This is a genomic window from Streptomyces sp. NPDC048288 (assembly GCF_043201555.1).
Classification (GTDB): domain Bacteria; phylum Actinomycetota; class Actinomycetes; order Streptomycetales; family Streptomycetaceae; genus Streptomyces.
Map to the genome: position 1 here is coordinate 337,490 of NZ_JBICZD010000011.1, position 57,671 is coordinate 395,160.

A 57,671-nucleotide genomic window follows, 5' to 3' on the forward strand; every position below is an offset into this window, starting at 1 on the left:
GGCCTTGCGGACGGCACGGGCCGTGGCCGCCAGTTCGGCCAGGGTCGCCGGCGGCTTCAGGCCGAGCTTCTTGAAGACGTCGGTGCGGTAGTAGAGGGCGCGGACGCCGACGTAGAAGGGGGCGCCGTAGACCTTGCCGCCGACGGTGACCGACTGCTTCGCCGTCGGGTCGGTGTCCTTGGCCTCGGACCAGGCGCCGAACTCCGCGGTGACGTCGAGGAGTCCGCCGTCGTGGACGTATCCGGCGGTGTCGGTGTTGCCGTACTCCATGACGTCGGGGGCCGAGGCCGGATCGTTGAAGGCGGCCTTGACGCGCTGCGCGCGCGTGTCGACGGGGATGTACTCGACGTCGACCTTGGTGCCGCTGTGCGCCTTCTCGAAGTCGGCGACGACCGAGTCGACGACCTTCTGCTTCGGGTCGTTGCCGACCTCCTGGAAGAGCCACACCCGCAGGGTGCCGTTCTTGTCGTCCTTGTCGGACGCGGAGTTGGAGGAGGTCTGCGGGGCGCAGGCGGCCAGGAACAGGGCGGCGACGAGGAACGCGGGGACGGGGAGCTTCATGGAGTGACCCTCCGGAGCACGCTGAGACATCGGGCAGCGTTGCAGCATGTGCAATGCCGGTTTCGCTCTGCACAACACCACGGAGGTTAGGGACAACATGAACACGCCGACAAGAGGTCTCGACCACTCTGTGACCGGGGGACGCACTCCGTGCAACGCACGGACACGACAAAGGCCCCGGAGCACGCCAAAGCGCGCCCGGGGCCTCAGAGAGCCGAGCCGGAAACCGGGGGGTTACTTGTCCTTGCCCTCGTCGTCGCCGCCGCTGCCCATGGACTCGTAGATCTCCTTGCACATGGGACACACGGGGTACTTCTTCGGGTCACGGCCCGGCACCCACACCTTGCCGCACAGCGCCACGACGGGGGTGCCGTCGAGGGCGCTCGCCATGATCTTGTCCTTCTGGACGTAGTGGGCGAAGCGCTCGTGGTCACCGTCGCCGTGGGACACCTGCGGCGTCGGCTCTACAAGGGTCCCCGTACCAGTCCCGCGCTCGGGCTCGAGAGTGCTCATGCCGCCAAGGGTACTGAAGCCGCCATGCATCACATGAATCAGTTGAGCGAAGGATCGTCCGGGTACGTGGCGACCATCGCCAGTTCGCTGCGCTGGCGGCGCAGGACCTCGCGCCAGAGCCGTTCGGGGGACGGGGAGGAGACGTCGCCCGGCTCGGACTCGACGACGTACCAGGCGCCCTCGACCAGTTCGTCCTCCAGCTGGCCGGGGCCCCAGCCGGCGTAACCGGCGAAGATTCTCAGGGAGCCGAGGGCCGAGGCGAGGAGTTCCGGCGGTGCCTCCAGGTCGACCAGGCCGATCGCGCCGTGCACCCGGCGCCAGCCCAGCGGGGCCCGGTCGCCGTTCGCGCCGCCGGGGATGACCGCCACGCCGAGCGCGGAGTCCAGGGAGACCGGGCCGCCCTGGAAGACGACCCCGGGCTCGCCGGCGAGGGAGGCCCAGCCCTCCAGGATGTCGCCGACGTCCACCGGGGTGGGGCGGTTGAGGACGACGCCGAGGGAGCCCTCCTCGTCGTGGTCGAGAAGGAGCACCACCGCGCGGTCGAAGTTCGGGTCCGCCAGGGCGGGCGTGGCCACGAGCAGCCGCCCTGTGAGCGAGGACACCTCGGTCATGGCAGACATGATCCCGCATCTTCCGGTCGCATGGGGAGCCAATGCGGGCCCGGGAGTGAATGCAGCTCAGGGCGGAAGGGAGCGTCCCCGGCGCACGGTGACGGGCGGTGACCCCATGTGCCCGAAGAGGAACCGTTCGTGTTGTGACACAGCTATGACGTGGCTGGGCGGTCCTTGGGCTTACGGCAGGGGGCCGATGGGCGATTACTCTGTCTTTCCGGCCCTGCCACGACTCCACGGAACGCGAGATTCATGACCGTCAACGACGATGTCCTGCTTGTCCACGGCGGCACCCCGCTGGAGGGCGAGATCCGTGTCCGCGGTGCGAAGAACCTCGTACCGAAGGCCATGGTCGCCGCCCTGCTGGGCAGTGCGCCCAGCCGGCTGCGCAACGTTCCGGACATCCGTGACGTGCGGGTCGTCCGCGGCCTGCTGCAGCTGCACGGGGTGACGGTACGTCCGGGCGAGGAGCCGGGCGAGCTGGTGCTGGACCCGACGTACGTGGAGAGCGCGAACGTCGCCGACATCGATGCCCACGCGGGGTCGAGCCGGATCCCGATCCTGTTCTGCGGGCCGCTGCTGCACCGCCTCGGGCACGCGTTCATCCCCGGTCTCGGCGGCTGCGACATCGGCGGCCGGCCGATCGACTTCCACTTCGACGTGCTGCGGCAGTTCGGCGCGACCATCGAGAAGCGCGCGGACGGCCAGTACCTGGAGGCCCCCAAGGGGCTGCGCGGCACGAAGATCCGGCTGCCGTACCCGTCGGTCGGCGCGACCGAGCAGGTGCTGCTGACGGCCGTGATGGCCGACGGAGTCACGGAGTTGTCCAACGCGGCCGTCGAGCCGGAGATCGAGGACCTCATCTGCGTGCTGCAGAAGATGGGCGCGATCATCGCGATCGACACGGACCGCACGATCCGCATCACCGGTGTGGAGAAGCTCGGCGGCTACACCCACCGCGCCCTGTCGGACCGTCTGGAGGCCGCGTCCTGGGCCTCGGCGGCGCTGGCGACCGAGGGGAACATCTACGTCCGGGGCGCCCAGCAGCGCTCGATGATGACGTTCCTGAACACCTACCGGAAGGTGGGCGGTGCCTTCGAGATCGACGACGAGGGCATCCGCTTCTGGCACCCCGGCGGCCAGCTGAAGTCCATCGCGCTGGAGACGGACGTGCACCCCGGCTTCCAGACCGACTGGCAGCAGCCGCTGGTGGTCGCCCTGACCCAGGCCACGGGCCTGTCGATCGTGCACGAGACGGTCTACGAGTCCCGCCTCGGCTTCACCTCCGCGCTCAACCAGATGGGTGCTCACATCCAGCTGTACCGCGAGTGCCTGGGCGGCTCGGCCTGCCGCTTCGGCCAGCGCAACTTCCTGCACTCCGCGGTCGTCTCCGGCCCCACCAAGCTCCAGGGCGCCGACCTCGTCATCCCCGACCTCCGCGGCGGCTTCTCCTACCTCATCGCCGCCCTCGCGGCCCAGGGCACCTCCCGCGTCCACGGCATCGACCTCATCAACCGCGGCTACGAGAACTTCATGGAGAAGCTCGTCGAGCTCGGCGCGAAGGTGGAACTGCCGGGCAAGGCGCTGGGCTGACCGCGATCTCCCGGCCAGGGGCAGCGCCCTCCGGCTGGGGGTCCGGGGGCCCGCGGCGGAGCCGCTGATGTCACAGCCCCCGGGTAGACACAGCATGGAGAAGCTCGTGGAGCTGGGCGCGAAGGTGGAACTGCCGGGCAAGGCGCTGGGGTAGCGCCTGACGGAAGCGGTACGACGATGGGGCGGCCCCTGGTGGAGGGGCCGCCCCATCGTCGTGTTACGGGCCGCAGGCCGTCCCGTGGCCTGCGGACTGCAAGGTCACTTGCCCTTGGCGGCTTCCTTGAGCTTCGAGCCCGCGGAGACCTTCACGCTGTAGCCGGCGGGGATGTTGATCGGCTCGCCGGTCTGCGGGTTGCGCGCGGTACGAGCGGCACGGTGGGTGCGCTCGAAGGTCAGGAAGCCGGGGATGGTGACCTTCTCGTCGCCCTTGGAGACGATGTCGCCGACGACATCGGCGAACGCGGCCAGCACGGCGTCGGCGTCCTTGCGAGTCACCTCGGCACGGTCGGCCAGCGCGGCCACCAGCTCACTGCGGTTCATGTTGTTACTCCCGTGTTCTTCTTGCCATTGAGGCGTGCCACGCGGCGGAGCCGCATGTTGGGCCGGGACGCATCCTGCCCCCACCTGCGGCGGGAACGCCAATCCGGGTGCCGCCCATACCCTACGGGTGGGCCGAAGGAGGGGTTTCACGACGCGCCGGATGGATGGCGTGGCATGTTTCACAAACGTTTGCCCCGGTTGGGTTTCGGCGGACGGCCGGTGGGGGGTTCCTCGCGCAGTTCCCCGCGCCCCTGAAAACCCTCAGGCGCCCTTCGCCGCTTCCCGCACCGCGCCCGCCACCGCGCCCGCGACCTTCTCGTTGAAGACGCTGGGGATGATGTAGTTGGGGTTCAGCTCGTCCTCGGTCACGACGTCGGCGAGGGCCTTCGCGGCCGCGAGCATCATGTCGGTGTTGACGGTGCGGGACTGCGCGTCCAGGAGGCCGCGGAAGACGCCCGGGAAGACCAGCACGTTGTTGATCTGGTTGGGGAAGTCGGAGCGCCCGGTGGCCACCACGGCGGCCGTCTGGCGGGCGACCGCCGGCTCCACCTCGGGGTCGGGGTTCGCGAGTGCGAACACGATCGCACCCTCGGCCATGGCGGCCACGTCGTCGCCGTCGAGGACGTTCGGGGCGGAGACGCCGATGAAGACGTCGGCGCCGCGCACGGCTTCCTTCAGGGTCCCGGTGAGGTTCTCCGGGTTGGTGTTGTCGGCGATCCAGCGCAGCGGCGAGTCGGCGGAGGCGCCCACCAGGTCCTCGCGGGCGGAGTGCACGACCCCGTGGATGTCGGCGACGACGGCGTTCTTCACGCCGGCCGCGAGCAGCAGCTTGAGGATGGCCGTACCGGCCGCGCCGGCCCCGGACATGACGACCCGGATGTTCTCGATCGCCTTGCCGGTGACGCGAAGCGCGTTGGTCAGGGCGGCGAGGACGACGATCGCGGTGCCGTGCTGGTCGTCGTGGAAGACGGGGATGTCGAGGGCCTCGCGCAGCCGCGCCTCGATCTCGAAGCAGCGGGGGGCGGAGATGTCCTCCAGGTTGATGCCCGCGAAGCCCGGGGCGATCGCCTTGACGATCTCGACGATCGCGTCGGTGTCCTGGGTGTCGAGGCAGAGCGGCCAGGCGTCGATGCCGGCGAACCGCTTGAAGAGGGCCGCCTTGCCCTCCATGACCGGGAGAGCGGCCTTGGGGCCGATGTTGCCGAGGCCGAGGACCGCGGAGCCGTCCGTCACGACCGCAACGGAGTTGCGCTTGATGGTGAGGCGGCGCGCGTCCTCGGGGTTCTCCGCGATCGCCATGCACACGCGGGCCACGCCCGGGGTGTAGATCATGGAGAGGTCGTCACGGTTGCGGATGGGGTGCTTGGCCTGCATCTCGATCTTGCCGCCGAGGTGCATCAGGAACGTACGGTCGGAGACCTTGCCGAGGGTGACGCCCTCGATGCCGCGCAGCTGCTCGACGATCTGGTCGGCGTGCGCGGTCGAGCTGGCCGCGATGGTGACGTCGATACGGAGCTTCTCGTGACCGGACGCGGTGACGTCGAGGCCGGTGACCGAGCCCCCGGAGGACTCCACGGCGGTGGTGAGCTGCGAGACGGCGGTTCCGCTCGCGGGCACCTCCAGCCGGATGGTCATCGAGTAGGAGACGCTGGGCGCCGTTGCCATGGCCGACTTCCTTCGTTGTTTCACCGTGTCGCTGGTTTTGCCGTCCGATCGTCGCACCTACCGCCGGGTAGGCGTTAGCCGGGCCTTATTACGTGCGTATTGTTCGCGCAAAAAAGAGGCCCACGTCACACGGTGACGTGGGCCTCTTCTCCGTTGATGACACCGACCCGCCATGCTCGCCTCGCGGCAAGTGGTCGCTCGTAGCGACGAAGGTTGGGCCCGGGGGCTTGGATCGGGCCGGTGTCACGACAAGGCTAACAAACGGATCCCGTACGGCCATTCCCGTCCGGGGACTTCACAGGAAACCTCCAGCCGAACGGGCCTGTGGTCCCCCTCCGCTCAGTCCCGGAGCAGGTCCGGCACCCCGGCCGCGTCCGGTTCGTCCCGCTCGCCGGAGACCACCGTCAGCTGCTGGGTCGCCCGGGTGAGGGCCACGTACAGCACGCGCAGCCCGGCCGGGGACTCGTCGGCGATCTCCGCGGGCGAGACGACGACCGTTGCGTCGTACTCCAGGCCCTTGGCCTCCAGGCTGCCGAGGGCCACCACCCGGTCGCCGAGCCCGGCGAGCCAGCGGGCGGCCTCGGCGCGCCGGTCCATGGCGACGACCACGCCGACCGTGCCGTCCACCAGGTCGAGCAGGTGCTCGGCCGCCGCGCGCACGGTCTTCTCCAGCGAGTCGCGCACGGTGGCGAACCGGGGTTGGACACCGGTGGAGCGGACGGCCGAGGGGGACGTGGAGCCGGGCATGGCGAGGGCCAGCACCTTGGCGGCGAGGTCGGCGATCTCCGCGGGGTTGCGGTAGTTCACGGTGAGCTCGAAGCGGCGGCGCGGGCGGGAGCCGAGCGCCTCGTCGCGGGCCTCGGCGGCCTCGTCGGGGTCGGACCAGGAGGACTGGGCGGGGTCGCCGACGACCGTCCAGGTGGCGTGCCGGCCGCGGCGGCCGACCATGCGCCACTGCATCGGGGTGAGGTCCTGGGCCTCGTCGACGATGACATGGGCGTACTCGACCCGTTCGGCCGCCAGCCGTTCGGCGCGCTCGCGCTGGGTCTCCTCGCGCACCGGCATCAGCTCCTCCAGGCCGGTGAGCTGGTCCAGCGGGTCCGCCTCGCGCTTCCTGCGGGGGCGGACGGGGGCGCCGAGGATGGCCTGGAGCTCGTCGAGCATGGCGATGTCGTGCACGGTGTGGCCGTCCCGCTTCAGGGAGCGGGCGACCCGGCGGACCTCGCCGGGGTTGAGGATGCGGCGGGCCCAGCGGCCGAGCCGGCGTTCGTCGGTCATGGCCGTGAGGACGGTCCGCGGGGTGAGCTCGGGCCACCAGGCGTCGAGGAACTCGATGAAGGAGTCCTCGGTGACGATGTCCTCGTCGAAGGAGGCGCGCAGTTCGGCGGCGAGTTCCGGGTCGCTGTGCCGGCCGGCCGCGCCGGAGCGGGCCCAGAGGGCGTCCAGCAGGAGCTTGCGGGCGCGCGGGCGCAGGAGGTTGACCGGGGCCGTGCCGCCCAGCGCGTTGTGTCTGACGCGCTCCAGTTCCTCGGCCTCCAGCTCCAGCCGGCGGTTGAAGGCGACGACTCTGAGCCGGGTCGGTGAATCGTTCAGCTCCAGGGCTCCGCGGGCGGCCTTGCGCAGCACCCGGAGCATCCGGGAGGAGCCCTTGGCGCGGGCGGTGGCCGGCGTGTCGTAGAGGGTGGCCTCGGCGCCGTCGACGAGGGAGCCGATGGCGCGGATGGCGACCTGGCCCTCCTCGCCGAGGGACGGCAGGACCCCTTCGGTGTACGCCACGAGGAGCGGGGTCGGGGAGACGATCAGGATGCCGCCCGCGTAGCGGCGCCGGTCCTGGTAGAGCAGGTAGGCGGCGCGGTGCAGGGCGACGGCGGTCTTGCCGGTGCCGGGGCCGCCCTCGACGTAGGTGACGGAGGCGGCGGGGGCGCGGATGACCAGGTCCTGCTCGGCCTGGATGGAGGCGACGATGTCCCGCATGGTGTGGGTGCGGGCCTGGCCGAGGGCGGCCATCAGGGCGCCGTCGCCGATCACGGGCAGTTCGCGGCCGTCGAGGCGGGCGGTGAGCTCGGGGCGCATCAGGTCGTCCTCGACACCGAGGACCTTGCGGCCCTTGGAGCGGATCACCCGGCGTCGTACGACACGCCCGGGATCCACCGGAGTGGACCTGTAGAAGGGAGCCGCGGCGGGTGCCCGCCAGTCGATGACCAGGGGGGCGTAGTCCTGGTCGAGGACGCCGATGCGGCCGATGTGCAGGGTCTCGGCGATGTCGGCGGTGTTGTCGGCGCGGACCGCGCCCTCGGCCGGTTCCACGGCGGTGTAGGCGCCGTCGGGCCCCTTCTTGCCGTCCTTGCCGAGGAGCAGGTCGATCCGGCCGAAGAGGAAGTCCTCGAACTCGTTGTTGAGCCGGTTGAGGTGGACGCCCGCCCGGAATACCTGGGCGTCCCGCTCCGCGAGTGCGCCGGGCGTACCTACCTGACCGCGCTTGGCCGCGTCGTTCATCAGGAACTCCGCCTCGTGGATCTTCTCCTCAAGGCGCCGGTACACCCGGTCGAGGTGTTCCTGTTCGACGCTGATCTCACGGTCCCGAACGGAGTCCTGGAGCGAGTCCTGGACGGCATCCTGTTCGGGGCCGTGCGAGCCGACCGCGGATTGCTGAGCCTGAGCGGCCACCGGGCCCCCTTCTGACGTGCTGGGCAGCCGTCAACCGTACGCGAAGGGGGCCCGCTGAAGCCAGGGCCTGTCCGGCGGACCACGCCGCAGACGCGGGGCTCACCGGTGTCGACAGCCACCGCCGGTTTGCTGCGACTTGGCCCGCCGGACAGGCCCTACGCGCTGACCGAGACCAGCTTCTTGCCGTCGAAGGTCATGACCTCGAAGTGGTCGATCTGGCTGGGGGTGAAGGCGGCGCCGCCGTGGACGTAGAGAGGCTCCTTGGCCTTCGCGGTCTTGGCGTCCGTGATGCCGTAGCCCCAGTTCGGGACGGACCAGGAGGTCACCGTCTCGCGCTCGCCGTTCTTGCCGACGGCGATCAGCGAGCACTTCTTCGGGCCGGTGACGTTCTTGAGCTGGAGGACCGCGTGGGTGCCCCAGTCCTTCTTCTCGACGGCGACGGTCGCGGTGACGTGCGTCGTCGGGTCCGTGGCCGTCTTCTTGTCGGACATCGTCTGGAAGGCCTGCTGGGCCGGGCCCATGGCGATGTCGCCGCCGCTGCCGCTGTCCGAGCCGCTCAGCGCCACGCCGGCCGCCGCGCCGCCGGCGATCAGCACGACCGAGGCGGCCAGGCCGAAGAGGCTGCGCCGGCTGCGGACCTTCCGCTTCTCGGCGACCTCGACGACGAGCTTCTCCACCATCCGCGGGCTGGGCCTGGCGGACAGCGACTCACCGATGGACGGTGTCGATCCGGAGCCCGGCAGATCGGCCAGGGCGGCCAGCATGGGCTCCATTCCGGCCAGCTCGTCGAGCTGCTGGGCGCACCACTCACATCCGGCCAGATGGGCTTCGAAAGCGGTTGCCTCGGCATCGTCGAGAATCCCCAGCGCATACGCGCCGACCGTCTCGTGCTCATTGGGCACCGGAGATTCCTGCATAGCACCAGACATACCCGAACCACCTGTGCCGAACCCGCCGTGCCCCCCGTACACACTCATCACGCCGTCACCCCCCGCTCCTCCAGAGCCAGCTTCATCGACCTGAGGGCATAGAAGACCCGCGAACGGACGGTGCCGCTGGGTATACCCAGCGTTTCGGCCGCCTCGTTGACGGTACGCCCCTTGAAGTACGTCTCGACGAGCACCTCCCGGTGGGCCGGGGTCAGGTCGTCGAGCGCGTCAGACAGCGTCATCAGCCACAGCGCCTTGTCGATCTCGTCCTCCGCGGGGATGACCTCCAGCGGCGACGGATCGACCTCCTGCGGCCGGGCCTGCCGGCTGCGGTGACCGTCGATGACGATGCGGCGAGCGACCGTCACCAGCCAGGGGCGTACCGATCCGGTCGCTCGATTGAGCTGGCCGGCGTTCTTCCAGGCACGGATGAGTGTCTCTTGCACGACGTCCTCGGCGCGTTGCCGATCACCGGCGACCAGCCGAAGGACATACGCAAGGAGTGGTCCGGCGTGCTCTCGGTAGAGGGCACGCATCAGCTCCTCATCAGGCTCCGAGGGCTGGGACATGCGATGTCGGGCCCTCGATCCACGTTCATTGGCCACGGCCGCATCCTTGCGCACGCCCACCTCCGGTGTCCGGGGGTTCCCCCAGTCGGTCGCTCCCCCACCGGTACGGAAGTGGCATGCGGGGTGTTCAACAAGACCCCACATTTTTCAGCGGGGTGACATGACGAGCGGGACATGACCGCACATTCCCACCGCGTGATCTTTACATTTCCGACACAACGTCGACGGCGGTCGAGCTGCCCGTACGCGCCCGTCATCAAACGGAGTGTTGTCGAAATCACTTTGAAGAAGCTTCGATGAAGATCCGACAGAAGCCGTGAAAGGGACAGGAGTTGTGGAGATCCCGTCCGGGTCAGGCGCGGGCGAGCGCGGCGCGCCGCCGGTGCCGGGCCACCCGCTCGCGGTTGCCGCAGACCTCGCTGGAGCACCAGCGGCGCCTGCGCCCCCGGGACGTGTCCAGGTACACGAGGGGGCAGTTGTCGCCCTCGCACTCCCTGATCGCCGCCCGCGCGACGGGGTCGGTGAGCAGCTCCACGGTGTCCCGGGCGACGGCCGCGAGCAGGGCCGCGCACTCGGCCGGGCCCGCCAACTCCCGCACCAGGACCCCGCCCTCGCCCGGCACCGCGCGCGGGGCCGGGGGCGCGGCGGCGCGGGCGAGGTCGTTGACGCGGGCGAGCGCGAGATCGTACGACCGTGCGCTGCCGTTGTTCCGGACGGTGTTCCGGTCGCGCACCAACCGCTCCACCTGGGCGCGCAGTTCGCGAAAGCCCACGAGCCAGCCGGTGTCGGCGTGCGGCAGCGGCGTGCCCGGCGGGACGAGTCCCGATCCGGTGATCCAGGCCCGCAACGGCCCGAGCGCGTCCAGCCGTTCGCCGGGGTGCATGGTCGCCAGCAGGTCCAGGCAGACCCGCCCGGCGTCGAAGCGCAGCTCGTAGGGGGCCGCGGCCGTACCCAGTGCCATGTGCCTGCCACCGCCTTAGGACAGGGAACCGTGTTCCTTCACAGTGCCCGGCGCGGCGGGCGGCCGGAAGCCCTCGTACCGGTGTTCCACGAGGTTCCCGTCCGACCCGCACCCGGCGGGGACACCGGAGCACGGCGTACGGGTCGTCCCCGTTCGGTCCGGGGACCCCGGCAGGCCTCGCCGCGCCCGCCGGCGACCGTGACGCTGTCTCCTGCGAAAGCACAGCGAGCCGCCCCAGGGGGGACCCCGCCGGGGGACGGCGGTTCAGAAAGGACACGTTCATGAGCATGCGCACCCGGGTCGTCGCGCTGGCGACGGCCGTACTGCTGGGGGCCGGTGGCCTGGCCCTGGCACCCGCCGCGAGCGCCGCCCCGTACCACGGGATAGACGGCGGCGGCTCCGTCCTCGACGACTGGCAGGACGAGGAGAACCTCGGCGTCGACGACTACGCGAGCAGCAACGCGACGGCCCTGTGGGAGACCGTCCTGTGGGCGGACGGCGCCCAGTGGCAGGACGACGACGGCGACTCGCACCCGTTCACCAAGAGCCTGATCGACGGCTCGTTCGGCCCCGAGACCGAATCGGCCACCCAGTGGTGGCAGGACCACTTCAACCTGTCGGACAACGACGGCGTCGTCACCGACCAGACCTGGACCTTCGCCCAGCAGCGGCTCACCGGCCCGGCCGCCGGCGGCATCGTCACCTACAACGGCACCGCGCGGAAGGCCACCTTCAAGCGGGTCAGCAACAAGTACCGGGTGCGGATCAAGGGCACCGGGTCCTGGCGGATCGCGTACTACGACCAGCTCGGCTGAGCGCGTCCCCGGGGCGGCCGGCCGGCCGGTCGCCCGCCCTGCGGGGCAGCGCCCACAGCAGCCCGGCGGCCAGCAGCGCGGCGAGGGCGGACGCGGCGAGCGCGGCGGTCCGCCACCGCCGCCCTCCCGCGGCCGGCTCGGATGCCGCTCCCGTGGCCGGCTCGGGTGCCGCTTCCGCGGGCGGCTCCGCCGCGCCCTGCGGCCAGGCCTGTTCGGCCAGTTCCCACAGCGCCAGCAGCCGCGTCCGGTCCCCGCCGCCGAGCCGGCACAGCACCTGGGCGGCATCCCTCGGCGGCAGTCTGTCCCCGCTCAGATAGCGCTGCCAGGACGACTTGCTGTACGCGGTGCGCCGGGCCAGTTCGGCGAGGCTCAGTCCGGTGCGGCCCTTCAGGACGCGCAGATGCTCGACCAGGTGCCGGGCCTCCCCCGGCAGTGCGGCCGGCAAGGGCTGCCAGCGTGTCATTCCGTCCCCCCGTGTGCCGTGTCGGCGCCAGCCTGGCGCCCGGGCGGCAAGATCCGGCAGAGCGCATGCGCGCGGTCCCGGGGCACGCGCGGTCGCACACGCGCGTCCGCACGGGACGGCCCGGCTCACACGGGCAGGAACGGACCCGAGTGGTGCCCCGGGGACCGCCCGCTACGGCCCGTGGCCGGGAGGCGGTCCCCACAACGTCGTACGACGGTCAGCCGGTCCGCCCATCCCGGTGGCGAAAAACGCACCGCACCCCGCGCCCCCGGACCACTCCACGGCCGGGTCGCCGGCGGCCGGTCTCACGCGTCGGCGTACTTGGCGTCCGCCGCCGGGTCGAGTGCGAGCCGGTAGCCGCGCTTGACCACCGTCTGGATCAGCTTCGGGGCACCCAGGGCCGTGCGCAGGCGGGCCATCGCCGTCTCCACCGCGTGCTCGTCGCGGCCGGCGCCCGGCAGCGCGCGCAGCAGTTCGGCGCGGGCCACCACCCAGCCCGGCCGCCGGGCCAGCGCCCGCAGCAGGGACATCCCGGCCGGCGGCACCGGCTTGAGCGCGCCGTCGACGAGGACGGCGTGCCCGCGGATCTCCACCCGGTGTCCGGCGACCGGCAACGCCCGCGCCCGGGACGGCAGTTCCTGGCAGAGCAGCTGGACGAGCGGACCGAGCCGGAAGCGTTCCGGCTGGACCGTGTCGATGCCGAGCGCCTGCAGCGGCAGCGCGGTGACCGGTCCGACGCAGGCCGGTACGACGTCGTGGCCGAGGGCGGCGAGCAGTTCGGCCCGCAGCCCCCGGTCCTCGGCGCGCGAGAGCAGCGAGGCCGCGGCGGGCGCGCTGGTGAACGTGATGGCGTCGACGGAGCGGGAGACGACGGCGTCCAGGAGCCGGTCCACCGGCCCGAGGTCCTCCGGCGGCATCCACCGGTACACCGGCACCGGCACCACCTCCGCGCCCGCCGCCCGCAGCGACTCCACGAACCCGGGCAGCGGCTCCCCGTGCAGCTGTACGGCGATCCGGCGGCCGTCGACGCCCTCCTCCAGGAGCCGGTCGAGCACCTCGGCCATCGACTCGGAGGACGGCGACCACTCCTCGGTCAGCCCGGCGGCCCGGATCGCCCCCTTCACCTTGGGCCCGCGGGCCAGCAGCTCCACGTCCCGCAGCCGCCCGAGCAGCTGCTCGCCGACGCCCCAGCCGTCGGCGGCCTCGACCCAGCCGCGGAACCCGATCGCGGTGGTCGCCACCACGATGTCCGGTACCTGGTCGATGATCTCCTTCGTGGCGGCGAGCAGTTCGCCGTCGTCGGCCAGCGGCACGATGCGCAGGGCGGGGGCGTGCAGGACGGCGGCACCGCGCCGCTGGAGCAGTGCCCCGAGCTCGTCGGCGCGGCGCGCGGCCGTGACCCCCACGGTGAATCCCGCGAGGGGACCGTGCTGACCGCCGCCGTCGCCCGACCGCTGCTGTTCCTCGTACATGGCTGCTCTCCTAGCTGACCCGCATGCCGAACGAGCCTGTCAACGGTCCGTGACAGGCTCGGTTCGACTTGATGTCACCAGTGTTACGTCACACCTCGGCGTAGCTGAGCTGCGCCTTTGTCTCGGTGGCGGCCGCCGCCTGCCCCTGGGCTGCGGGCCGGCGAAGGTATACGGCCCAGGTGACCGCGAAGCACAGGCCGTAGAAGGCCAGGAAGGCGACGAAGGCCCCGGTGCCGCTGCCGTAGGAGAGGTACGACTGCCGGAAGGCGAGGTTGATGCCGACGCCGCCGAGCGCGCCGACGGCCCCGATGAGCCCCATGGAGGCCCCGGACAGCCGCCGCCCGTAGGCCGCGGCCTCGTCACCGGCGAGCCCCTTGGCGAACGCCTTGGCCTGGAAGATGCCGGGGATCATCTTGTACGTGGACCCGTTCCCCAGCCCGCTGAGCACGAACAGCACGACGAAGACGGTGACGAAGAACGGCAGCGACTTCTCGATGCTGGCGATGACGAGGAGGCCGGTGGCGGTGGCCATGCCGACGTAGTTCCACAGGGTGATCTTCGCGCCGCCGTACTTGTCGGCGAGCCAGCCGCCGACGGGCCGGATCAGGGAGCCGAGCAGCGGGCCGACGAAGGTGAGGTAGGCGGCCTGCAGCGGGGTGCGCCCGAACTGGACCTGCAGCACCTGCCCGAAGGCGAAGGCGTACCCGATGAACGACCCGAACGTCCCGACGTAGAGGAAGGACATGATCCAGGTGTGGGCGTCCTTGGCGGCGTCGATCGCGGCGCCGGTGTCGTTCTTCACGGTGGCGAGGTTGTCCATGAAGAGCGCGGCCAGCACGGCGGCGACGAGGATCAGCGGAATGTAGATCCCGAGCAGCACGCGCGGCCCGCCGCTCGCCCCGATGATCGCGAGGGCGACCAGCTGGATGACCGGCACGCCGATGTTGCCGCCACCCGCGTTGAGCCCCAGCGCCCACCCCTTCTTCCGCAGCGGGAAGAAGGCGTTGATGTTGGTCATGCTGCTCGCGAAGTTGCCGCCGCCGATGCCGGCCAGCAGCCCGACGAGCAGGAACGTGTTGAACGACGTCCCCGGCTTCATCACCGCGAAGGCGGCGACGGTGGGGACGAGCAGCAGTCCGGCGCTGATGATCGTCCAGTTCCGGCCGCCGAAGAGCGCGACGGCGAAGGTGTACGGCACCCGGACGACCGCGCCGACCAGGGTGACCATCGACGTCAGCAGGAACTTGTCGGCCGGGGTGAGCCCGTACTCGGGGCCCATGAACAGCACCAGCACGGACCACATGGTCCAGATCGAGAACCCGATGTGCTCGGAGAGAACCGAGAAGATCAGGTTCCGGCGTGCGACCTTCTCGCCGGTCGCGTTCCAGAACGCCTCGTCCTCCGGATCCCACTCCTGGATCCAGCGACTACGGGAAGTAGGGGCTGGGGCTGTCATGACGCCTCCACGGTGCTCCGCGTGCTCGGGCTGCTACGAGTGACTAGGCCCGAAGGTAGGGACGCGTCGTTTCCACCCTGTACCTACGAGTGACCGGAAAGGAACGTTGCTCTCACCCTGGGAGGAGGACGGGTGAGAGGTCGGGGTGGGAGGGGGTGAGGTAGGGCGGCTCAGGAAGGGCTGCGGGTGGGCGCGGCCGGGAGCGTACGAGCCCATGGACGGCTCCGTAGGGTTCGGCCTGATGCCGGGGCGGCTGGCACCGCTGCCGATACTGAGGCCGCTGGACCGGAGCCGCCGAGTCGCGGGACTTCATCCATAGCCTCGTCCGGGACAGGTGAGGCAGCCAGCGCGCCCGCAGTCATCTGCATCCACGGCTCCGAGAACGCCACCCCATCCCATCTCACCGTCGCCCCTCCACTTGGGCCGGCTCCCCCTTCCCTTACGCGGCCGAGACCGCTGGCCCGGCAGGCATGGCAGATCCCAGGTGCGGAGAGGGCATCAGTCGTATCCACCATTGCGAGGATGAGGGCGCATCATGGCGAAAGGAGCAGTGGCGATCGCACCACCCAACGTAAGCACGGATGTGTCGACCACTTCAAAGATCGTAGCAATGGCGAGGTCAACGGGATCGGCGACACCGACAACCTTCCCAGAGCGCAAGGAAGTGTCTCGCGGAGATTCCGCCGAACCCGGACTGATGGTGATTTCGAGCCCGTCTCTGACCAGTTGAACTGGCTTCGCGAAGCCAAACGAGGTGTAGGTGTACGACCGCTCCCGGTAGCTCAGCTTCAGCGCACGTGAACTCCGCTTGATGGCCCGCATGTTGTAGGAGAGCTGTACCTCCTCTCCGCCGACCGTCAAAATTCCCTCGGCCAGTCCCGGATATCCGGAGCCAAGGCCGGAGTACTCCGTAAATGGCAGCAGCCCACCGAACAACTCGGCAAATCCGCGGTAGGCGCCAGACGCGCCCCCCTTGCGTTGAACGGTCACATGGCCGAAGTCCCCCAGGACTCCACGCCAGCCGGTCAAAAAGGAGTCCCTGAAGCCTTCCAGTCTGAATGTCGCGTTTTCCATGAAATTCAGCCGATCCTCGCTTTATGCACTTCAGAAGATACCACGCGTACCGTCAAAACCAGCTCATCGGATTGACCGCGTGAGCCAATCCTTTCCCTTCGGTCAGGTTGTCAACCTGCTTGCCTACCCATTCATCTGCACTCTTCGCCGTACTCTTGACGTCGTCCCAATGTTCCACAACTTTTGCGCCGACATAGGTCGTACCGAATACCGCAGCGGCTCCGATCGTGTACTGGTTAGGGCATACAGTCGCAGCAGTCAAAGACGCGTTGAATCCGAATTCCGCCACATCCGCGACGTAACTCGCTCCCTCTTCACGGCTGCCGAAGTGTTTGGTTGGGTTGCCCTCGGTATAGAGATTGTATCCGCTGTATATCGTGGAACCCAGACCGCCCACGACTCCGAGGGTTCGCAAACCCCCGGATACGCGAAAAGCATTTTCCAGACCCTCCATAAACGAAGCAGCCCGACCCGCTTCCGCAACGCGGGCAGCCGTGAAGGTGTTCTTCGCCACTTGATAAAGGCTGGCCTGACCTGCGCGCGCGACCGGCTGACCCGAGTGGGTGAGTCCACCGAAAATATGCGCGAGGGTATCGTTACCCACCACCGTCGTGACAAGCCGGTTTGCGCTCCACCCGCGGAAAGTGGCCGTGACTGCGCTACTTGACAGCACCTCGTCCCAGGCAATGCCCAGGTATCTGGAGACTTGATGCCGAACGACCGGAAAGCGATAGGCGTTCCGGAAGAGGGAGTTCCCCGATGCCAGTCTGGATATCTGATTCGGGAGCCAGGTCCCCGGAGCCGAAAGTGATGCAATAACGGGACGGGCGTCTCTGATACTCGTCGCCCACAACTCTGCCTGAGCGAGGGGAATCCGTGCAACCAAGTTGTCGGCAGACCAGTTCTTCAGAGCCATTCCCCAGCCCCGAGCGAACGAGTTACCAGCAATTACTCTGGTGATATTCGTGCCCAACAGAACGGCCCGGGCTCCGAAATCGACAGCACTCGTGGCGTCACCGTACAAGCCGATCAAGTTCTTGATCTGATTCTCGTACGGCCGTAGAGCAGGAATCTGCGCAATGGCGTGAGCTCGGACGCGGTCGGCCCAGTCGTGCGCAGATTCATTGCGGCGACGACGGAAAAAATCGGCCTTCGGGTCCCTGCTCACCGCCATGGCAAATGCAACGATCAGGGGCTCAGGTGACAAGAGTCCAGCGCCCGCCTCGGAAATCTCCTTCGGGCTGAAGCCCGCCCAGCGGAGTCCCGCTGCGCGATCGCCGTTTTCAAGTCGCGCGAAGGTTGCACGACGCCTCAAGTCGCGAGCAGTGTCCCCGCTCCATGCCCCCATGGGCCTGAGGTGGGCAAGATGGCTGGACACGCCGAGCCTCGACGCCCGGGTGAAGGCCTCATCGAGGTTGTCCCTGACACCGCCCCGCCCGTCCAGAAGCACGGCAAGCCGATCCAAATCGTCCGGGTTGACGGTTCTCACGCTCTGGCCCCCCATCATCCCGGCTGCAACGGGACCTGACCACTCACCCTTGCATCACCTGGCCAGGTCCCCGCGCCGTCGACGCCACCACAACTCACCTGTTGACGGACTGGATCTCCTGCACGATGACATCCTGCGACCGGCCGAAGGAGCCGGGGTCCAGGTCGTGGGTGCCGCCGCCGTCGCTGCCGGTCCAGCTGATGTTCCAGGTGATGGTGGCCTTGAGCTGGTAGGAGCCGTTGCCGGACGAGCGGAGGTACTTCACTCCACAGGGTGGCGTCTTGTCGGCGTCGCCCGCGGTGTACTTCTCCCCGACACTGCCGTTGTCGAACTCGCAGACCCCGGAGGCCGGGTAGGTGACGGCGTCGGAGGTGCCCGGCTCGATCTTGAGGGAGACGGGTGTGGCGGTGGTCGTGGCCCACATGCCCAGGGCGTCGATGCGTGCGGTGACCGACACCGGCCTGAACGTCGCCTGGTCCAGCCACGCCCACGTGGGGAGGTTGACCTTCGTGGTGCCGGCGGGAGCCAGGCTCACGTCCTTGGAGGGCACCCGGATCTCGTTGTAGGCGAGTTGGGCGAGGATCTCCGGTGTGACGGCGTTCTTGATGTTGGCCGGCGGCGCGTCACCGGTGTCCACCCAGAAGTAGGGCTCCTTGCATTGGTCCCAGCCGGGCGGGAACGACTCGTTGACGTACGAGTCCCACCAGTACCCCTTGCCGGTCTTGTCCTTGTTGAAGTCCTTGTAGGGGTGGCCGTTGACGTACCGGTCGCGCTGGGTCGCGTCCCACTCGTATCCCGTCGAGTCCTGCGCCCAGATGTTCTCCAGATACGCCTGGAGTGCGGCCGGGGTGTATTTCGGCGCATACCAACAGGCCGGAGGGGTCCAGGACGTCGTGGAGGTGATGGAGCCCACGGAAGACCCTGAGCCGTTCTTGGACCGGTCGTAGACGATCAAGCCCACCGAGGAATTGATCTTGTCCCCATCGGCACCGCCCGACTCGTTCCCTCCTGTGGTGGGGGGAGTCTTCGCGCCTCCGCCCACGTCGGTGTTGGCCAGGGCAGGTCCCGCGCCTGCCAGAGTCGAGCCGACCAACAGCAGAGCGATCAGCGGTCTTGCGCCTGGCCTCAAGGCTGGCACTTGGAACTCCCCCTCACAGACATGAGCTTTTCGACGGCCCAAACACCCTTGTCGTTCTTGTGCAACTGGGTGCTGTACAGCACGTAACTGTCCTTGGAAACAGGCGTCTTGTTGACCTTCTTCGTCTTCAGATAGAGGTCGTAGGCCTTGCCTTGGTCCTCGCAGTACACGAGTGAGGCCTGATTCGAACTGCTGACGTTCACTACCGGGTCGTAGTAGCGGAAGTGCCCCGTCGTCCGCGCCTTGGCCTTCACATACGCCTTGACGTACGTCTCGATCTGCGCAGCGGCCTCGCCCTCGAAGTAGTACTGGTAGGCCTTGTCCAGCGGATCCTGGTTCGCGATGGCGAGGTCGACGGACTGGATGTTCTGCTCGCTGTCCGCCAGCACGGCATCCTTGACTGCATCACCCGACTTGGGCCATTCAAAGGTGTACGTCAGATCCGAGGGCAGTTCGATCTTCGGGCGCCCCGACGTCGCCGTCGAAGCCGACGCGCTCGGTGAAGCCGAGGACGATGTGTCGGTGTCCGCGCCCGCGATCTTGTCGTTCGACTTGGAGTTGTCTCCTCCTCCGCCGCAGCCGGCGAGCAGAAGGGCCGTCGCCGTGCCGGCGGTGAGAGTCGTGAGCAGGCGGAGACGGCGGGTCACGGTGGGCTCCTGACGGGGCGGGTGATGTCGAAGAAAGCAGCCGATACGGTAGCCGGGAGGACGCCGACGGCACCAGAGCGAATGGTCGCGTCCGCTTCGCGCGAAGCGGCAAGAAGCGGGGCATTGAGGGGTCAACCGGGGTGCCGGCGGCGGCCATTGGTGCGTTCCTGTGACATTGCGGCAGCGGTCCGTGGCCGGGCTGTTGGCCGCTGCAAAGGGTCCGAAGGGGTCGTCAGGTCCGGCGGCGGGAGCCGGAACCGGAGGGGCGCGGGGTTCCGGACGGCCAGAGTCGGGGGGTGCGGCCCGCCGCCGCGTCCTCGATCCAGCCGAACGCGAGGAGGGCGAGCGCGATGAGCGGCCAGACGACGAGGAACATCCAGAGGCTGTAGGTCGAGTCCAGCCAGGCTGCCGCGCGGTCGGACTCCAGGAAGGGGAGGTTGTAGGCCTGGTCGATGATGGGGACCGTGGCCATGATGAGCATGTTGTGCCAGAGGTAGATCGTCACCGCGCGGTTGTTGGAGAGGGTGACGAGCCGGTCCCAGCGGCGCAGGCGGCCGGGCAACTCCGGCCAGGACGGGGCGTACTGGAGCAGCAGCACGACCGCGCCGAAGGACCAGCAGGCCTGGGCCAGGGGGATGTCGTTGAGGTCCCAGCCGTCGGGGCCCTGGTGGCCCGACGCCCACCACAGGCCGACCGCCATCACCAGGCAGGAGAGCGAGACCGCCGCGTAGCGCGGGACCTTCGCCAGGACGCCTTCCTGGTGGGCGAAGCCCAGGAGCCAGCAGCCGCCGTAGACCGCGAAGTCCGTGACCGCGTTGCCGGTTTCGCCGGGGATCGTGACCAGGCCCGTGCCGACGACCGCGGTCAGGGCGAGGGGGGCCAGGACCGTCGGCAGCGGCGCCCGGCGGAACGCCCGGAGCAGCAGCGGGGAGAGCAGGACGAACCAGAGGTAGGCGCGCAGGTACCACAGCGGGCCCGCCGCCTGTTCCGCCCAGGTGTCGTCCAGCAGGCCCGACGCCGAGCCCAGGTGTTCGGGGTAGGGCGGGGCGCCGACCGGGACGACGTAGTCGAGCAACTGCCCCCAGCCGGTCCAGCCGCCGCCCAGGTCGGGATCGCGCAGCGGGTTCCAGCCCGCCGCCACCATCAGGGTCAGCAGCACCGCGCCGAACAGCCACAGCGGCGGCAGCAGCCTCCGCAGCCGTCCCCGGATCACGCTCGCCGCCGGGCGGTTCAGGCTGCGGGCCATCAGCGCGCCCGCCAGCGCGAACATCACGCCCATGGAGGGGAAGAGGACGGTCAGCCAGGGCCAGCCGAAGAGGTGGTAGACCACCACGCGGAGCAGGGCGAGGGAGCGGAGGAGGTCGAGGTAGCGGTCCCGGCCCGGCCGGTGCTCCGCGGCAGCGGTCGTCGTGGCCTCTGTCTGTGTCATGCCGCCCGCCTCCCCTGACCGGCCGCCGTCCCGCCCGCCGTCCCGCCCGGTGCCTCGACCACACCCGTGCGCCGCAGCTTCTGCCAGCGCAGCCGGCCGCCGGTGAGGGCCGTGATCCAGGACTGGAGGAGGACGACGTACATGAGCTGGCGGTAGAGGATCTGCTGGAGCGGGAGGGAGATGAGGTGGGTCATGCGTTCGCGGTCCAGCCGGAAGGCGTAGGCCGCGCAGACCGCCTGGACGGCCAGCACGCCCAGCCAGGCCCCGATCGTCTGCCGGGTGGGGCCGAAGAGGATGCCGTAGAGGAGGAACGCGTCGATCAGGGGTGCCAGCAGTGGGGCGACCACCATGAACAGCGAGACCAGCGGCAGGCCCACCCTGCCGAAGCGGCCCGACGGGCCCCGGTCCAGCAGCGCCCCGCGGTGTTTCCAGATCGCCTGCATCGTGCCGTACGACCAGCGGTAGCGCTGGGACCAGAGCTGGGAGACGGACTCCGGGGCCTCGGTCCAGGCCTTGGCCCGCTCGGCGTACACCACCCGCCAGCCGTGCCGGTGGATCGCCATCGTGATGTCCGTGTCCTCGGCGAGGGTGTCCTCGCTCATCCCGCCGACCTGTTCGAGGGCGCTGCGGCGGAACGCGCCGACCGCGCCGGGGATGGTGGGCATGCAGCGCAGCACGTCGTACATCCGGCGGTCCAGGTTGAAGCCCATCACGTACTCGATGTGCTGCCAGGCGCCGATCAGCGAGTCCCGGTTGCCGACCTTCGCGTTGCCGGCCACCGCGCCCACCCGCGGGTCGCCGAAGGGCTGGACCAGCTCCCGTACGGTGGCCGGTTCGAAGACCGTGTCGCCGTCCATCATCACGACGATGTCGTGACGGGCGTTCAGCAGGCCCCGGTTGAGGGCGGCGGGCTTGCCCGCGTTCACCTGGCGGATCACCCGTACGTCCGGCAGGCCGAGGTCCTCCACGATCCGGGCGGTGCCGTCCGTCGAACCGTCGTCGACGACGAGGATCTCGATCGGGTGCTCGCCCGCGCTCAGTGAACGGACCGTGTTCTCTATGCACTTGGCCTCGTTGTACGCGGGGACGAGCACCGAGACCGGTTCGGTCACCGGCGGGCCCCAGCGGAAGTCCTTGCGGCGGACCCGGCGGGTGTGCGCGAAGGAGAGCAGCAGCATCAGGGCGAACCGGGCGAGCACCGACGCGCCGATCACCGCGAGGGCGACCACCAGCACGTCGGTGACGCCGTCCGCCGCCTGGACCAGGAGGATCCAGGCCCGGCCCTGCCACAGGTCGGAGCCGGTGACCGGGGTGTGCGCGCTCGGTGCGTTCAGGGCCTCGGTGAGGTTGTCGAAGGTGTAGCCCTGCCGCTCCAGCCGGGGCAGGAACGCGTCCAGGGCCCGGACCGTCTGGTGGCGGTCGCCGCCCGAGTCGTGCATCAGCACGATCGCGCCCTTGCCGCCGTGCGGGGTCGCGTTGCGGATGATCTGCCCGACGCCGGGCTTGCGCCAGTCCTCGCTGTCCGTGTCGTTGACGACGGTGATGTAGCCGCGGCTGCCGATGTACTCGGTCACCGGCCAGGAACGGTCGTCCATCGCGTCGGCGAAGGAGGAGTACGGCGGCCGGAAGAGGGAGGTACGGATGCCGGCCGCGCCGGTGATCGCCAGCTGGGTCTGGGACAGCTCCCAGTCGATGCGCTTCTTCGACTGGTACGACAGGTCGGGGTGGCTGAAGGTGTGCACCCCGACCTCGTGGCCCTCGGCCACCATGCGCCGGACCAGCTGCGGATAGCGGGAGGTCATGGTGCCGGTGACGAAGAAGACGGCGTGCGCGTGGTGCTTCTTCAGGACGTCCAGGACCTTCGGGGTCCAGGTCGGGTCGGGGCCGTCGTCGAAGGTGAGGACCAGGTGGCGGTCGGGGATGCGCAGTGACGTCGTACGGCCGCCCCGCGTGTCGATGACCGGACCGCCGTCGAGGATCTTCTCGGGGACCTTGTCGGTGGCGGCCTCGGGGCGGACGCGGTGGTCGGCGAGGATCTCGCTGTGCACGTAGCCGCGCAGCATCAGCATCGCCATCACGGCGACGAGCACCAGGACGGGCAGGGCCAGCCGCATCGGGAGGCGCGTCGGGAGGCCTGTCGGGAGGCCCGTCGGAAGGCGCACGGGCAGGCGGCGGCGCCGGGAACCGCCGGGGCGGGCCGGGGCGGCGGGTCCCTGGCGGTGGGAGCGGGGCGCCATCACAGGACGGGGGCGGCGGACGGGCCGGCGCCGGCCGCGGTGCGCGGGGCCGCGCCCTCCGCGACCGGGCCGCCGGTCGGGGCGGCCGACTCGCTGGGCGAGGCCGGGGGCGAGGACGCGGGCGAGGCCGGGGGGTCCGGGGAGGGCGCCGCCGAGGACGGCGGGGCGGACCCGGACGACGACCCCGGCTGCGGCGAGGCCACGGCGCCCGCGGTGCCCCCGGCGGACGGCGTCGGCCGCACGTCCGAGGAGGGGCTCGGCCGGACCGCCGGCCCTCCGGTGCCCGTCGCCCGGGAGGAGACGCCGGCCGTCGGGGTCGTACCGGCACCGGCGACCGGGCCGGCCACCGAGGAGCCGTCGTCCGCGGACCGGCCGGACCGCCCGGGCCGCGGGGAGTCGTGGACCTGGCCGGCCGGCTGGTCGGCGTCCTGCCCTGGCACCGGCAGCCACGGCGCGTCGGAACTCCCGGACAGCAGGGTGACGACGATGACGACCGCGTACACCGCGCAGGCGAGGGCGACGGCCATCCCGAGCCGGCGGAACCGGCGGCTACGGCGCCCGGACGCGTCGACGAACACCGGCGCGTCGGAGCCGTCCGCCGCACCGGGCCGGATCCGCACCGCCCCGACCTCGTTCTGGACGGTCACCTCGGCGGGGTCGTGCGGAGCGGCCGGAGTCCCGTCGTGCACGGAGGCCGGAGTCCCGTCGCGCGGAGCGGCCGGAGTCCCACCGGGATCCTGCGCGGGAGCCTCGACCGGCTCACCGCCACGGCCCCTGGCTCCACGGCCACCGGCACCACCGCCGCCGGCATCACGGCCCCTGGCTCCACCGCCGCCAGCACCACGGCCCCTGGCTCCGCCGTCACCGGCTCCGCCCCCGCCGCTGTCACCGCCGCCCCCGCCACCCCACGGGTCCCGTAACAAGCCGACCGGCAGCAGCTCGGTCGGCTCGGCGCCGTCAGGGTCCGGAGCGGGTGGCTCCGGGTCGTCTCCCCCGGCCATCGGCACATCCCGGGCGTCCAGGACCACCTGGGGCAATTCCGGTTGGGTTTCTTCTCGCCAACTTTTCACGCGCGTACATCCCCCCACGGGACTGTTCCGGGCGCGTTGACGAACCCGAGCACACGCCGTCGGAACCAGGCCCCCACCCGGGTCCGAGCGCCCCCTTCCAGCTCTCCGTGCTCGGGGCCATGAAGCTAGCGCACGCGGGGATGCCGTGTTCTCGATGTGTCATTTGCGGTCGTCCATCACCTCTTGATCAGTGGCCGGAATCCATCCGTCGGCCGGCCGCTGAAGCCACCCTTCCGCCCGCCCGAGTTCGGCGGCCGCCCGCCGCAACGCGTCCACTCCCGGATGGACCAGCCCCTTTCGCCACACGAGCGACACGGGCGACAACGGCACCGGAGCGATCAGCGGCCGCGAGACCGTCCCAGGTATGGCCGGAAAACCCACTACCGCGAGGATCGGATTCCGGGTCTTGGCCATGAGTCGCTGGAACTCCTCCTCCCCGACGGCCAGCGGCGCCGGTGGCGCGACCGCGATGCCTCGCCCTTCGAACAGGTGAAAGGCCAGGTCAGTCCATTCCAGGGTGCGTTCGTTCCCGGCACCGGCGTAGACCGTCTCGCCCGCCAGCGCGGCCAGCGGCACCGATTCGAGCGCCGCCAGCCGATGATCGGAGGGGAGAATTACGGCCATGGGTTCGAATCGCACGGGCTGGTGTTCGAGCCCGGAGCGCAGTGCCGGATCCAGTCCCGCGAACCGTCCGAAGGAGGCGTCGAGCCGCCCGGCGAGCAGTTCGGCGGCCGCTCCGGTGAGCCCGCTCTCGTAGCGGGCCATCAGCTCGCCGTCGGGGGCTAGTTCGCGGGCGCGGTACAGCACCCGGCGGCCGGTCTCCAGGCCCGGCGAGTTGAGGTCCACCAGCAGCGGCCGGGCCTGCCCGAACGCGGCGAGCAGCGCGTCCTGGGCGGCCAGCACCCGGCGGGCGTACGGGAGCAGCCGGGCGCCGTCGGCGGTCAGGGCGACCTGCCGGGTGGTGCGGACGAACAGCTCGGCGCCCAGCTCCCGTTCCAGCCGCCGTATGTCACGGCTCAGCGCCTGCTGGGCGGCATACAGCCGGGCAGCGGCACGGGTGAAGTGCAGTTCCTCGGCGACGGTCACGAAGACACGGAGCAGCCGAGGGTCCAGGTGAACGGGGGCAGCGGGCATCGGGCGAACCTACCGGTACCCGACGGCACCCGAGACTTCCCCCGGGCCGCTGGGCGGCCTGCTCGACGACCCGCCTGACAACAATGCGACAACACGGTCGGCCCGGATCCATATCCGACACCAGTACTATCGGCGCCCTGGCGCCGCCGGAGGCGTTCGCCACCGCCTTCCGGAAGGACGCGAGAACAGTGCAGTCCCCGCTGCCCCGGCGGCCGAAGGGTCCGTCGGCCATCGCCGCCGCGTCCGCCTCCCACACCGCGGCGGGCTCCGGCCCCGAGGACGCTTCCGCACCCGAGGCCCGACCCGACGCCACCAGGGTGCCCATGTCCGCGGCGGCGGCCGCGTTCGCGACCGAGAGCGCGCCGAGCCGCGAGGCCACCGGTACGCGGCCGGACCGGACGGACACGGGAACGGCGGACCCGAGTACGACAGGCACGCGTACGACAGGCGCCCGGTTACCCCGGTCGGCGCTCCTGGCCGGAGCCGCGGTGGTCGTGGCCGCGCTGGTCGCAGGCGCCTTCCTCGTCGGCCGCGCCGGAGGCGACGACACGCGGCGGTCGAGTGCGCAGCCCGATGCCGTGTCGGGCACAGCGGGCACCGCCGGACCGTACGACAGCACGCCGAGCCTGCTCGGTCCGCCCCCGCCGTCCATGTCGCCGTCCGCCTCTCGGTCCGCGTCACCGTCCACGGATGCCACCGGCGGGTCGTCACGGTCGACGGCCACCGGATCGGCCAAGGACGGCCAGGCCACCACACGGGCCACGCCGTCCACCGCCTCGGCCAAGGACACCGGCACGGCACGGACCGGGTCGGGCGGCGACAGCGGCGACGGCGGCGACGGCTCCTCCTGCGTCTCCGCCAAGGGTTCGGGCGCCCTCACCGACTACAGCGTCTGCGTGTCGTCGGGGACCCTCACCCTCCGCGTCACGTTCCACCGTTCGCAGCCCTTCTACCACGCCTTCTTCAACACCGACGGCGACACCACGACCGGCTACCGGCTCCCGTATCCGTCGCCCTCGGCCCTCGGCGCCGACTACATGATCGAGAACGGCAGCCTCTACCGGAGCCGGGCGACCGACTGGAGCTGGACCGAGACCGCGCCCCGCCCGAAGTACACGGTCAGCGGCTCGACGCAGACCTGGACGCTGCCGCTCGGCGGAATCGGCGCACCGACGGGCACCCAACAGCTGGAGTTCAACGCCGGATCCGACTACACCCCGGTGCTCACCTTCAGCCCGAAGTAGCCGGTGACCGCATACCGCGTGACCCGGAACCGCGTGCCCGATACCGCGTACCCCGACACCGCGCGACCCGACACCGCGCGACCCGACACCGCGCGACCGACACCGCGTACCCCGACACCGCGCGACCCGACACCGCGCGACCCGACACCGCGCGACCCGACACCGCGCGACCGACAGAACCGGCCCCGCGTCTCGGCGAACTCACAACCGGAGTGCGTGAATCGGTGCCGAGCAGGTGTTGGACCCCTTGATCGCCCCCGGGCGACGGTGGTGTCCATGCCGCAACCGACCGGACACTCCCCTCAGAAGATCCACACGGTCACCGCCGACTCACTGGTCACCGTCGACTTCGGCCCCCGCTTCCGCCGATCGCCCGGCTCGGGCCGCCGCCCGCCCGGCCCCTACCGCCGTCTCTTCGCCCTCCCCGGCACCCGTGCCTTCACCGCCGGGAACCTGCTGGCCCGGCTCCCCATGGGCATGTTCAGCATCAGCGCGGTCGTGATGATCGCCGGTGCGCGGGGCTCGTACGCCCTCGCCGGCGCGGTCACCGCGACCGGACTCGCGGCCACGGGGGTGGCCGGGCCGTGGATCGCGCGGCTCGTCGACCGGTACGGGCAGGCCAGGGTGGCCGTGCCCGCCACGCTCGCCGCCGTGCTCGGCAGCCTCGCCCTGCTGCTGTGCGTGCGCTACGACACCCCGGACTGGACCCTGTTCGCCGCCTACGCGGCCACCGCCTCCACCCCCAACCTCGGCGGGATGTCCCGGGCCCGCTGGGCCCACCTGCTGCGCGAGGACCCGGACGCCCTGCACACCGCGAACTCCTTCGAACAGGCCGCCGACGAGCTGTGCTTCATGCTCGGCCCGGTCCTGGCGTCCTTCCTGACCGGCACGTTCTTCCCGGAGGCCGGCACCCTGGCCGGCGCGGTCCTGCTGCTCGCCGGCATGCTGCTGTTCACCGCCCAGCGGGCCACCGAGCCCCCGCCCGGGACGGCGACGGGCACCGCGAGAACACCGCTGCGCGTCCCCTCCCTGCTGCCCCTGCTCGCCTGCTTCGTCGCGACCGGCGCGGTGTTCGGCTCGATGGAGGTCGTCACGATCGCCTACGCCGACGCGCAGGGCCACCGCTCGGCGGCGGGTGCCGTCCTCGCCCTGCAGGCGGCCGGCTCCTGCGCGGCGGGGCTGGTGTACGGCGCCCTCAGGCCGGCGGGACCGGCCGAACGTCGGCTGCCGGTCTGCCTGCTGGCGATGGCCGCCCTGATGTCCCTCCCCCTGGTCGCCGCCCGCACCCTCGACAGCCTCTGGGCCCTCGCCCCCGCGCTGCTCGCGGCCGGGATGGCGACCGCCCCGACCATGGTGACCGCGATGACGCTGGTCCAGGACCGCACCCCCGCGGACCGGCTCAACGAGGGGATGAGCCTGGTCGTGACCGCCCTGCTGACCGGCATCGCCTGCGGCTCGGCGTTCGGCGGCTGGGCGGCCGAGCACCTCTCGCCGACGGCCGCGTTCAGCACGCCGGTCGCGGCGGCCTGCACCGCCCTTCTGGTCGGCACCCTCAGTCGAATCGCTTCCGGCAATTCCCCCCGGACCCATTGACGATCTCACAGCCCGCACCTACCTTCCTGCGTCGAAGCGCTTCGACGTCCGGCATCGAACCCATTCGACGCCGGACGAGCACCATCCATCCGACTCCCTGGGAGGCACTGGATGTTGACGGCACGAAGGCGAACGGCGACCGCGGCGGTGATCCTCGCCGGATCACTGCTCCTCACCTCCTGCGGCGGCTCGGGCGGCAGCACGTCCGACGCGAAGACGCTGCGGCTGTGGCACTACGAGGGCCCCACCAGTGCGATGGGCATCGCCTGGAACGAGGCCATCAAGGAGTTCGAGGCGACCCATCCGGGCGTCAAGGTGAAGTACGAGGAGAAGAGCTTCGAGCAGATCCAGAAGACCGCGCAGATGGTCCTCAACTCCTCCGACGCCCCGGACCTCATGGAGTACAACAAGGGCAACGCGACGGCGGGCCTCCTCTCCAAGCAGGGACTCCTCACCGATCTGACCGCCGAGGCGACCCGGCGCGGCTGGGACAAGAAGCTCAGCGCGGGCGTGCGCACCACCAGCCAGTACGACGCCGACGGCGTGATGGGCTCCGGGAAATGGTACGGAGTGCCCAACTACGCCGAATACACGATGGTCTACTACAACAAGGACCTGTTCAAGAAGTACGGGATCGCCGAGCCGAAGACGTTCGACGACCTCACCGCGGCGATGGACACGTTCGTCGAGCACAAGGTCACACCGCTGGCGAACGCGGGCTCCGAGTACCTGGCCCAGCAGTACCTGTACCAGCTCGCGCTCTCCAAGGCCGACCGCTCGTGGGTCGACAAGTACGAGCTGTACCAGGGCAAGGTCGACTTCCACGACAGCGCCTGGACCTACGCGGCCGACACCTTCGCCGACTGGGTGAAGAAGGGCTACCTCGCGAAGACGTCCTCCGGTACGACCGCCGAGCAGGCCGGGGTCTCCTTCATCCAGGGCAAGGCGCCGATCCTGTTCTCCGGCAGCTGGTGGTACGGCCGCTTCCAGTCGGAGGCGAAGTCCGACTGGGGCAGCTTCCTGTGGCCGGGCTCGGACCTCACCCTCGGCTCCGGCGGCAACCTCTGGGTCGTACCGAAGAACTCCAAGAACAAGGACCTCGCCTACGACTTCATCGACATCACCATGTCGAAAAAGATCCAGAACCTGCTCGGCAACAAGGGCGGAGTCCCGGTCGCCGCCGACCCGGCCGCCGTCACCGACCCCAAGTCCAAGAAGCTGATCGCCGACTTCAACACCCTCAGCGCCCGCGACGGCCTGGCCTTCTACCCGGACTGGCCGGTCGCCGGCTTCTACGACACCCTCGTCTCCGAGACCCAGAAGCTGATCACCGGCAGCGAGAAGCCGGACGCCTACCTGAGCAACCTCCAGACGGCATACGACAAGGGCACCAAGTGAGGGTGCGCCGGGACTCGTACGCCCTCTTCCTCCTCCCCGGCGCCCTCGCCTTCCTCGCGGTCGTGATCGTCCCGTTCCTGATGAACACGGGTGTGAGCCTCACCGACTGGCAGGGCGTGGGGAGCCCGCACTGGACCGGGCTCGCCAACTACCGGGAGCTGCTGCACGACACGGAGTTCTGGGCGTCGTTCCGGCACAGCCTCTTCATGGTCGTCGCGATGGCGGTGCTGCCGACCGCGCTCGGACTGGTGCTGGCCGCGGCCCTGTTCGACTACGTCGGCAAGCACTTCGGCACCCGGATCGCGGCCGTCCTGCGCGCCTGCTTCTACCTCCCCCAGGTGCTGCCGGTCGCGGTCGCCGGCATCGTCTGGAGCTGGATCCTCGCCCCGGACGACGGCTCCCTCAACGCCCTGCTGAAGGCGATCGGTCTCGGCTCCTGGCAGCAGGACTGGCTCGGCGACCCGGACCTCGCCCTCTACACGGTCATGGGCGTCCTCGTCTGGGTCCAGCTCGGCTTCCCGCTGGTCGTCTTCATGGCCGGCCTCGGCCGCGTCGACCCCCAGCTGTACGAGGCGGCCGAGCTGGACGGCGCCGGCTGGTGGCGCCGCTTCCGGCACATCACGCTGCCGCAGCTCCGCCCCGAGGTGTACGTCGTCCTGACCTGGTGCACGATCGCCGCGCTGAAGGTCTTCGGGGCGGTGTACGTGCTGACCAAGGGCGGCCCGGGCGGCGCCACCGACGTCCCCTCCTACTTCTCCTTCACCACGTTCTTCGAGAAGACCCAGGTCGGCTACGGCTCCGCGATCTCCACCGTCCTCACCGTGATCATCCTGGCCCTGGCCGTGCTGGGCCTGAGGCTGCAGAGCCGCACGGAGGACGCATGACCACCGCCCTGCGCCGCTACCCCGTCCTCGTGGCCCTCTGCCTCGCCGCCCTCTTCATGATCGTGCCGTTCCTGATCGTGACGGTGAACGCGGTCAAGTCCCCGTCGGAGTACTCCCGGCACGGCCCGCTGAGCCTCCCCCACGGCCTCTACCTGGACGGCCTCAAGGACTTCTGGCAACGCGTCGACTACACCCAGAAGCTGATCAACTCCACCCTCATCAGCGGCTCGGTGGCCCTGCTCGCCACCGCCCTGTCCGTCCTCAACGCCTACGCGATCGGCATCGGCCGGATCCGGGGCCGCACCTGGGTGCTGGCCTTCTTCGTGCTCGCCAACATGGTGCCGCAGGAGGCGCTCGTCTACCCGCTCTACTACCTGAGCAAGCAGGCCGGCCTCTACGACACCCGGCTCAGCGTGATCATCGTGTTCACGGTGATCCAGTCGGCGTTCGGCACCTATCTGCTCTCCTCGGTCCTCGGGCAGTTCCCGCGCGAGATCGTCGAGGCGGCCCGGATCGACGGCGCGAACAAGTGGCAGATCCTGGTCCGGATCGTCGTCCCGGTCAGCCGCCCGACCCTCGGCGTGCTCCTGGTCTTCTTCTTCATCTGGACCTGGAACGAGTTCCTGCTCCCGCTGGTCATGCTCGTCTCGAACGACAACCAGACGGTGTCCGTCGCCCTCGGCGTCCTCCAGGGCCAGCGCCTGATGGACGCCACGATGACCAACGCGGCCGCCCTGCTCGGCGTCCTCCCGGCCATCGTCTTCTTCCTCGTCTTCCAGCGCACGCTCACCCGGGGCATCGCCGTGGGCGCCGTCAAATAGGAGGTTCGTGCGTGAAGTTCACCGACGGCTACTGGCTGCTGCGCGAGGGCGTCACCGCGGCCCACCCGGTCGAGGTCCTCGACGTCACGGCCACGGAAGGCGCCCTGGAGATCCACGCGCCGACCCAGCCCATCCGCCACCGCGGCGACCTGCTGAAGGGACCGGTCCTGACGATCAGCGCGCACACCCCGATGCCCGACGTCATCGGCGTCACCTTCACCCACTTCGCGGGCGAGCAGCCGCGCGGCCCGCACTTCGGGCTCACGAAGGAGGACCTCGCCTCCCAGGTGTCGTACGACGACGAGTACGCGACCCTGACCTCCGGCTCGCTGACCCTGCGGCTGAGCCGTACCGCCCCCTGGCGGCTGGACTTCCTCGCCGGCGGCCGCACCCTCACCTCCAGCGGCCCCAAGGGCATGGGCATCATGCGGGACGCGGCGACGGGCGCCCACTATCTGCGGGAGCAGCTGGGCCTCGGGGTCGGCACGTCCGTCTACGGCCTCGGCGAACGCTTCGGCCCGCTGGTCAAGAACGGCCAGGTCGTCGACATCTGGAACGCCGACGGCGGCACGGCCACCGAACAGGCCTACAAGAACGTCCCCTTCTACCTCACGGACGCGGGCTACGGCGTCTTCGTCGACCACCCGGGGAAGGTGTCGTTCGAGGTCGGCTCGGAGGCGGTGTCGCGGGTCCAGTTCAGCGTGGAGTCGCAGCAGCTGACGTACTACGTCATCCACGGCCCCACTCCGAAGGACATCCTGCGCAAGTACACGGCCCTGACCGGCCGCCCGGCCCTCCCGCCCGCCTGGTCCTTCGGCCTGTGGCTCTCCACGTCCTTCACCACCTCCTACGACGAGAAGACGGTCACGTCCTTCATCGACGGCATGCGGGAGCGCGAACTCCCGCTCTCCGTCTTCCACTTCGACTGCTTCTGGATGCGGGAGTTCAACTGGTGCGACTTCCGCTGGGACCCGCGGGTGTTCCCGGACCCGGAGGGGATGCTGGGGCGGCTGCACGAGCGCGGGCTGCGGGTGTGCGTGTGGATCAACCCGTACATCGCGCAGCGGTCGCCGCTGTTCGCCGAGGGGAAGGAGCTGGGACACCTGCTGCGGCGACCGGACGGGAGCGTGTGGCAGTGGGACCTGTGGCAGCCGGGGATGGCGCTGGTGGACTTCACGTCCCCGGCGGCGCGCGACTGGTACGCGGCCAAGCTGGAGGCACTGCTCGCCCAGGGCGTCGACTGCTTCAAGACCGACTTCGGGGAGCGCGTTCCGGTGGACGTGGCCTGGTCCGACGGCTCGGACCCGGAGCGGATGCACAACTACTACACGTACCTGTACAACCGGACCGTCTTCGAGGTGCTGCGCAAGCACCGGGGGGAGGCGGAGGCGGTCGTCTTCGCGCGGTCGGCGACGGCCGGGAGCCAGAAGTTCCCCGTGCACTGGGGCGGCGACTGCGAGGCCACCTACGAGTCCATGGCCGAGTCACTGCGCGGCGGGCTCTCGCTCGGCCTGTCCGGCTTCGGCCACTGGAGCCATGACATCGGCGGCTTCGAGGGCACCCCGTCACCGGCGCTGTTCAAGCGGTGGCTGGCCTTCGGGCTGCTGTCCTCGCACAGCAGGCTGCACGGGTCTTCGTCGTACCGCGTGCCGTGGCTGTTCGACGAGGAGGCCGTGGACGTGCTGCGGCACTTCACGCGGCTGAAGCTGAGCCTGATGCCCTACCTGTACGAGGCCGCGCGCACCGCCTCGGCGGAGGGGGTGCCGGTGATGCGGGCGATGGTGCTGGAGTTCCCGGACGATCCGGGGTGCGCGCATGTGGAGCGGCAGTACATGTTGGGGGCGGATGTGCTGGTGGCGCCGGTGTTCGATGACGGGGGGTATGTCACATATTACTGTCCGCGAGGCACCTGGACCCACTTCCTGACCGGCCGGACCGTCACCGGCCCCGGCTGGGTCCGCGAGCAGCACGACTTCCTCAGCGTGCCGCTCCTGGTCCGTCCCGGCGCGGTGATCCCGGTCGGCGCGGTGGCCGACCGCCCCGACTACGACCACGCCGACGGGGTGACCCTGCGGGCGTTCGGTCTCGACCGCGGCGCGCAGGTCACGGTCCCGGTCGGGGACGTCACCTTCACCGTCGTACGCGAAGGGGACACCCTGCGGGCCTCGTGCAGCGACCCGGCGGCGCCCTGGGCGCTGGCGGCCGGGGAGCGAACGGCGCGGGCCGCGGCCGGCACCGGGTTCCTCTCCCTGGAGCTGGGCTGATGGTGAAGATCACCGACGTGGCCCGGCACGCCGGGGTCTCCCCCAGCACCGTCTCCTACGCGCTCAGCGGCAAGCGCCCCATCTCCGACGAGACCCGGCGCCGTATCCAGGCGTCCATCCGCGAACTGGGCTACCGCCCGCACGCCGGCGCCCGCGCCCTGGCCAGCAGCCGCTCCAACGTCCTCGCCCTGGTGATCCCGCTGCGCACCGGCATCCACGTCCCGGTGGTGATGCAGTTCGCGGTGTCCGTGGTGACCACGGCCCGCCGCTACGACCACGACGTGCTCCTCCTGACCCAGGAGGAGGGCGAGGAGGGCCTGCACCGGGTCGCCGACACGGCACTCGTCGACGCCCTCATCGTGATGGACGTCCAGCTCCACGACCCCCGCCTCCCCCTCCTGCGTGCCCTGGAACGACCGTCGGTACTGATCGGTTTCCCCTCTGACGCGGAGGGCCTGACCTGCGTCGACCTGGACTTCAAGGCGGCCGGTGAGCTGTGCGTGGAACGGCTGGCGGGACTCGGACACCGGGTGGTCGCACTGGTCGGTTCGCCGCCCGAGGTGTACGTCCGGGAGACCGCCTTCGCCCAGCGCGTCGTCCAGGGCTTCACGGCCGCCGCCCACCGCAACGGCATGGCGTCCTCCGTCCACCCCTGCGCGGCGACCCCGGCGGGAGCGCGCCGGATCGCCGAGCAACTCCTGCGTGAGCAACCGGCGTTGACGGGAGTCGTCGTCCACAACGAGGCCGCTCTGGAGCCCCTGATCGACGCCTTCGAGCACCTCGGCCTCCGCGTCCCCACCGACCTGTCCATCACCGCGATCTGCCCGGACGAACTGGCGGCGGGCCTGCGCGTCCCGGTCACCTCGGTGGCCCTCCCGGCCACGGAACTCGGCGAGCGGGCGGCGGAGTTGCTGATGCGGAAGCTGGACGGGGACGCGGACGTACCGGAGGCGACACTGCTGGCACCCCGCCTGACCGAACGCGCGAGCACGGCTCCGCGGTTCGCGTGACGGGGACCATGCCAGAAGACTGCTGCGCTGCGTCAGGGGGTCTGAGGCCCAACCGTGTAAGGCCAACGCCGCACGGGCGGCAAGCGTATGGCGAACACGTCGCATCGCGGCTCTGGTTCGAACGCCGGTGTTGCCTGTTGCCAGTTGTACCGGAAACAGGCAACACCGGCGCTCTCGATGCCGCCGTACGGGCCGGTTGGCACAATGACGCAGGACTTGAGTGGTCGGTCAGGACGTGTGACTCCCGGAGTCCTTCTTCCCGTCACTCGGCGCAGTGAGACATACGACGAGAAAGAGAATCAGCAGACCGCTCCGCGGCCCCGCCGGATCGCACAGCTGGCCGATTATTCTGTCTGGCATCAGCCCTTCAAACAGGACGGGCAGCACCAGCCTCGACGCCGAATGGAATATCTTGTTCCGCACGGTTCGCTCCCTCTCCGTTCCAGTCTGCCTCGCGCTTTGGCCCAACGCCCCCCGATCTGTAGGGTGTTGGCCTCCACTCGGAACGGGCTCCACGATGCCTACCTTCGTGGCGCACTCGACAGGCGTTTCCCGTCGCCTCCACATGAAGGCGCCAGGAAACATCGGGAAACCCCAAAGGGGATCGGCCATGATGTTCGGAGAAGAGCTTCGACGGCGGCGTATCGCGGCGAATATGTCGCTGGCCACCCTGGCCAAGAATGTGCACTATTCGAAAGGCCATCTCAGCAAGATCGAGAACGGTGCGAAAATACCCGCCCCGGGCCTGGCCCGGAGATGTGACACCGTATTCGACGCGGGGGGAGAGCTGGCCGCGTTGGCCCCCGACCGCACCCGCCCCGAAGCTCCGACGGAAAAGAGTTTCGACGACGAGGGCGAGGTATGGTCGATGGTTCTGCTGCCCGACGGTACGAGTTCGTTTCAGCCCATGGCGCGGCGAGAAGCCGTGCTGGCGGGTGCGGTGTCCCTCCTGGGCCTGAGCGCCCGGCCCCGCAGCGCGGCTGCGCAGGCACGCATGGAGAACACCCTCCCCCACTACAGCGCTCTCTTCGACCACACCCGCCACATGGGCCAGTTGCTCAGCCCGGGCACCCTGCTACCGACCCTGATCACACAGGCGCACTCCCTCTCCGGGATCGCCAAGCACAGCCGCGGACCGCTCCGCGACGACATGCTGCGACTCTCCTCCCGGTATGCCGAATACGCCGGCTGGATGGCCCAGGAAGCCGGAAACGACCGAGCCGCGCTGTGGTGGACGGGCAAGGCCGTCGAGTTCGCGGAAGAAGGCGGCGACCCTCACCTGCAGGCCTACGCGATGGTCCGCCGCGCGCTGATCACCCTGTACCGGGACGACTCCGTACAGACCATCGAACTGGCGCGACGAGCACAGGCCGATCCAGCCACCCCCGCCCGCATTCGCGGCCTGGCCGCTCAACGCGAGGCTCAGGGGCATGCGCTCGCGGGGGACTACGACAGCTGCCGACGTGCCCTCGACCGTGCCGCCGAACTGCTCTCCACCACCCCGGGCGGTGGAGCATCGCCCACCGCGGGGCCGGTGATCGGTACGGCGACCCTGTCCGATCCGGCGGCGATGGTCACCGGCTGGTGCCTGCATGAGCTGGGCCACTTCGACGAGGCCATCCGCATTCTCAGCCGCGAAATCGCCAAGATCCCGCGTGACGCCGTTCGTTCCCGCACCCGCTACGGCGCACGGCTGGCACTCACCTATGCGGAGGCCGGAGAGATCGAAAAGGCGTGCGAGTTGACGGAGGGGCTCCTCGCCGACGCCGACGTGGTCGAATCCGCCACCATCACCTCCGATCTGCGGCGCATCGCCAGGGCTCTGGCGCGTCGGCGTCGTCATCCTCATGTGCGCCAGATCTACCCCCAACTCACATCGTCTCTCCAGACCATGGACATCTGACGGATGGGCAGGAACCGTGCCGAGCATTTTCATCAATTACCGGACCGCCGACTCGTTGCCGACCGCGACATTGATCGACCGTGACTTGTGCGCCCGCTTCGGTGCCGAGGAGGTATTCCGGGCGGGCAGGTCCATCAAAGGCGGAACAAGGTTTTCCGAAGAAATCCGCAGAGCGCTCCGGAAATGCGACGTCCTGCTCGCTCTCATAGGAGCAAAATGGCTCGACGCTCGTACCCCTGACGGCCGACGGGCACTCGACGACGAGACGGACTGGGTACGCAGCGAAATCATGGAGGCTTTCGGATACGGCCTCACGGTCATTCCCGTGCTCCTCGACCAGACTCCGCGATTGCGTAAGGGCGATGTGCCCGACGCCCTCGACGAGTTGCTCGCACGACAGACGTTCTCGCTGAACCACCGGGATCCCGACCATGATCTCGACCGCATCGCCCAGCGCATCGTCGAGGAGGTGCCCGCACTGGGCGGCCGGCGGATCCTCTCAGGGCGCCGCGGGAACGGACCGGCGGCGCCCGAAACCCTTCGGGGGAACCTGTTCCTCGGCAGGACCACTGTCGAAGGGGACGCCGTCGGCGGCGACAAGCACGTCTGGGGGACGGGTGAGCGACATGAATGACGAGAACGACCCGGGCCCCCCGCGGTCGCTCGGCCCGGAACACGACGGCACCACGGATGAACAGGACGGGGCGGACCGGGACTCCCCGCAGGACACGATTCCGACGGACGACCTCGGCAGCCGCCTGAAGGACGAAGCGCGTGCCCGGGACCTGGGTGACTTCGGTACATCACTGGAACAGGCACTGGCACCGTTCCTGTCGTCCAATCCTCTGTCGGTGAGCGGGAACTTCTTTCTGGGCGAGGCCCGGTTCCAGGACGCGGTGGCCGGCGACAAGTACAGCGCCGCCCAGTCGCTGGCCTTCTCCGGCCGGGTCGACAGCGGCCGCGTCCCGGACCGGGTCCTGCACGAGATCCGCGCCACCTTTGTGGAACCCCCGGGGCACCGGGAACTGGAGAATCAGGTCGCCACGGCCGCCGTGGTCCTCTGCCGTGCCCCCTCCGGTCGGGGGTCCAGTACCAGCGCCCTGCGCATCCTGGACCGTCTGAGCAAAGGGCACGTGTGGAAACTGAATCCCGAAGTGCAGCTGAGTTCCCTGCGCGTGGAGCACATAGAGGAGGGAGGCGGCTACCTCGTCGAATCGCTGGAGCCCGAACAGGCAGCCGCACTGCGCCCGTTCCATCTGGAGCAGTTGTCGGCCGCACTCAAGGAACGACACTGCCACCTGATCATCAGGGCCGGTTCCGTCGCCCCTCTCCTGGAACGCGAAACACTCGGTGAGTGGCTGTCCGACGCCGACTCCGCGCCGCCGGACGCCTGGGAACTCGTACGACGCCACGTCGCCTGGCACATGGACGTCGACCGCGACGACGCCGGGCTGGAGTTCCTGGAGTGGGCCGAGATCCGTGAACTGGTCGATGGGGCTGTCGACGACCAGTTACCGGTCCGACGGATGGCGGACCTGTCCGCACTCCTCACTCTGGTCGGCCGCGGGCAGGCGAAGGTCTCCGATGTCCGGGACCGTTTCTCCCCGGAAAGCGATGACCTGTTCCGTAACTGGTTCGACGAGCAGCTCAAGACCGGTCGGCTGCCCCTCGCGCTCTCGCTCGCTGTCCTGGACGGACTGCCGGAAAGCGCCGTCGACAGGGCCGGGCGGATGCTGGCGGGCAGGGTCCGGGCCGAAGGGCGTACGGACGACGCCGAGCCCCTCCAGGTCTTCGGTGAGTCGCGCCGCACCCGGCTCACGGCTGTCCGGGCCGAGTCGTACGACACCGTGGTCATGACGCCGTACGGACCGAGCCTCACGCGTGCCCTGCGCTTCCTCGACAGTCGCTACCCCCTGCGCGTACTCCAGCATGTCTGGCAGGAATACGACGAGCCACGGCAGCTCGTGGTGGGCTGGCTCAAGGACCTCGCAGCCGATCCCGCACGGATCGTACGGTTCCGGGCGGGCGGCGCCCTGGGCCTCCTCAGCCTCCACGACTTCGAGCACATCCGCCGTGACGTCCTCACCGACTGGGCCCGTGCCGGGAACGTACGGCTGCGGGAAGTACTCCTCGTCGCGCTGCGGGTTCCCGCGCGTGACCCCGGGCTCGCCCCGCTCATCAGCCGCATGGTGGAGGACTGGAGCAGGTCCTCGCAGCCCGATCCCCTCCGATGGACGGCAGCCCGCGCGCTCGGCACCAGCGTCGGGCGCACCATCGCGGGCCGCGCGCTGCGGTTGCTCAGGCGGCTCGCGGCCGAGCCGGAGGGCAAGCTGGTGGCTGCCGTCGGCGACAGTGTCACCGAGCTGTTCATGGATCCCGAGAAGGACCTCACCGGGCTGGTCCTCGACCACCTGCTTCGCTGGACGGACGGCGACGAGGACACCACGACGGTGGAGCTGCGGGACGCGGGCATCGCCTGCTTCCTCCAGCTCTGCTATCGGGTACGGGTCGAGGTGCCCGAAGGGAACGCCCCGTGGCCGACGATGCTCTGGCTCACCTTCGACGAAAGGCATCGCACTCGGGTGGCGACCCTGTTGCAGCGGACGCTGGACGCCCCCCGGCTGTTCCGCCTGGGCTATGAGCTGCTGCACCGGTGGGTCCGGATCACCCGTCACGAAGAACGGCTGAGAGACCCTCTGGGCGCGCTCCTGTCGGCCGTCGCACAGACCTCACAGGACGCCGACCTCCTGCGCGAACACCTCATGGAATGGCGTGCCGACGACGGCACTCTCACGGAAACGGTCGGTGTTCTCCTCGCATCCCTCGACGAACGGGGCAGGCCGGGCGGACCCGATGGAAAGGAAGGCCCCGATTGAGCCCCGACGACAGGACCGGAATCGTCCGTCGGTACGACGTGGACCGCGGCTCCCTCAGACGGGATCAGCGCGTGACGGAGGGGAACACCGCCATCGTCTACGTCGACCGGCGGGGACGCATGTTCGTGGCGGAACACGCACTGACCGCCGCGGAGATCTGGATCGACAACCCGCGCGTGATGTTCGAGGTCGACATGGGCATCCACCATGACACCTTCGCCCTCGACCTGCCCTCTTCGGAGGAGGCGTTCTCCTTCCACGCCGACATTTCGGTGTCTTGGCAGGTCCAGGATGCGAAAAAGGCCGTCGAGGAACCGCCCGACGATCCCAGGGCGGTCTACCGGCCCTTGATCCGGCAGGAACTGCGGCGCATCAGCAGACGCTTCGACGTCGAGAACAGCGCCCGGGCCGAGGACGCCATCCGGACCGAACTCGTCTGCGAGCGGCTCCGGTTGCCGCACGCCATGGCCCTGCTCACCTGTTCCGTCGCCCTCAGCCTCGACAGCGGGACCCAGCAGCACATCGCGGAACGGATCTTGACGGAGCGAGCCAAGGAGAACCGCGAGCGGGAGCACAACACAAAGCTCGATGAAGCGGCCTATACCGCACTGGAGGAGAATGCCGCGCACCAGGTCGCGAAGATCCGCGCGGAACAGGAACAGGGACTGGAGAAGATGCGGGAGGAGCATCGCATCGCCCTGCAGGTCATGCGTATGGAGTTCTATGACCAGGCACTCCAGGACGAGAAGTACGGGCTGATCAAGCTGCGCCTGGAAAAGGCACCGGACGACATCGATGGCGTCGTCGAACTGGTCGCCCGTCACCGGCAACTCCCCTGGGAGGAAGCGCGGGCGTTCCTCGCGACCGCAATCGACGGCGGACTCGTGGGCCAGAAGCATGTGGCGGGACTCGTCTACCAGGCAGCGGAGACCCTCACCGAAGGGATGCGTACCGGGGCCCTGCGCCCGGAGAACCGTCGGGAGATCCCGCGCCCCGCCACACCCGCCGACCAATCGCGTGAGCGGGGGCACGACTCGGAAGGGAAGGACGGCGCCGGCGCCGGTTCACAGCCGGAGGTCCGTGTCGAGCGGATCAAGCCGGAGGACGGGGAGAAGGGCGACGTGGATGAGTACCCCGTCTGACGCTCTGTCGCCGGGCGGGCCCGGCGACGGCGCGCTCACCAGTGTGCCCTTCCTGGGACCGGTGATCGGTTGGCTCGATTCGGTCCTCGACGACTTCGGCTGGCCGTCGGCGCTCAACCAGGCCATCGAGTTCGCCCTGCTCGGGGGCGCGCTCTACTCCGCGATCTATCTGTTCCTCCGCCACGCCGTCCCCTTGCTGACCCGGATACTCGAAAAGCCTGTCAACGGCCTCGTCAACGGGCTACGGATGGTCTTCCTCCTGCCCGACTTCGCCATCGCAAGGACAGCTCAGCTGGCGAATGCCCGGCCGCCCGCGCTTCTGTACTCGTACGGCAACGCCGTGCTCGACACCGCCGACCATGTCCAGTCCGCCGTGCACAAGGGTCTGCCGACCCTGGCCACCGTTGGTCGCTGGTCGGGCAGAGTCACCTGCGCCCTGCTGGTCGTGGTCTTCCTGTACTGGAACACCACCCACTGCACGGGACAGCCGGACAGGAACAGCTGCAAGAGCCCGACGGAGCAGTGGGTGTCCTCCGTCAAAACAATGTTCGACGATCAGGGTGACGCCAAGGACAAGAAGCACACGACGACGAAGACGAAGAGCAAGAAGGGTGAGAAGAACAAGTAGATGCCGCGTGCGGTCGTACGGGGACGACCGCACAATCTCCGCTCCTCGTGGGCCCGCCCTTCGGGCATGACAAAGGCCCCGGTGCTCCGCCGAGGAGCGCCGGGGCCTTTGCCCACATGGGATGAGTGGAGATGGCGGGAATCGAACCCGCGTCCAACGGTGCGGAATCAGGGCTTCTCCGTGTGCAGTTCGCTGTGATTTTCTCGGCCCCGGCAATCACGCGAACAAGTCGCCGACGGGCCCAGTCACTGTTTGATTTCCCACCCGACCCCGTGACCGGGCCGGATGGTTTAGTCCCCTAGATTATGCCAGGGTCCGGGTCGGGAACATCCCCGGTCTGACACCCGTTAGGGCCTTCACTCACTGCTTATTAGGCAGCGAGGGCGAAGGCGCGGGAATCGCTCTTGGAATTGGCGATTATTGGTTGCGACATATGGTTAACGAGATCATTGCCGCTTCCTCGACACGCTTCCCCTGCTTCGACAGCCGCTGTCGAAACCGATCATCCCCATGTTGTTTTTTCAAACCCCTCCGAGGAGGGTGCGCACCCGCTGTGAGGTGCAGTGCCATCGTACGTGAACAACGAGCGACGTGGCCACCGTATTCCGGCGGTGTTCCGCCCTACGCGCCCCGCTGCCTGCGCTTGGCCGCCGCGATCGCGCGGTCCGACTCCCGCCGGTCCTGCTGCTCCCGCAGGGTCTGCCGCTTGTCGTACTCCTTCTTGCCTCGCGCGAGCGCGATCTCGGCCTTGGCGCGGCCGTCCTTGAAGTACAGCGCGAGCGGCACGATCGTGTGGCCGGTCTCCTGGGACTTGACCTCCAGCTTGTCGATCTCCTCCCGGTGCAGCAGCAGCTTGCGCTTGCGGCGCGCGGAGTGGTTGGTCCAGCTGCCCTGGTGGTACTCGGGGATGTGGGCGTTGTGCAGCCACGCCTCACCCCGGTCGATCTGGACGAAGCCGTCGGTCAGCGAGCTCCGTCCCTCACGCAGCGACTTCACCTCGGTGCCGAACAGCACGATGCCGGCCTCGTAGGTGTCGACGATCGCGTAGTCGTGCCGCGCCTTCTTGTTCTGCGCGACGATCTTGCGCTTGCCGCCCTTCTCGCCGTCCCTGGCTTTGGCGGCCGTCCCCTGCTGCTTCTGCTGGGACTCTTTCGGTACGTACATTCCCTTGGCCATAGTGCCCTCCATTTTCGCACTACGGAGGGGGTGCGGGGGAAGCGGATTAGCGGCGGGTTCCGCGGCCGCCCCTACGACGGATCGCCCAGGCCGCTCAGGACCGTCTCCGCCCGCTCCAGCGCCCCGGAGGACACGTCCAGATCGGGGGTGATGCCCCGGCCGTCGACGGTGTGGCCCGAGGGGGTGCGGTAGTGGCCGACGGTGAGCTCGGCGACCGAGCCGTCGGGGAGGCGGGTCGGCATCTGGATGGAGCCCTTGCCGAAGGTGCGGGAGCCGAGGACGACCGCGCGGCCGCGGTCCTGGAGGGCGCCGGTGAGCATCTCGGCCGCGCTCATCGTGCCGCCGTCGACCAGCGCGACCAGGGGTCTCGCGGTGTCGCCGCCGGGCTCGGCGTGCAGGGAGCGCTGGGCGCCGTCGACGTCGTAGGTGGCGACCAGGCCGCCGTCGAGGAAGGCGGAGGCGGCGGTGACGGCCTCGCTGACCAGGCCGCCGGAGTTGCCGCGCAGGTCGAGGACGATGCCGGCGTCGACGGGCGCCTGCCGTACGGCGGTGCGGACGAGTTCCCCGGAGCCCCGGGTGAAGGCGGAGATCCTGATGACGGTGATACCGGCGGCCAGCTTGCGCACGCTCACCGAGTCGGTGGACAGCAGCGCCCGGCGCAGGGTCTCGCTCCACGCGCGCGTGCCGCGTTCGAGACCGAGGGTGACGGTCGTACCGGCGCGGGCGTCGGTGGCGTCACCGCGCAGTAACGAGACGACGTCGGTGACGGGCCGCCCGTCGACGTCCTCCCCGTCGACGCTGCGCAGCCGGTCGCCCTTCCTGATCCCCGCCTCGGCCGCCGGCGACCCGGTCTGCACCTTGGTCACCTCGATCCGCCCGTCCGCCGTCCGCCGGGCCCACAGCCCCACGCCCGTGTACTGGCCGTCGAGCGCTTCCTCGAACTCCTGGTACTCGCCCTCGGAGTAGACCGCGGCCCACCGGTCCCCGCTGCGGCTCACGGCCCGTTCGGCGGCCTCCATGGGGGACTTGCCGTCGGCCATGGCGTCGGCCGCGGCCTTGGCGACGTCCTCGTGCCCGTCGGCCGAACGCGCGGCTCCGGTGGGCGTCTTCCGGTCGGACTGCCCGGGGTCGGGAAACGCCCCGGTGGCCGCGCCGGTCACCAACAGCCCTGCGAACACCAACGTCAGAGCCGCCCCCCGGCGAACCCGGCGGGGCTGACAGAACAGCTCTCGGCCTGACATGCCGGTGAGTCTAGGACAAGGCAAGAGGGCCGTACGGGCGGTTGCCCGTACGGCCCTCTTGGCATGCGTCACACCTTCAGGTACTTGCGCAGCGCGAAGAACGCCGCAAGCGCGGGCATCAGCAGGCTCGTTGCGAGGATGAGCGGGAGCTTGGTCAGCACCGCGTCCCAGCCGATGAAGTTGATCAGATTCAGCTTGTGGGACAGGTCCAGGCCGTGGTCGATGATGAAGTAGCGGGCGACCACCAGGAATCCGCAGGCGACCGTGCCGCCGATCAGGCCGGCGACGGCGGCCTCCGCGATGAACGGGGCCTGGATGTAGAAACCGGAGGCGCCGACCAGGCGCATGATGCCGGTCTCGCGCCTACGGCTGAACGCGGAGACGCGCACGGTGTTGACGATCAGCATCAGCGCGACCACCAGCATGAGCGCCATGACCATGCGGGCCGCCCAGTTCATGCCGTTGAGCAGGCCGAAGAGGTTGTCGAGGATGCCCTTCTGGTCCTGGACGGACTGGACGCCGTCCCGGCCGTCGAAGGCGGTCGCCACGACCTGGTACTTCTCCGGGTCCTTGAGCTTGATCCGGTACGACTCCTGCATCTGGTCCGGCGTGAGGGAGTCGGCGAGCGGCGAGTCGCCGAACTGCTCCTTGTAGTGCTTGTACGCCTCGTCCTGGGACTCGTACGTGACCTTCTCGACCACCGACATCTTGCCGAGGTCGGCCTGGATCTGCTTCTTCTGGTCGTCGGTCACCGCGCCCTTGGCGCAGTTGGGGTCCGACTCGGCGTCGCTCTTGTTGCAGAGGAAGATCGAGACGTTGACCTTGTCGTACCAGTAGCCCTTCATGGTGTTGACCTGGTCGCTCATGAGGAGCGAGCCGCCGAAGAGCGCCAGGGACAGCGCGACCGAGACGACGACCGCGAAGGTCATCGTCAGATTGCGGCGGAGACCGACTCCGATCTCCGACATTACGAACGAGGCACGCATGGCGTCGGGTTATGCCTTTCCGTCAGTGCTGGTAGCCGTAGACGCCGCGGGCCTGGTCGCGGACGAGTCGGCCCTTCTCCAGCTCGATGACGCGCTTGCGCATCTGGTCGACGATGTTCTGGTCGTGGGTGGCCATGATCACGGTGGTGCCGGTCCGGTTGATGCGGTCCAGCAGCTTCATGATGCCGACCGAGGTCTGCGGGTCGAGGTTGCCGGTGGGCTCGTCCGCGATCAGCAGCTTGGGCCGGTTCACGAAGGCGCGCGCGATGGCCACGCGCTGCTGCTCACCGCCGGAGAGCTCGCCGGGCCTGCGGTCCTCCTTGCCGCCGAGCCCGACGAGGTCGAGCACCTGGGGCACGGACTTGCGGATCTCGCCCTTCGACTTGCCGATGACCTCCTGCGCGAAGGCCACGTTCTCGGCGACCGTCTTGTTGGGCAGCAGGCGGAAGTCCTGGAAGACCGTCCCGAGCTGGCGGCGCATCTGCGGCACCTTCCAGTTGGAGAGACGGGCGAGGTCCTTGCCGAGGACGTGCACCTGGCCGTGGCTGCACCGCTCCTCGCGGAGGACCAGCCGCAGGAAGGTGGACTTGCCGGAGCCGGAGGACCCCACGAGGAAGACGAACTCACCCTTCTCCACTTCCAGGGAGACATCCCTGAGTGCGGGGTGGGTCTGCTTGGGGTAGACCTTGGAGACATTGTCGAATCGGATCACGGATGCACCACGGGTCGCCGGGGGTAGATGAGCGTGACCATACGCGAGTCCGGTGAGGAAGCGCAGGCGCCGGTCACGGTTGGGTGAGGCTTGTGCGCTTTTGTTCCGAGGTTGCGCCCGCGGAGTGCCGGGGCGAGGTCGGTGGACGGCCGCGCTCTTTCCGGGGGAACCTGGCACAGTGGGAGGGGAACGTTCTCGTTCCGCAGAGCGTTGTCTCGGTAGTGGCCGGTGCAAGGAGGGCGAGCGCATGACGTACGACCGGTTGGTGTGCGCGAACTGCGCGGCGCCTGTGAACGAGGGCCGGTGCCCTGTGTGCCGGGCCAACCGCGAGCGCCTTCAGCAGGAGAACTTCCTGGGCGGCCTGAACCCGATGGCGCTGATCGCGCTGCTGGCGGTGCTGATCGCCGCGGTGGCGCTGCTGGCGGCGCACCAGACGGCGTAGGAAGCACGCAAGAGCGAGAAGAAGGGCCCGGAGCGAAAGCTCCGGGCCCTTCTTCCATGCTGCGCACACGCTCCGTGGGCGGGCGGCTACCGTCAGGCGGCAGCGCCGCCGCGGCCGCTCATGAGGCGCGGCAGGATGCGGAAGCCGATGCCACCGGCGATCATGGTGGCGGCGCCGACGATCAGGAAGGTCGTCTGCGCGGCACCGGTCTCGGCGAGCTGGTCGCCGCCGCCCTGGGCCTCGGTGTTCGAGCCGGTGTCGGTGAGGGAGGAGGAGCCCTCCTCCTGCGCCGAGGTGCCGGAGTTGCCGTCGGTGCCGGTGTTGTTGTTGCCACCGGTGGTGCCGCTGCCGCTGGTGCTGCCGTCGGTCGGGGTGTCGCTGGTGGGCTCGTCCGTGGGCTCGGTGGGCTCATCGGTCGGCTGGGTGGGCTCGTCGCTCGGCTCGCTCGACTCCGAGGGCTCCTGAGTCGGCTCGCCGGTCGCCGTCTCGGTCGGCTCGGCCGAGGTCGTCGGGATCTCGGTCGGGTCGTCCGTCGGGTCATCGGCGGTGCTGACGGTCGCGGTGAGGCCGCTCTCGTCGGCCTCGACGCCGATGGAGAGGGCGGAGGCCGCACCCGCGGCCGTCAGCGAAGCACCGGCGGCGATCACGACGCCGGCGGCTATCCGCGCGACCCGGATCCGCGTCTTCTTGGTCATCTGGTTGCTACCCCCAGTAGCTGAATGTCAGGTTGGCGGCGCTGGGGCCGTGCTCGACGGAGACAGCTGCGAATGCGGAGGGCCCCCGGTTCACATGCGCCCCAGAGATACGCATGCCACGCTTCACCCTTCCCATTTTTCAAAGCAACGTCAAGGCCGTTGCGTACGCGATGTCCAGTTGCGCACCCAATGCGCGGAGTTGAAGCGTGTGAGTGTGATGTAAAACCCAGACAACTGCCGTACACGGCACGGGAAAAAAGAGAACTGCCGCCACGGGGGCGGCAGTTCGGAGTCGTCCGACTCACCATGGGCAAGTCGACAAATTTACTTCTCCTGCTGCTTGCGCCAGCGAATTCCGGCCTCCAGGAACCCGTCGATCTCGCCGTTGAACACGGCCTCGGGGTTGCCCACCTCGTACTCGGTCCGCAGGTCCTTGACCATCTGGTACGGGTGCAGGACGTAGGAACGCATCTGGTTGCCCCAGGAGTTGCCGCCGTCGCCCTTGAGGGCGTCCATCTTGGCCTGCTCCTCCTGCCGGCGCCGCTCAAGGAGCTTGGCCTGGAGGACGTTCATCGCGGTGGCCTTGTTCTGGATCTGCGACCGCTCGTTCTGGCAGGAGACGACGATGCCGGTGGGGATGTGGGTCAGGCGCACCGCGGAGTCCGTGGTGTTCACGCCCTGGCCGCCGGGGCCGGACGACCGGTACACGTCCACGCGCAGCTCGGACTCGTCGATCTCGATGTGGTCGGTCTGCTCGACCACGGGGAGCACCTCGACACCGGCGAAGGAGGTCTGGCGGCGGCCCTGGTTGTCGTAGGGCGAGATCCGCACCAGCCGGTGCGTGCCCTGCTCCACCGAGAGGGTTCCGTAGGCGTACGGCACCTGCACGGCGAAGGTGGTCGACTTGATGCCGGCCTCTTCCGCGTACGACGTCTCGATGAGCTCGGTCTTGTAGCCCTTCTGCTCCGCCCACCGCAGGTACATCCGCTGCAGCTTCTCGGCGAAGTCGGCGGCGTCGACACCGCCCGCCTCGGCGCGGATGTTCACGAGCGCCTCGCGGGAGTCGTACTCCCCGCTGAGCAGGGTGCGGACCTCCATCTCGTCCAGCGCCTTCTTGACGGTGGCGAGCTCGGACTCGGCCTCGGCACGGGTGTCCGGGTCGTCCTCCTCGTCGGCCATCTCGAAGAGCACGACGAGATCGTCGATCCGCCCGCGCAGCGCCTCGGCCTTCCTGACCTCGGCCTGCAGGTGGCTCAGCTTGCTGGTGATCTTCTGCGCCTCGTCCGGGTTGTCCCACAGGGACGGCGCGGCCGCCTGCTCCTCGAGCACGGCGATGTCTGCCCTCAGCTTGTCGAGGTCCAGAACGGCCTCGATCGACTCCATGGTCGAGGAGAGGGACTTGAGCTCTTCGGATACATCGACGACTGCCACGCCTCCAGCGTAACGGCTCCGCCAACCGAGGATGGCCTACGGGCCTCGCCCGCCCTTTCGCCTGCTCCTCGGGGTACCGGGGCGGAGCCCCGTGGCGGCTCCCCTGTCACGGCGTCGACGTGCTGTGCGTCTCCTGCGAAGGCGAGTCGTCGGAACCGGACGACGACGCCAGCCAGGCCCCGCCCCCGACCACCGCCGCGACCACCACCCCCGCCACCGCGAACGTCACCTTGCGTCGCCGCGCGGCGACCCGGTGCCGGGCCGACCCCGGCCGCGGCGCCCCCGAGGCCCTCGGCGCACGGGCGGTGCCCCGGGCGCCGCCGGCCAGCTCGTCCGCCCCGGGCACCCGCATCGACGTGTGCGTGTCCCGGTTGGAGTCCGGCTTCGCGCCCGGCACCAGGGGGACCGCCCCCCGGCGTCGTACCCGCTGCTCGTCCGCGGCCGGTGCGGCGGCCGCCGTCTCCTCGGCCTCTTCCGGCGTCTCCGTCTCCGGCTCGTCGACGTCCAGCGGCGGCATCCCCGCCAGCGTCGGCAGCTGCTCCCGCAGCCGCGCGGCCAGCTCGGACGCCCGCAGCCGGGAGGCCGGCGCCTTCGCCAGGCACTGCACGAGCAGCTGCCAGAGCTCCTCGGGGATGCCGGGGAGGGGGACGACCGTCTCGGTGACGTGGCGGCGCAGGACCGCGCCCGGGTGTCCGCCGCCGAAGGGGGTGAAGCCCGCGAGGAGCTCGTACAGGACGGTCGCGAGGGCGTAGATGTCCACCGAGGCGCGCGGCGGCAGGCCCTCGACGATCTCGGGGGCCAGGTAGTCCGGCGTGCCGATGATCTTCGTCGCGCGGGTGCGCTTCGGGGAGTCGATCAGCTTCGCGACGCCGAAGTCGGTCAGCAGCGCCGGGTGGGAGCCGCCGGGGCCCAGCGGGCCCTGCATGTCGAGGAGGACGTTCTCGGGCTTCACGTCCCGGTGGACCACGCCCGCCGCGTGCGCCGCCGCCAGCCCGTCCGCGACGTCGGCGACGATGGCGACGGCCGCCTCGGGGGCGAGCCGCCGCTCCCGCTCCAGGCGGGTGCGCAGGTCCGTGCCGCGGACCAGGTCCATGACGAGGGCCAGGTCGTTGCCGTCGACGACCAGGTCACGGACGGACACGACATGGGGGTGCTCCAGGCCCAGCAGCGCCGTGCGCTCCTGTACGAAGCGGCCCACCAGCTCCTCGTCGGACGCGAGATCCTCGCGCAGCAGCTTGATGGCGACGGGCCCCTCGGGTCCCTCGCCCAGCCACACCGTGCCGGCGCTGCCCCGCCCAAGGATCTGGTTCGCGGTGTACCGGCTGCCGATCTTCCGTGCCAAGACTGCTCCTACCGACGCGTGTTGCCGATAAAAGTACGCGTCCGAAGAGCCAACCTTCACCACGGAGGCGGAAATCACCCGCCAGGTGTCGACAAATCCCCAAACTCGCGATCAGTTGCCGGAGCCGTTGCCCAGATCGCCGATCCAGCTGCTGACCGTGCCCGCCCAGTCGCTCAGCTGGTTCCAGTAGCCGCGGCCCTGTCCGACCCAGGTGTGCACCGGGGTCAGGTCCCAGATCAGCCAGCCCGCGACGAACAGGACGACGACCATGAACAGACAGCCCTTGAGGCAGCCCAGGCCGGGGATCTTCATCGGGTTGGCGCTGCGCTGCCGCGGCTCGCGCGGGGCGCGCTGCGGTTCGGCCGGGGGCGCGTAACGCTGCTGCGGCTGCTGCGGCGGGGCGTACTGCTGCGGCTGGTGGCCGTATCCGCCGGGCTGCTGCTGGCCGTAACCGGCGGGCTGCTGCCCGTACCCGCCCTGTCCGCCCGGTCCGCCCTGCCCGCGCGGCTGCGGCCGGCGTACCGGCTGCTGCTGCGGGGCCTGGCGCTGCGGCTGCTGCTGCGGCCGGGCCACCTGCCGCTGCGGGCGGCGGCGCAGCGGGTCGTCGTTCGGGTCGAGGTACTGGACCTGCGTCTGCTCGTTGCGGTCGCGGGCCGCGCGGAGCTGGGTCTGCCAGGGGTGCGGCTGTTCCGGCTGCTGCTGGCCGTCCGGCCGGCCCTGGGGCATCGGCGGCAGCACGGCCGTCGGGTCGGCGGCACCGGTGTTCGGCAGGACGGCGGTCGGGTCGGCGGCGCCCATCGGGCCGCCGGTGTGCGGCAGCACGCTGGTCGCGGCGTTCGGGTCGTACGACCCCGCGCCGACGCCCGTGTTCGGCAGCACCTGGGTGGGATCGGCCGCGCCCGGCACGGCGGCCGGCGCCGGGTCGGGGGCGAGCAGCGCGCCGACGCCCTCGGCCGCCGCGATCTGCGCGGAGTTCGCGTGCACGCCGACGCCTTCGGCGACGACCCGAAGGCCGCGCGCGAGGTTCTCGGCGCTGGGCCGGTCGTCGGGGTTCTTGCGCAGGCAGCGCTCTATGACCGTCCACAGCGGGTCGGGGACGGTCGAGGGGCGGCGGGGTTCGGCGCTGAGGTGCTGGTGGAGGACCTCCAGGGCGCTGCCGCCGGAGAACGGCGGGCGGCCGGTGACCAGCTCGTACAGCAGGATGCCGGCGCCGTAGATGTCGACGGCGGAGGTCTGCGGACGGCCCTCGGCGGACTCCGGCGCGATGTACGCGGGCGTGCCGACGAACTCGTGGGTGCGGGTCAGTCCCGGGGAGTCGGCGAGGCGCGCGATGCCGAAGTCGGTCAGCATCGGGTGCATCTGGCCGTTGTACTGCTGGAGCAGCACGTTGGCGGGCTTCAGGTCGCGGTGCACGACGCCGTCGGCGTGGCTGGCGGCGAGCGCGTCGGCGACCTGGGCGGTGAGCAGCGCGGCGGCGACGGGGGTGAAGGGGCCGTTCTCCCGCAGGTAGCGGTGCAGGTCGGGGCCGTCGACGAGGTCCATGACCAGGGCGAGGAGATCGCCCTCGACGACGAGGTCGCGGACCCGGACGATGTTCGGGTGGGTCAGCCGGAGCAGGACGGAACGCTCCCGCAGGAAGCGCATCACGATGTCGGGGTCGTTCGCGAGCTCTTCCTTGAGGACCTTGATCGCGACGGTCTCACCGGGCTGGCCGGGCACGGCCGCCTCGGCGCCCGCGGTCTCCCGCTGGCGGGCACGCCAGACGGTACCGGTGGCGCCGCGTCCTAGCGGCTCCTCCAGGAGGTACTTGCTGCCTACCGGCCGCACGTCATCCGCTCCCTGCTGCTTGCTGGTCTGTCCGAACCCTGTGTCCAACCTCGTGTCCGACCCACTGTAGTGCCGTGCCGCCCGGCACCGGGCTGTCGTCCGGCTGTGCTTTCCCCCGCTCCGTAGGCGGCCGGTAAGCGTTCCGGACGTATCCCCATACGTAGACGTTCCCGCACGTGTTCGATGGTTCGATGGAAAGACGCTCGCTTCGCTCCGGTGGTTGCCGAGGCCGGACGTGACCGATCTCAAGTGATCGTCCGCGCGGTATTGGTCAGGCACTTTTGGGGGCAGAGCTGACCAATCAAGATCACTTACCATCGGGTCGTGGGCGTGTTGTCAGTGGCAGGTGCGAGGATGCGTGCGACAGCAGAACTGGCCGACGCGCTAGTGGTGGTGGGGGGAAGTCCGCGCCCGCGCAGAAGGGACCGCTGACGGCGATGCAGATCCGGCTGACCGTCGTAGACCCGCTGGGCCCTGCCGCGCAGCGGGGCCGGGCCGTGAGCCGCGACGTGCTGGTGACGGCCCCGGCGGGCACGGACCTGGCTGCGGTGGCGTCGGCGCTGGCCGCTGCCGTCACCGGGGACGGCAGCCTGGGCGGCCGTGAGCCGAGCGGCGCCCCGGTCGTGCTGTACGCCGGGGTGGAGCGGCTGGACGCCCGCCGCCGCATCCTGGGCGAGCCCCCGCTGGTCGACGGCGCCGTGCTGTCCCTGGGCGCGCCCGCCGCCCCCGAGCCGCATCCCGAGCTGGACGACGCCCCGACCCAGCTGCACGTGATCGCCGGTCCCGACGCGGGCGGTGTCCATCTGCTGCACGGCGGCCAGATCACCATCGGCCGCTCCGCCGACGCCGACGTCCCGCTCGACGACCCGGACGTCTCCCGGCTGCACTGCGCGGTCACCGTCGCCGCCGACGGCCGGGTCTCGGTCGCCGACCTGAACTCCACCAACGGCACCGCCCTGGACGGCACCCGCGTCACCGACCGCCCGGTCCGCCTCACCGCGGGAGCGCTCCTGCGCATCGGGGAATCGGCCCTGCGGCTTACCCCGTCCGGGGGACCGGGGGTCCGGGTGGGCACGGCGCCCGACGGCGAGGGCTGCGTACGGGTGCTCACGGGCGCCGAAGGACTGGACGGTGACGGCTCCGCCACCGACGCCGCCGCGACGGCACCAGCGGGCCGCACCCATCACGCCTACGGCACGGCGGCGGCGAGCTGGGGTGCCGCGGGCGGAGCGGCCGGCGGCCAGGGATACGGCCCCGCCGAGCCGACGGTCGTGCCCGCGCAGGGCGAGGCGCCGCGCATCGAGAGCCGGGGCGGGCTGCCGTCCGACGGACGCGGTGGCGCGGTGCCGTCCGACGGACGCGGCGGCGGGCTGCCGCAGGCCGGGCACGGTGGCGGGGTGCCGCAGGCCGGGCACGGCGGCGCGGTGCCGCAGGCCGGGCACGGCGGCGCAGTGCCGCAGGCCGGGCATGGTGGCGCAGTGCCGCAGGCCGGGCGTGGTGGCGCAGTGCCGCAGGCCGGGCGCGGCGGCGGACCTGTGACCGGGAGCGGTGTCGGGTCGTCGCGCGCCGGGTACTCGGACGGATTCCCGGCGGCCGGGCGCGCGGACGCGTCGTCGGCGGCCGGCGAGGCGGCCGGGAGCCACGGCGGGCTGCCCGGCCCGCGCGTCGGCTCCGGCCCCACACACGGATACGGCGACACCCACGCCGGCCACGCCGGAGTCCTCGGCGGCCCGGGCCCCCGCTCCACGACGACCACCGGTGCCACGGGCGCCCCAGGGTCCACCGGACCCACGGCCTCCGCCCCGGCGGCCGGACACCGGTCGGGCAGCGCCTCCTCGGCCGGACACCCGACCGACAGCGCCGCCGCCACCGGACACCCGGCCGACGACGCGGCCGCCGACGGCCCCGCCCACTCCGGCCGGCGCAAAGGCACCCCCCTCCGCGGCACCGACGCCCCCGCCCTGCCCGGCGCCCGCAGGCGCGGCAGCCTCGGGGCCTGGGCGCGGCGGCTGGCCGGCGGTCGCGGCGAGCCCCCGTCGGCCGCCGACGGCGAGACCACGGCCGCCGAGGACACGGCCGCGTCCCCCGAGACCCCGGCCGCCCAGCCCGACACCTGGCCCGACCCCGCCGCACTCCTGCTGACCGTGCTCGGCCCCGGCCCCCGGCTCTGGGAGCGCGGCCCCGCCCACCCCGAGGCGCTCACGGTCCGGCTCGGCACGGCCGACCGCCCGACACCCGACGGCTCGGGACTGCTGCCCGCCGTACCGGTCACCGCCGACCTGCGCGAAGCCGGAGCGCTCGGCCTCGCGGGCCCGCGCACCCGCCTCGCCGGCCTCACCCGCGCGGTGCTGGCCCAGCTCACCGCGCTGCACTCGCCCGACCTGCTGGAGATCGTCCTGATCAGCGCGGACCGGGCCCGCCCCCTGGAGGAGCGCACCGCCGAGTGGTCCTGGCTCGGCTGGCTCCCGCACGTCCGTCCGGGCCACGGCCAGGACTGCCGTCTGCTGCTGGCCTACGACCGTGAACAGGCGGCGGCCCGGGTGGAGGAGCTGCTGCGGCGGGTGGAGGACCTGTCCGCCCCCCGTCGGCCGGCCACCCCGTCCGACCGCCCCGACCTGTCCGGTACGGCGGCGGACGCCCCGCCCGCCGACACCGCCCACCGCCCGTCCTGGGCCCGCGACGCCCTCGCCGAGGACGGCACGGGCGGCTTCCCGGGGCCGTACACGATCGTCGTCGTGGACGGCGATCCCGGCGGCTCGGCCCTGCGCGACGCGGTGGCGCGGCTGACGGTCGCCGGACCGCGCGCCGGGGTGCATGTGCTCTGTCTGGCGGAGACGGCACCCGCCTCGCCCACCTCCCCGGTCGACCGGACCTACGAGGAGGCGTGCGCGGTGACGCCGACGTTCCGGGAGTGCGGGGCCGTGGCCCTGCTCAGCGGGGACGTGGCGACGGCACTGCACCTCATGCGGGTCTCCGGCGGCCCCGTCGGCCCCGGCACCCTCGCCGCGGTGGACGCGGTCTCCCCCGCCTGGGCGGAGCGGTTCGCGAGGGCGCTGGCACCGCTGCGCCCCGACGGCCCGGCAGGTGACCGGCACGCGCGCGTGGCCGCCCCGCTCCCCCAGTCCGCCCGGCTGCTGGACGAGCTGGGGCTGGCCCGGGCCACCCCGGCCTCGCTGATGGCCCGCTGGGCGGACGCGGCCGACGACACCGAGTCGCTGGGCGGCCGGGCCCGCGCGGTGCTCGGCGCCGGTCCGCGCGGCCCGCTCACCGCCGACCTGGTCACCGAGGGACCGCATCTGCTGATCGAGGGGCCGTCCGGCAGCGGCCGTACGGAGCTGCTGCGGGCGCTGGTCGCCTCGCTGGCCGCCGCCGAACGCCCCGACCGGCTCGGGATCGTCCTGATCGACGGCCGCGACGGCGTCGGCACCAGCGCCGGGCACGGCGAGGGCCTGCGGGTCTGCACGGACATACCGCATGTCACCACCCACCTCACCGCCAACGACCCGGTGCGGATGCGGGAGCTCGCGCAGTCGCTGAGCGCCGAGCTGAAGCGGCGGGCCGAGCTGCTGGGCCGCTCCGACTTCGCCGACTGGCACGGGCACCGGGAGATCTCGGGCCGTATCGTCCCCCAGCGCACGCGCGGCACCGCCGCGGGCGCCGGGGACATAGAAGCCCCGCCCAGTTCGACGCTCCGGCTGCGCCCCTCGGCCGGTGCCGCCGCCCGGCAGCGCACCGAGGCGCCGCCGCCGCTGCCCCGGCTGGTGGTCGTGGTCGACGACCTGGACGCCCTGGTCTCCCCCGCCCTCGGTTCCCCGGGCCGCCCGGCCGCCGGTTCCGTGATGCGGGCGCTGGAGGCGGTGGCGAAGGAGGGCGACCGGCTGGGCGTCCACCTGATCGCGGCGTCCGGCACGGGCGGCCGTACGGCGGAGACGGAACCGGCGCGGCAGGCCACCCTGCGGGTCACCCTGGACCCACCGGCCGCCGGACCCGACGAACCGGCCCCCGGCCGCGGCCGTCTGACCACCCCCGACGGCCGCACCACCGCGTTCCAGGCGGGCCGCGTCACCGGCCGTATCCCCCGCACGGCGACCCAGCGCCCCACCGTCGTGCCCCTCGACTGGCAGCGCATGGGCGACCCGCCGGCCCGCCGCCCGGTCCGGGAGCTGGGCAACGGACCGACCGACCTGGCGCTGCTGGCGAGCGCGGTGGAGCGGGCGGCGAAGGAGGTTTCCGCGGCGGAGGTTCCTTCGCTTTTGTGAGCGGGGTCACTGATCACAACGCGATCACGATCCCCCGCCCTCACCCGTAGGCACCCTTGCCGCGCAGGCGGCCCCCGCGTAGACCGGAGCGCACGGGACAGAGTTCTGACGTTCAACGAGGAACGACGAACGGGGAAGTGATGCGCGGTAACAGCAGCACCATCCGGACAGGCAGGGCCGTCACCACACTCGCCGCGCTTCTCGCGGGAGCCCTCGCGCTCAGTGCGTGCGGAAGCAACGACAAGAAGGACGACAACGGCGCGACGAGCAGCGCCAGTACCCCTGGTGCCACCCTCGCCCTCCCGAAACTCGACGGCACCACCCTTGAGGTGGCCGCCGTGTGGACCGGGCAGGAGCAGAAGAACTTCAAGCAGGTGCTCGCGGAGTTCGAGAAGCGCACCGGTGCGAAGGTCACCTTCGTGCCCGCGCAGGACCCGATCATCAACTTCCTCGGCTCGAAGATCGCGGGCGGCCAGCCGCCGGACCTCGCGCTGCTGCCGCAGCCGGGCGCGATCAAGCAGGCCGTGCAGAAGGGCTGGGCGAAGCCGCTGAGCGCCGACACGCTCACGGAAGTGCAGAAGAACTACTCGCAGGGCTGGCAGGACATCGGCAAGGTCGGCGGCAAGCAGTACGGCGTCTACTACAAGGCCGCCAACAAGTCGCTGATCTGGTACAACGCCAAGGTCTTCGAGAACGCGGGCGCCCAGGAGCCCAAGACCTGGCAGGACCTGCTGACGACGGCGCAGGCGGTGTACGACTCGGGTGTCACCCCGTTCTCGGTGGGCGGCGCGGACGGCTGGACGCTGACCGACTGGTTCGAGAACGTGTACCTCTCCCAGGCGGGCCCGGAGAAGTACGACCAGCTCGCCCAGCACAAGATCAAGTGGACGGACCCGAGCGTCAAGCAGGCGCTGACCACGCTCGCCCAGGTCTGGGGCAAGAAGGGGTACCTCGCGGGCGGCGCGTCCGGCGCGCTGCAGACGGAGTTCCCGGCCTCGGTCACCCAGACCTTCACCGGCGGCGACCAGCCGAAGGCGGCGATGGTCTACGAGGGCGACTTCGTGCAGGTCAACATCGGTGAGACCAAGGCGAAGGTGGGCACGGACGCCAAGGTGTTCCCGTTCCCGACGGTGGGCTCGACGGCGCCGGTGGTCTCCGGCGGTGACGCGGCGGTGATCTTCAAGGACTCCAAGGGCGCCCAGGCGCTGGCGAAGTTCCTGGCCTCCCCGGACGCGGCGACGATCCAGGCGAAGCTCGGCGGCTATCTCTCGCCGAACAAGAACGTGCCGAACTCGGCGTACCCGAACGAGGTGCAGCGCACGATCGCCAAGTCCCTGATCGCGTCCGGCGACGACTTCCGCTTCGACATGTCCGACCAGGCCCCGCAGGCGTTCGGCGGCACCCCGGGCAAGGGCGAGTGGAAGGACCTCCAGGACTTCCTGCAGAACCCGAAGGACGTGGCGGGCACCCAGGCGAAGCTGGAGAAGGACGCGGCGGCCGCCTACGGCAGCGGAAGCTGACCCGGCGATGGCCGCACCCACGACGACGGCCCCCGCTCCACCGGGCCGCCGCAGGAGCGTGACCGGCACCCGCAGAACCGTGGCGGCTCTCTTTCTCCTCCCCGCCCTGGTGCTGCTCGGCGCGCTCGTGGTCTACCCGATCGGGTACTCGCTGATCCGCAGTTTCTACAACGCGAGCGGCGACGGTTTCGCCGGCTTCGACAACTACAAGGCGATCTTCACGGACGACGGGATCCGCACCGCCCTGAAGAACAACGTCATCTGGGTGGTGTTCGCGCCGACGGTCTCCACCGCCCTCGGCCTGATCTTCGCGGTGCTGACCGAACGGGTGCGCTGGGGAACGGCGTTCAAGCTGGTCGTCTTCATGCCGATGGCGATCTCGATGCTGGCCGCCGGCATCATCTTCCGGCTGGTCTACGACCAGGACCCGGACAAGGGCGTCGCCAACGCGGTCTGGGTCGGCGTCCACGACACCTTCGCCCAGTCCTCGGCGTTCCCGAACGCCCACCCGGGCCGCGAGTCGCCCCTGAAGGCGGACGGCGGCGGCTTCATCACCACGGCCACCGTCCACACCGGCCGGACCGTCGCCCTCCCGCTCGTCGGAGTCGCCCCCGACCAGATGCCCGACGGCGCCAAGAAGGCCGTGGCGGCGCGGGCCGAGCCCGGGAAGATCACCGGAACCGCCTGGCAGGACTTCACCCGCGGCAAGGGCGTCGGGAGACTCGGCGCCCCCGACCCGTCCGAGCTCGGCTACTCCGGTATGCGCGTCGAGGCGGTCAAGGACGGCAAGGTGGTGGCCACGGCGAAGGCGGCGGGCGACGGCACCTTCACGCTCCCGGCCGCCGCCGACGGGGCCCAGCTCAGGCTCCCGGCGAGCAACTTCAAGCAGCCCTACAACGGGGTCGACTGGCTCGGCCCCTCCCTCGTCACGCCCGCCGTCATCGGGTCGTACATCTGGATGTGGGCGGGCTTCGCGATGGTGCTGATCGCGGCCGGGCTGGCGGGTGTCCCCCGCGAGCTCCTGGAGGCGGCGCGCGTCGACGGGGCCACCGAGTGGCAGGTGTTCCGCAAGGTCACCGTGCCGCTGCTGGCACCGGTCCTCGCGGTCGTCACCGTCACCCTGATGATCAATGTGCTGAAGGTCTTCGACCTCGTGTACATCATCGCGCCGGGCTCCTCGCAGGACGACGCGAACGTGCTCGCCCTGGAGCTGTACCGCAAGGGCTTCTCGGAGGGCCAGCCGG

At 70.4% G+C, this 57,671-nt stretch carries 47 protein-coding genes and 1 other RNA gene (2 of these 48 running past the window's edge); 19 read left to right on the forward strand and 29 right to left on the reverse strand.

Features of this window, described 5'->3' with window-relative positions; genetic code table 11:
* The 3 genes from ACGFZS_RS35795 to ACGFZS_RS35805 form a co-directional block, all read right to left on the reverse strand.
* Positions 1-561, reverse strand: the beginning of a protein-coding gene (locus ACGFZS_RS35795; RefSeq protein WP_393798575.1) for an extracellular solute-binding protein. The gene continues 729 nt to the left of window position 1, outside the view; the window shows 561 of its 1,290 coding nt (coding positions 1-561); it begins with the start codon at positions 559-561; the stop codon falls past the left edge of the window.
* A 234-nt stretch (positions 562-795) separates the two neighbouring features.
* Positions 796-1,074, reverse strand: coding sequence for a DUF3039 domain-containing protein (locus ACGFZS_RS35800; RefSeq protein WP_355717259.1), 279 nt, complete (start codon positions 1,072-1,074; stop codon positions 796-798).
* A gap of 38 nt (positions 1,075-1,112) precedes the next feature.
* Entirely contained in the window at positions 1,113-1,685 is a 573-nt protein-coding gene (locus tag ACGFZS_RS35805; RefSeq protein WP_359220926.1) for a YqgE/AlgH family protein, read from the reverse strand.
* A gap of 252 nt (positions 1,686-1,937) precedes the next feature.
* Here ACGFZS_RS35805 and murA point away from each other — a divergent pair, with 252 nt between their 5' ends.
* Positions 1,938-3,278 carry a UDP-N-acetylglucosamine 1-carboxyvinyltransferase gene (gene murA / locus ACGFZS_RS35810; protein WP_355717257.1) on the forward strand — a complete coding sequence of 447 codons (1,341 nt, stop codon included), beginning with the start codon at positions 1,938-1,940 and terminating at the stop codon, positions 3,276-3,278.
* A gap of 258 nt (positions 3,279-3,536) precedes the next feature.
* Here the strand turns inward: murA and ACGFZS_RS35815 are convergent, their stop codons facing one another.
* The 6 genes from ACGFZS_RS35815 to ACGFZS_RS35840 form a co-directional block, all read right to left on the reverse strand.
* Positions 3,537-3,818 carry an HU family DNA-binding protein gene (locus ACGFZS_RS35815; protein ID WP_046733427.1) on the reverse strand — a complete coding sequence of 94 codons (282 nt, stop codon included), beginning with the start codon at positions 3,816-3,818 and terminating at the stop codon, positions 3,537-3,539.
* A 261-nt stretch (positions 3,819-4,079) separates the two neighbouring features.
* Positions 4,080-5,483 (reverse strand): NAD-dependent malic enzyme, encoded by a 1,404-nt coding sequence (locus tag ACGFZS_RS35820; RefSeq protein ID WP_393798576.1) that lies wholly within the window; start codon positions 5,481-5,483, stop codon positions 4,080-4,082.
* Between the two features lie 339 nt (positions 5,484-5,822).
* Positions 5,823-8,150, reverse strand: coding sequence for a HelD family protein (locus ACGFZS_RS35825; protein ID WP_393798577.1), 2,328 nt, complete (start codon positions 8,148-8,150; stop codon positions 5,823-5,825).
* Between the two features lie 155 nt (positions 8,151-8,305).
* Positions 8,306-9,127 carry a zf-HC2 domain-containing protein gene (locus tag ACGFZS_RS35830; RefSeq protein ID WP_365692886.1) on the reverse strand — a complete coding sequence of 274 codons (822 nt, stop codon included), beginning with the start codon at positions 9,125-9,127 and terminating at the stop codon, positions 8,306-8,308.
* Entirely contained in the window at positions 9,127-9,648 is a 522-nt protein-coding gene (locus ACGFZS_RS35835; RefSeq protein ID WP_010039908.1) for a sigma-70 family RNA polymerase sigma factor, read from the reverse strand. The genes ACGFZS_RS35830 and ACGFZS_RS35835 overlap by 1 nt, the downstream gene beginning before the upstream one ends.
* A 352-nt stretch (positions 9,649-10,000) precedes the next feature.
* Positions 10,001-10,609, reverse strand: a complete 609-nt coding sequence (locus ACGFZS_RS35840; RefSeq protein ID WP_393798578.1) for a CGNR zinc finger domain-containing protein — start codon at positions 10,607-10,609, stop codon at positions 10,001-10,003.
* A gap of 281 nt (positions 10,610-10,890) precedes the next feature.
* Here ACGFZS_RS35840 and ACGFZS_RS35845 point away from each other — a divergent pair, with 281 nt between their 5' ends.
* Positions 10,891-11,424, forward strand: coding sequence for a peptidoglycan-binding protein (locus ACGFZS_RS35845; protein WP_393798579.1), 534 nt, complete (start codon positions 10,891-10,893; stop codon positions 11,422-11,424).
* Here the strand turns inward: ACGFZS_RS35845 and ACGFZS_RS35850 are convergent.
* From ACGFZS_RS35850 to ACGFZS_RS35895, 10 genes are all read right to left on the reverse strand, one after another.
* Positions 11,375-11,887, reverse strand: coding sequence for a helix-turn-helix domain-containing protein (locus ACGFZS_RS35850; protein WP_393798580.1), 513 nt, complete (start codon positions 11,885-11,887; stop codon positions 11,375-11,377). The genes ACGFZS_RS35845 and ACGFZS_RS35850 overlap by 50 nt on opposite strands.
* A 305-nt stretch (positions 11,888-12,192) precedes the next feature.
* Positions 12,193-13,359 (reverse strand): uroporphyrinogen-III synthase, encoded by a 1,167-nt coding sequence (locus tag ACGFZS_RS35855; RefSeq protein ID WP_393798581.1) that lies wholly within the window; start codon positions 13,357-13,359, stop codon positions 12,193-12,195.
* A gap of 88 nt (positions 13,360-13,447) precedes the next feature.
* Positions 13,448-14,815, reverse strand: a complete 1,368-nt coding sequence (locus ACGFZS_RS35860) for a nitrate/nitrite transporter (RefSeq protein ID WP_393798582.1) — start codon at positions 14,813-14,815, stop codon at positions 13,448-13,450.
* Between the two features lie 498 nt (positions 14,816-15,313).
* Positions 15,314-15,889: a hypothetical protein gene (locus ACGFZS_RS35865; RefSeq protein WP_393798583.1), complete on the reverse strand. Its 576-nt coding sequence runs from the start codon at positions 15,887-15,889 to the stop codon at positions 15,314-15,316.
* Positions 15,890-15,941: 52 nt separating this feature from the next.
* Positions 15,942-17,378, reverse strand: coding sequence for a PE-PGRS family protein (locus ACGFZS_RS35870; protein WP_393798584.1), 1,437 nt, complete (start codon positions 17,376-17,378; stop codon positions 15,942-15,944).
* Between the two features lie 94 nt (positions 17,379-17,472).
* A complete protein-coding gene (locus tag ACGFZS_RS35875) occupies positions 17,473-18,483 on the reverse strand; it encodes a hypothetical protein (protein ID WP_393798659.1) in 1,011 nt (336 codons plus the stop codon).
* 20 nt (positions 18,484-18,503) lie between these two features.
* Positions 18,504-19,163, reverse strand: coding sequence for a hypothetical protein (locus ACGFZS_RS35880; RefSeq protein WP_393798585.1), 660 nt, complete (start codon positions 19,161-19,163; stop codon positions 18,504-18,506).
* Between the two features lie 232 nt (positions 19,164-19,395).
* Positions 19,396-20,592, reverse strand: coding sequence for an acyltransferase (locus tag ACGFZS_RS35885; RefSeq protein ID WP_393798586.1), 1,197 nt, complete (start codon positions 20,590-20,592; stop codon positions 19,396-19,398).
* Positions 20,589-22,829: a bifunctional polysaccharide deacetylase/glycosyltransferase family 2 protein gene (locus ACGFZS_RS35890; protein WP_393798587.1), complete on the reverse strand. Its 2,241-nt coding sequence runs from the start codon at positions 22,827-22,829 to the stop codon at positions 20,589-20,591. The genes ACGFZS_RS35885 and ACGFZS_RS35890 overlap by 4 nt, the downstream gene beginning before the upstream one ends.
* A complete protein-coding gene (locus ACGFZS_RS35895) occupies positions 22,829-23,518 on the reverse strand; it encodes a hypothetical protein (RefSeq protein WP_393798588.1) in 690 nt (229 codons plus the stop codon). The genes ACGFZS_RS35890 and ACGFZS_RS35895 overlap by 1 nt, the downstream gene beginning before the upstream one ends.
* Between ACGFZS_RS35895 and ACGFZS_RS35900 the strand changes: the two genes are divergently transcribed.
* A complete protein-coding gene (locus tag ACGFZS_RS35900) occupies positions 23,513-23,749 on the forward strand; it encodes a hypothetical protein (protein ID WP_393798589.1) in 237 nt (78 codons plus the stop codon). The two genes, ACGFZS_RS35895 and ACGFZS_RS35900, sit on opposite strands and share 6 nt — an antisense overlap.
* A gap of 309 nt (positions 23,750-24,058) precedes the next feature.
* On the opposite strand, the gene ACGFZS_RS35905 is transcribed toward ACGFZS_RS35900, so the two are convergent.
* Entirely contained in the window at positions 24,059-25,033 is a 975-nt protein-coding gene (locus tag ACGFZS_RS35905; RefSeq protein WP_393798590.1) for a LysR family transcriptional regulator, read from the reverse strand.
* A gap of 188 nt (positions 25,034-25,221) precedes the next feature.
* On the opposite strand from ACGFZS_RS35905, the gene ACGFZS_RS35910 reads away from it, so the two are divergent.
* The 12 genes from ACGFZS_RS35910 (at position 25,222) to ACGFZS_RS35965 (ending at position 40,796) form a co-directional block, all read left to right on the forward strand.
* Positions 25,222-26,277 carry a hypothetical protein gene (locus ACGFZS_RS35910; RefSeq protein ID WP_393798591.1) on the forward strand — a complete coding sequence of 352 codons (1,056 nt, stop codon included), beginning with the start codon at positions 25,222-25,224 and terminating at the stop codon, positions 26,275-26,277.
* Positions 26,278-26,553: 276 nt separating this feature from the next.
* Positions 26,554-27,870: an MFS transporter gene (locus tag ACGFZS_RS35915; RefSeq protein WP_393798592.1), complete on the forward strand. Its 1,317-nt coding sequence runs from the start codon at positions 26,554-26,556 to the stop codon at positions 27,868-27,870.
* A 111-nt stretch (positions 27,871-27,981) separates the two neighbouring features.
* Entirely contained in the window at positions 27,982-29,268 is a 1,287-nt protein-coding gene (locus ACGFZS_RS35920) for an ABC transporter substrate-binding protein (protein WP_393798593.1), read from the forward strand.
* Positions 29,265-30,152: a carbohydrate ABC transporter permease gene (locus tag ACGFZS_RS35925; RefSeq protein WP_393665760.1), complete on the forward strand. Its 888-nt coding sequence runs from the start codon at positions 29,265-29,267 to the stop codon at positions 30,150-30,152. The genes ACGFZS_RS35920 and ACGFZS_RS35925 overlap by 4 nt, the downstream gene beginning before the upstream one ends.
* On the forward strand, positions 30,149-30,973 hold the full coding sequence (locus ACGFZS_RS35930; protein ID WP_393798594.1) for a carbohydrate ABC transporter permease: 825 nt from the start codon (positions 30,149-30,151) through the stop codon (positions 30,971-30,973). The genes ACGFZS_RS35925 and ACGFZS_RS35930 overlap by 4 nt, the downstream gene beginning before the upstream one ends.
* Positions 30,974-30,984: 11 nt before the next feature.
* Positions 30,985-33,237: an alpha-xylosidase gene (gene yicI / locus ACGFZS_RS35935; protein WP_393798595.1), complete on the forward strand. Its 2,253-nt coding sequence runs from the start codon at positions 30,985-30,987 to the stop codon at positions 33,235-33,237.
* Positions 33,237-34,247, forward strand: a complete 1,011-nt coding sequence (locus ACGFZS_RS35940; protein ID WP_393798596.1) for a LacI family DNA-binding transcriptional regulator — start codon at positions 33,237-33,239, stop codon at positions 34,245-34,247. Before yicI ends, ACGFZS_RS35940 begins: the two co-directional genes overlap by 1 nt.
* A 610-nt stretch (positions 34,248-34,857) precedes the next feature.
* The gene (locus ACGFZS_RS35945) at positions 34,858-36,150 is read left to right on the forward strand and encodes a helix-turn-helix domain-containing protein (RefSeq protein ID WP_393798597.1); all 1,293 of its coding nucleotides are present in this window, start codon (positions 34,858-34,860) and stop codon (positions 36,148-36,150) included.
* A 16-nt stretch (positions 36,151-36,166) separates the two neighbouring features.
* Positions 36,167-36,784 (forward strand): toll/interleukin-1 receptor domain-containing protein, encoded by a 618-nt coding sequence (locus ACGFZS_RS35950; protein ID WP_393798598.1) that lies wholly within the window; start codon positions 36,167-36,169, stop codon positions 36,782-36,784.
* The gene (locus tag ACGFZS_RS35955) at positions 36,777-39,026 is read left to right on the forward strand and encodes a hypothetical protein (RefSeq protein ID WP_393798599.1); all 2,250 of its coding nucleotides are present in this window, start codon (positions 36,777-36,779) and stop codon (positions 39,024-39,026) included. Before ACGFZS_RS35950 ends, ACGFZS_RS35955 begins: the two co-directional genes overlap by 8 nt.
* On the forward strand, positions 39,023-40,168 hold the full coding sequence (locus tag ACGFZS_RS35960; RefSeq protein WP_393798600.1) for a hypothetical protein: 1,146 nt from the start codon (positions 39,023-39,025) through the stop codon (positions 40,166-40,168). Before ACGFZS_RS35955 ends, ACGFZS_RS35960 begins: the two co-directional genes overlap by 4 nt.
* Entirely contained in the window at positions 40,152-40,796 is a 645-nt protein-coding gene (locus ACGFZS_RS35965) for a hypothetical protein (RefSeq protein ID WP_393798601.1), read from the forward strand. Before ACGFZS_RS35960 ends, ACGFZS_RS35965 begins: the two co-directional genes overlap by 17 nt.
* A 123-nt stretch (positions 40,797-40,919) precedes the next feature.
* Here ACGFZS_RS35965 and ssrA read toward each other — a convergent pair.
* The 5 genes from ssrA to ftsE form a co-directional block, all read right to left on the reverse strand.
* Positions 40,920-41,306, reverse strand: a transfer-messenger RNA (tmRNA) gene (ssrA, locus tag ACGFZS_RS35970).
* A gap of 111 nt (positions 41,307-41,417) precedes the next feature.
* On the reverse strand, positions 41,418-41,960 hold the full coding sequence (gene smpB / locus ACGFZS_RS35975) for an SsrA-binding protein SmpB (protein ID WP_355717281.1): 543 nt from the start codon (positions 41,958-41,960) through the stop codon (positions 41,418-41,420).
* An 83-nt stretch (positions 41,961-42,043) separates the two neighbouring features.
* Positions 42,044-43,213, reverse strand: coding sequence for a S41 family peptidase (locus tag ACGFZS_RS35980; RefSeq protein WP_393798602.1), 1,170 nt, complete (start codon positions 43,211-43,213; stop codon positions 42,044-42,046).
* Between the two features lie 68 nt (positions 43,214-43,281).
* Positions 43,282-44,199 (reverse strand): permease-like cell division protein FtsX, encoded by a 918-nt coding sequence (gene ftsX, locus ACGFZS_RS35985; RefSeq protein WP_359220982.1) that lies wholly within the window; start codon positions 44,197-44,199, stop codon positions 43,282-43,284.
* Positions 44,200-44,221: 22 nt separating this feature from the next.
* On the reverse strand, positions 44,222-44,911 hold the full coding sequence (gene ftsE / locus ACGFZS_RS35990) for a cell division ATP-binding protein FtsE (protein ID WP_359220984.1): 690 nt from the start codon (positions 44,909-44,911) through the stop codon (positions 44,222-44,224).
* 247 nt (positions 44,912-45,158) lie between these two features.
* Here ftsE and ACGFZS_RS35995 point away from each other — a divergent pair, with 247 nt between their 5' ends.
* Entirely contained in the window at positions 45,159-45,353 is a 195-nt protein-coding gene (locus ACGFZS_RS35995) for a hypothetical protein (RefSeq protein ID WP_355717199.1), read from the forward strand.
* A 92-nt stretch (positions 45,354-45,445) separates the two neighbouring features.
* Here the strand turns inward: ACGFZS_RS35995 and ACGFZS_RS36000 are convergent, their stop codons facing one another.
* The 4 genes from ACGFZS_RS36000 to ACGFZS_RS36015 form a co-directional block, all read right to left on the reverse strand.
* Positions 45,446-46,048, reverse strand: coding sequence for a hypothetical protein (locus ACGFZS_RS36000; RefSeq protein WP_393798603.1), 603 nt, complete (start codon positions 46,046-46,048; stop codon positions 45,446-45,448).
* Between the two features lie 324 nt (positions 46,049-46,372).
* Positions 46,373-47,479 carry a peptide chain release factor 2 gene (gene prfB / locus ACGFZS_RS36005; RefSeq protein ID WP_393798604.1) on the reverse strand — a complete coding sequence of 369 codons (1,107 nt, stop codon included), beginning with the start codon at positions 47,477-47,479 and terminating at the stop codon, positions 46,373-46,375.
* 106 nt (positions 47,480-47,585) lie between these two features.
* Entirely contained in the window at positions 47,586-48,821 is a 1,236-nt protein-coding gene (locus ACGFZS_RS36010; RefSeq protein ID WP_393798605.1) for a serine/threonine-protein kinase, read from the reverse strand.
* A gap of 111 nt (positions 48,822-48,932) precedes the next feature.
* Positions 48,933-50,648, reverse strand: a complete 1,716-nt coding sequence (locus ACGFZS_RS36015) for a serine/threonine-protein kinase (protein WP_393798606.1) — start codon at positions 50,646-50,648, stop codon at positions 48,933-48,935.
* 437 nt (positions 50,649-51,085) lie between these two features.
* Between ACGFZS_RS36015 and ACGFZS_RS36020 the strand changes: the two genes are divergently transcribed.
* The 3 genes from ACGFZS_RS36020 to ACGFZS_RS36030 all read left to right on the forward strand — a co-directional run.
* Positions 51,086-54,907: an FHA domain-containing protein gene (locus ACGFZS_RS36020; protein ID WP_393798607.1), complete on the forward strand. Its 3,822-nt coding sequence runs from the start codon at positions 51,086-51,088 to the stop codon at positions 54,905-54,907.
* 140 nt (positions 54,908-55,047) lie between these two features.
* A complete protein-coding gene (locus ACGFZS_RS36025) occupies positions 55,048-56,427 on the forward strand; it encodes an ABC transporter substrate-binding protein (RefSeq protein ID WP_393798608.1) in 1,380 nt (459 codons plus the stop codon).
* A gap of 7 nt (positions 56,428-56,434) precedes the next feature.
* Positions 56,435-57,671, forward strand: the 5' portion of a protein-coding gene (locus tag ACGFZS_RS36030; RefSeq protein ID WP_393798609.1) for a carbohydrate ABC transporter permease. Its footprint extends 95 nt past the window's final position; the window shows 1,237 of its 1,332 coding nt (coding positions 1-1,237); its start codon is at positions 56,435-56,437; its stop codon lies beyond the right edge, outside the window.

Coding starts and splice junctions, on each gene's coding strand:
- ACGFZS_RS35940 (WP_393798596.1), top strand. CDS start 33,237: ATGGTGAAGATCACCGACGTGGCCCGGCACGCCGGGGTCTCCCCCAGC.
- ACGFZS_RS35805 (WP_359220926.1), bottom strand. CDS start 1,685: ATGACCGAGGTGTCCTCGCTCACAGGGCGGCTGCTCGTGGCCACGCCC.
- ACGFZS_RS36020 (WP_393798607.1), top strand. CDS start 51,086: ATGCAGATCCGGCTGACCGTCGTAGACCCGCTGGGCCCTGCCGCGCAG.
- murA (WP_355717257.1), top strand. CDS start 1,938: ATGACCGTCAACGACGATGTCCTGCTTGTCCACGGCGGCACCCCGCTG.
- ACGFZS_RS35995 (WP_355717199.1), top strand. CDS start 45,159: ATGACGTACGACCGGTTGGTGTGCGCGAACTGCGCGGCGCCTGTGAAC.
- ACGFZS_RS35885 (WP_393798586.1), bottom strand. CDS start 20,592: ATGACACAGACAGAGGCCACGACGACCGCTGCCGCGGAGCACCGGCCG.
- ACGFZS_RS35835 (WP_010039908.1), bottom strand. CDS start 9,648: ATGTCCCAGCCCTCGGAGCCTGATGAGGAGCTGATGCGTGCCCTCTAC.
- ACGFZS_RS35845 (WP_393798579.1), top strand. CDS start 10,891: ATGAGCATGCGCACCCGGGTCGTCGCGCTGGCGACGGCCGTACTGCTG.
- ACGFZS_RS36000 (WP_393798603.1), bottom strand. CDS start 46,048: ATGACCAAGAAGACGCGGATCCGGGTCGCGCGGATAGCCGCCGGCGTC.
- ACGFZS_RS35915 (WP_393798592.1), top strand. CDS start 26,554: ATGCCGCAACCGACCGGACACTCCCCTCAGAAGATCCACACGGTCACC.
- ACGFZS_RS35945 (WP_393798597.1), top strand. CDS start 34,858: ATGATGTTCGGAGAAGAGCTTCGACGGCGGCGTATCGCGGCGAATATG.
- smpB (WP_355717281.1), bottom strand. CDS start 41,960: ATGTACGTACCGAAAGAGTCCCAGCAGAAGCAGCAGGGGACGGCCGCC.
- ACGFZS_RS35905 (WP_393798590.1), bottom strand. CDS start 25,033: ATGCCCGCTGCCCCCGTTCACCTGGACCCTCGGCTGCTCCGTGTCTTC.
- ACGFZS_RS35815 (WP_046733427.1), bottom strand. CDS start 3,818: ATGAACCGCAGTGAGCTGGTGGCCGCGCTGGCCGACCGTGCCGAGGTG.
- ACGFZS_RS35830 (WP_365692886.1), bottom strand. CDS start 9,127: ATGAGTGTGTACGGGGGGCACGGCGGGTTCGGCACAGGTGGTTCGGGT.
- ACGFZS_RS35865 (WP_393798583.1), bottom strand. CDS start 15,889: ATGGAAAACGCGACATTCAGACTGGAAGGCTTCAGGGACTCCTTTTTG.
- ACGFZS_RS36025 (WP_393798608.1), top strand. CDS start 55,048: ATGCGCGGTAACAGCAGCACCATCCGGACAGGCAGGGCCGTCACCACA.
- ACGFZS_RS35855 (WP_393798581.1), bottom strand. CDS start 13,359: ATGTACGAGGAACAGCAGCGGTCGGGCGACGGCGGCGGTCAGCACGGT.
- ACGFZS_RS35955 (WP_393798599.1), top strand. CDS start 36,777: ATGAATGACGAGAACGACCCGGGCCCCCCGCGGTCGCTCGGCCCGGAA.
- ACGFZS_RS35920 (WP_393798593.1), top strand. CDS start 27,982: ATGTTGACGGCACGAAGGCGAACGGCGACCGCGGCGGTGATCCTCGCC.
- ACGFZS_RS35930 (WP_393798594.1), top strand. CDS start 30,149: ATGACCACCGCCCTGCGCCGCTACCCCGTCCTCGTGGCCCTCTGCCTC.
- ACGFZS_RS35820 (WP_393798576.1), bottom strand. CDS start 5,483: ATGGCAACGGCGCCCAGCGTCTCCTACTCGATGACCATCCGGCTGGAG.
- ACGFZS_RS35800 (WP_355717259.1), bottom strand. CDS start 1,074: ATGAGCACTCTCGAGCCCGAGCGCGGGACTGGTACGGGGACCCTTGTA.
- ftsX (WP_359220982.1), bottom strand. CDS start 44,199: ATGCGTGCCTCGTTCGTAATGTCGGAGATCGGAGTCGGTCTCCGCCGC.
- ACGFZS_RS35965 (WP_393798601.1), top strand. CDS start 40,152: ATGAGTACCCCGTCTGACGCTCTGTCGCCGGGCGGGCCCGGCGACGGC.
- ACGFZS_RS35840 (WP_393798578.1), bottom strand. CDS start 10,609: ATGGCACTGGGTACGGCCGCGGCCCCCTACGAGCTGCGCTTCGACGCC.
- ACGFZS_RS35890 (WP_393798587.1), bottom strand. CDS start 22,829: ATGGCGCCCCGCTCCCACCGCCAGGGACCCGCCGCCCCGGCCCGCCCC.
- ACGFZS_RS35980 (WP_393798602.1), bottom strand. CDS start 43,213: ATGTCAGGCCGAGAGCTGTTCTGTCAGCCCCGCCGGGTTCGCCGGGGG.
- ACGFZS_RS35850 (WP_393798580.1), bottom strand. CDS start 11,887: ATGACACGCTGGCAGCCCTTGCCGGCCGCACTGCCGGGGGAGGCCCGG.
- ACGFZS_RS35860 (WP_393798582.1), bottom strand. CDS start 14,815: ATGACAGCCCCAGCCCCTACTTCCCGTAGTCGCTGGATCCAGGAGTGG.